Here is a 57,671-nt window from a genome sequence, read left to right on the forward strand (position 1 = left end):
AGAAATATCAGGTGGTTATTGCGGCGGGGTCCCACCTCTTCCCATTCCGAATAGAGAAGTTAAGCCCGTTTGCGCCGATGGTACTGCAATGCAATGCGGGAGAGTAGGTGGCCGCCTTCTTTTATGAGAGCCTTGAAGATAAATCTTCAGGGCTCTTTTTTTGTTGATAGGAGGTGATGTTGTTGGGTGATGAGTGTTGGGTGTTGATGAAGTGTTGAGAGGAGGGGGAATGGGATATTATATTGGGCTAATGAGGGGTCAGTCCTAAAACCCAGTTGCAAGTCTACCCTCTTAAGCACATAATTTCATAAGTATTTATTACCTTTGCATCATGAAGAGTCACCAATTATTACGTTGCATCTTTCCAGATGTACTTGCCGACTACTTTGATGTGGTCGATATTCAAGAGAGTGTTTCTCAGTTTGATTTTTGGCTTGACGAGCGTAATTTTATGGAAAAGTCAGACCATAAGTTAGGCACCGTAAGCAGTTATGGTTTTACCAGCGAGCGTGTTATTCAGGACTTCCCCCTTCGTGGCAAAGCAGTTTACCTCCATGTTCGCCGTCGCAAATGGCGTGACAGTTCCAACGGAGAGATATTTACTTATTCATATGATGATTTGACGGCTGAGGGCAGTAAACTATCCCCCGAGTTCGTTTCTTTTTTAAAAGAATAGAATTGAGTCCACTGCAGAGAGCATCGCAAGTATCGGTGCTCACTATGGCGTAAATGGCAAGCTGTTATCCACACAGTACAAGGAACATCTCAGTGATTATCGTAGCTGGGATCAGTTAGATCATGCTCAAGACTGGCTATTGTTTGAAGACAACATAGGAGAGAATCTAAGTATTGATGAGACCTGTCTAAGTAGTGGCGAGGTTTATACTTTTCTGACCAACAAGGCGGGAAAGGGCAGAAAAGGGACTTTGGTAGCTGTGGTTAAAGGGACCAAGGCTGAGGACGTCATCCAAATTCTCAAGACGATAAACCTTTCTAAACGGGAGACTGTCAAAGAGATAACACTCGATTTATCATCTTCTATGATGCGTATAGCCCGCTCTGTTTTTCCCAAAGCACTTATTACCAATGACAGATTTCATGTACAGAAACTATATTATGATGCTCTGGATGACATGCGTATCGCTTACCGATGGATGGCAAGAGATAAAGAGAATGAGGAGATAAAAGAAGCTAAAAGTAAGGGAAAGGAATATATACCATTTAGATACAGCAATGGTGACACGCGTAAGCAGTTGCTCGCCAGAGCAAAGTTCATATTGACCAAGCACAAGACCAAGTGGACTGAAACACAGAAAGGTAGGGCACAAATCATCTTTGAACATTATCCGACACTGAAAAAGGCATATGACTTGGCTATGAAACTTACCGATATTTATAACATCAAGAGCATCAAGGATGCTGCAAGGCTGAAGCTGGCAAAATGGTTTAATGAGGTTGAAGAGCTGGGAGTGGACAATTTCTACACAGTGATTGACACGTTTGAAAATCATTATCAAACCATACTCAATTTCTTTGTAAACAGAGCTACGAATGCAAATGCCGAGTCATTCAATGCTAAGGTTAAGGCATTCAGGGCACAGTTCAGAGGAGTCACAGATATTCCTTTCTTTTTATATAGGCTTATGAAATTGTGTGCTTAAGAGGATAGGCTTGCAACTGGGTTTTAGGACTGACCCCTAATGAGGCTAATTGGCATAATAGGGCTAATTCATTTATTTAATAAGGCTAATTAGACAAATAGATTTGATAGGGCAAATAGGCAGTAGGTTTAGTAAGTAGTGTTAAGGATGTTTAGAGATAATATTTAACGAGATAAATCGTTAGTATTTGGAGATTAATGATAATAAGAGGTAAGTCTTATCTTTAAAGGTATAAAAAGGAAGAACAATGATAGAAAGGAATAGTAATAAGGTCTTGGTGTCTGATTTGGATGTTGAGGATAGAATTAAGGGTGGGGATAATAATATCTCTTTTGATAAGTCTGAAACTATAAATAATGCTGAGGATACTATAGAAAGCCGTGAGGAGTCTATGAATAGTTATAAAGAGCCTTTAAATAGCAGAAAAGAACGACGGAGACAAAGAAGAGAGAAGAGAATTCAGGGATTAAAGGAGTCGAGGTCGTTTTGGCTTATTAGTACGATAACGAAATGGGCAGATAAGTATTTTTTAGATGCACTCCTTGGTTTTATTCCATCTGTTGGTGACCTCGTTTCTTCTGCTTTTGGTCTTCCTTTTATATATGTTTCTTTGGTAAAGGTGAGGTCAATCCCACTTACTTTAGCCATTATATATAACTATTTAGTAGATATACTTTTGGGAAGTATTCCTTTCTTTATAGGCGATGCTATCGATTTTTTCAGTAAGGCACACGTAAAGAATTTAAACTTGATTACACGCTATGTAGAAGGAGATAAGAAAACTATACGGAAAGTGAGGTCAAAGGCTTTGGTAACAGCGATTCTTATTATTCTTCTTAGTGTATTTATCTATTTTGTCTTCAGATTATTGATAGGCGTAACAGAATGGACTTGGAGCTTACTAGTGGCAATGTTTAATTGGCTAATAGCCTTATTAAATGGTTTATATAGCTAAATAGACGTTTTCGTTTGATATGCTGTTTTAATGCAACAGTTTATATTTTACAATTTATTTTCATGATTTTTTTTCATGGAAAGAAGTAATAAATCCTCGCAATGATAGCTCAATTATCATTGTGAGGATTGTTTATTTATACGTATATATCTCCACTGCGTTTTATAGCATATTTTTGATGCTTCCGTTAAATGCATAGATTAGAAATAGAATAAAGGCTTATACATTTGAGATGATCTTACAGGGGAGAGATAAGCTACAAGATATAATACAAAAAAGGCAAATTAATAATCTGTCTATCCATTAGCATGTCTTTCCGTCTTCTGCAAGCAACTTGTTCCCTTATCTATTGATGTTTGTAAATTGTTTTCATGTAAGTCAAAACCAACACATGCTCTTTTGGCTTCTAAAAGACGCCTAATTGACTTGCAGAAGATGCCCTTTAAGGTCCTTACTAACGCCCTTTTGAAGTCCAATTAAGCATCTTTTCTTGCATGACTTCATAAGTATTTGATTTCCTGTTGGTTGTAAACTTGCTTTTTACACGTGTTTTTGCCTTTACTTATAGCTGTTTTCTTTGAAATTATGTAATGATTTTTTAAGTCTTATCTGCATATTTTCGAAGTAGTAATAAAGAAAAGATTTTTAGTGTTGGAGGGTGATAATAGAATAGACAGTTGACATTCTTGGCTATGCTTTTGTTTAATGAATAACTTTGGTTCTTCCGTTAAAACTATATGAAAAGCATCTAAGCATTTAACGGGAAAATCATATTTTTATCTTTAAAATCTTATTATTATAGGAAATTATATTGTTTTCTCCTCAATATTTAATACTTTTGTAAAAGACTAAATCTATGTAGAAGGATGGTATGATGTTGAGGATATGATACCTGAATACTACTTAAATTAAAACTATAAATTAGATGATTATGAAAAAGTCATTGTTGTATCTGCTCGCTTTACCAGTACTTATGTTGTTATTGGCAAGCTGTCATAGTGAAGAGGACGATTTTATTGATAGACCAGATCCGAAGAGTCTTATTATCAAAGGTGTTGCCAGAACTTCAGGAGGTCAGCCGTTGCCAAACATAGAAGTGAAGTTGGATTTTAGAGAAGCATCTTTGGTTGCTACTAAGGTACGCCATAAGGCAAAGGCTACGACTGATAAAGATGGCAGCTATATTATGTTCTTCAATTTAAGTGATGAAGAATTTAAGCATTTGACCACTTTTGTCGGAGATGTTAGTGTCTCATACAATTTGCAACTTACATTAGATTTGAATAAATTAGATGATAAAGAATATCTTTTACCTTCAGATGATTCAGCGGTGCGTGATCCGAAAGAAAAGAAGCTTTTCTACTACGCTTATAGACCACAAGGAAAGTTACAACTCGGAAAGGTTTACGAAGAAAACATATTTATCCCTCGCAAGGAGCTGATGAATGTAAGGGTAGAAAGCAATGGGACAATAAACGAAAAGGATAAGTTTGCTGTTAGGAATAGGATTAAGTATGGTTTGGAAAGTCAGATGCCTGATCAGTTCGATACTGAAGGTGGACTGGTTGATTTCTACAGACCAGTAAAATTGAAGAATACTCATAGTCAACTTATTCAGATTACTTGTGCCATAGCAGAAGGAAGTAAGATTGCTTTGTACCGTATTCCAGAAGGAGAGTATAATTATAAGCAGTTCTCATCAGAGGTTGAAGTGCCTGTGACGTCGTCAGGAGGAGAGTTGATACTTAGGACTTATTAGGTTTATCTTCGGTGCCTGTTATAGTTTTAGCTTGTTTTTTTATTGATATAGAAACAAATATAGGGACTAATTTCTTAGTCCCTATCATTTTTTATTTACTTAATGTAGAATATTATTTCCTTTGGAATCTTAACCCATTTGTTATTGACCACAATCTTCATTGTGCTACCCTCGATTCGTGTTAGCGTGTATGTACCATTAGAATTACGCTTAAGTTCGGCTTTGAGATCTTCACTACCATAGTCATTGATGATGGTTAAGATAGCCTTTCTCCCTTTTATGGTAGCATCAGAGATAATCCACTTACGAGTATCACGTACTGCACCAAAGTAGCCTGGAACCTCTCCGAATATCTCTTGTCGTGGTACGGTAATATTGTTATGATAGAAATCAATATCCATCCACACTTGAAATTCATCATTCACAAGATGCGCTTTAAAGATAGAGTCATTATTCTGTGCTATCTTTCCTGTTTTTGAAGGAGAATTTTCTGTCTTTGTAGTGGATAAGTTACTTTGAGCGGACATGTTGGTTGAAAAAGCCAACATAGCCATTATTGTCAGTACAATCTTTTGTTTCATGTCTATGAATGTTGGTTAATTGCAAAGTTAATGATTTTAATTAATTAATACTATGAATTCTTTAAAAATGTACGGATTAAATTGTTGCTTTACTTATTTTGTATTACCTTTGTAGCGGTATGTATCAAATGTTTTAAAGGAGAAGATGTTGTTTCCAGATTATATTTTTGAGACCAGCTGGGAAGTATGTAATAAGGTCGGAGGAATTTATACAGTACTTTCTACTCGTGCAAAGACATTACAAGAAAAGATAAAGGATCATGTTATCTTCCTTGGTCCTGACTGCTGGCAAGAGACACCGTCCCCTTACTTTAAGGAGGATAAGAAGCTATTTGCTGAATGGCAGCAGAAAGCCGCCTCTGAGGGACTATCAGTAAAGGTTGGACGTTGGGATATCCCTGGTGAGCCAATTGCTATGCTTATTGATTTTCAGTCATACTTTGCTCATAAAGATGAAGTTTATGGTGAGCTTTGGGAGTATTATCGTGTTGATAGTCTCCATGCCTACGGTGATTATGACGAATCTGCTATGTTTGCTTATGCTACGGCACTGGTCGTAGAGAGTTTCTATAGATTCTATCTTAGTGAAAAAGATAAGGTTGTCTTTCATGCAAACGAATGGCAAACAGGCTTTGCCGCACTTGTATTACAGCATCGTCTGCCACAGATAGCATCTATCTTTACAACTCATGCAACGGGTATTGGTCGTAGTATAGCAGGCAATAACAAGCCATTGTACGAATATCTCTGGGCATATAATGGCGACCAGATGGCTTCGGAGTTGAATATGGAGAGTAAGCATTCTATTGAGAAGCAGACAGCTCACCATGTTGATTGCTTCACGACAGTGAGCGATATTACCGCAACAGAGTGCAAAGAGTTGCTTGATAAACCTGTTGATTTGGTTCTTCCAAATGGTTTTGAAAACGACTTTGTACCAAAGGGTGCAACCTTCACAAAGAAGCGCAAGGCAGCGCGTAAGCGTTTGCTTGATGTTGCCAATGCGTTGACAGGTGACGATATACAAGATGATGCGTTAATCGTATCAACCAGCGGACGATATGAGTTCCGCAATAAAGGTATTGATGTGTTCATAGAATCAATGAACCGATTGCGTTTTGATGAAAACTTGAAGAAGCAGGTTGTAGCCTTCATTGAGGTTCCAGGCTGGGTAGCAGGTCCTCGTCAGGACCTTGTAGAGCGTCTCGACAGCGGCAAGCAGTTTGATACACCATTGGAGAAGCCTGTACTTACGCACTGGCTCCACAATATGGACCATGACAATGTACTAAATATGCTCACTTCTCTCGGTATAAACAATGCAAAGGGAGATAAGGTGAAGGTCATCCTCTTGCCTTGCTATCTGACAGGTGATGATGGCATTATGAATATGAGCTATTATGACCTCATATTGGGTAACGACCTCTGTGTCTATCCTTCATACTATGAGCCATGGGGCTATACACCATTAGAGGCAATAGCCTTTAAGGTACCTTGTATTACAACCGACCTTGCTGGTTTCGGTTTGTGGGCAAATACAGAGAAGGGAAAATATAGCGAGATAGAAGATGGTGTGAAAGTATTACATCGTACAGATTATAATAATTCAGAGGTAGCTGATGGTATTAAGGATACCATAGCCCGTTACTCTTGCTTTACGAAGACGGAGGTGAACAAGTGTCGTTCAAATGCCGAGAAGCTCTCTCGTAAGGCTCTTTGGAGTGAGTTTATCATCTATTATGAGCAGGCTTACGACATAGCATTAAAGAAAGCAGCTGCAAGAAACAAGTGATAACTGCTTAGTAACAAAATAACGAAATAACAGTCAAAACTATAATAAGTTATGAAAATTAAATCAGATTATTCCAACGAACCTCAGTGGAAAGAGGTAACTGTAAAGTCGACTCTGCCAAAGGAACTGGCATGTCTTGATGAGCTTGCTCACAATATGTGGTGGGCATGGAATTACGAAGCGCGCAACATGTTCAAAGCTCTTGATGAGGAACTCTATGAAGAGGTTGGACATAATCCAGTCCAGCTCCTTGAGCGTCTTAGCTATGACCGTAAGGAAGCTATCGTAAAGGACAAAAAGCTGATGAAGCAGGTGAGTGATGTCTATAAGAAGTTCCGTACTTATATGGACGTTAAGCCTAACAAGAAGCGTGCTTCTGTTGCTTACTTCTGTATGGAGTTTGGTTTGAATCAGGCTCTAAAGATTTATTCTGGTGGTCTTGGTATCTTGGCAGGTGACTACATTAAAGAGGCTTCTGACTCTAACGTAGACTTCTGTGCTGTAGGTTTCCTCTATCGCTTTGGTTACTTCACACAGAGTCTTTCTATGGACGGCCAGCAGATTGCTAAGTACGATGCACAGAATTTCAACTCTCTTCCTATTGAGCGTGAGCTTGATGAGAATGGCAATCAGGTTGTTGTTGATGTACCTTACCGCAACTATATGGTACACGCACTTGTATGGCGTGTGAATGTTGGTCGTATTAAGCTTTACTTGCTCGATACAGACAACGATATGAACTCTGAGTTCGACCGTCCTATCACTCACTCTCTCTATGGTGGTGACTGGGAAAACCGTTTGAAGCAAGAGATTCTGCTCGGTATCGGTGGTATTCTTACTTTGAAGAAATTGGGTATCAAGAAGGATATCTATCACTGCAATGAAGGTCATGCGGCACTTTGCAACCTCCAGCGTCTTTGCGACTACATTGAGAGTGGCTTGACATTTAATCAAGCTATGGAGCTTGTACGTGCCTCATCACTTTATACCGTTCATACTCCTGTACCAGCAGGTCACGACTACTTCGACGAGGAACTCTTCGGCAAGTATATGGGTGATTATCCTGCAAAACTTGGTATCTCTTGGGATGAGTTCATCGGTATGGGTCGTACCAATCCTGATGATCACAGCGAGCGTTTCTGTATGAGTACTTTCGCTTGTAACACCTGTCAGGAGGTCAATGGCGTATCAAAACTTCACGGTTGGGTAAGCCAGAAGATGTTTGCCCCATTGTGGAAGGGTTATTTCCCAGAGGAGAATGCTGTAGGTTATGTTACTAATGGTGTACACCTCCCAACATGGACAGCAACAGAGTGGCGCAAAGTTTACGATAAATACTTTGATGAGAGTTTCATGAGCGACCAGAGCAATGAGTCAATCTGGCACGCAATCTATAATGTTCCAGATTCAGAAATCTGGGAAACACGTATGGCATTGAAGCAGAAACTTATCAAGTATATCCGCGATAAGTTCACTAAGCAGTGGCTCCGCAACCAGGGTGACCCAGCTAAGGTCGTTTCTATCCTTGAGCGTATTAATCCTAACGCATTGATGATTGGTTTCTGCCGTCGCTTTGCTACTTACAAGCGTGCACACTTGCTCTTCACTGACCTTGAGCGTTTGGAGAAGATTGTAAACAACCCAGAGCGTCCAGTTCTGTTCTTCTTCTCAGGTAAGGCTCACCCTGCTGATGGCGCTGGTCAGGGACTTATCAAGCGTATCTTTGAGATTTCACGTATGCCACAGTTCCTCGGTAAGATTATCTTCCTTGAGGACTACGATATGCAGTTGGCTCGTCGTCTCGTTTCTGGAGTTGATATTTGGATGAACACACCAACTCGTCCACTCGAGGCAAGTGGTACATCTGGTGAGAAGGCAGAGATGAACGGTGTTGTTAACCTCTCAGTACTTGATGGCTGGTGGGTTGAAGGCTACCGTGAGGGAGCTGGATGGGCATTGCCAGAGAAGCGTACCTATCAGAATCAGGGCTATCAGGACCAGCTTGATGCAGCTACTATCTATGGTCTGCTTGAGAATGAGATTGCTCCTCTCTACTTCAATAAGAATCAAGATGGCTACTCAGAGGATTGGGTAAAGGTTGTAAAGAACTCTATTGCAACTATCGCTCCTCACTATACAATGAAGCGTCAACTTGATGACTACTATGACAAGTTCTATGAGAGTCAGGCTAAGCGTTCTCATAAGCTCGAGGCTAATGACAATAAACTTGCTAAGGAGATTGCTCTTTGGAAGGAGTCTGTTGCTGAGCGTTGGGACAGCATCTATCTTGTTTCTAAGGACGAGGATGCACTGCAGGATATTGCTACAGGTCATAAGATTAAGGTTACTTACGTTATCGACGAGCAGGGCTTGAACAATGCAGTAGGTCTTGAATTAGTCTTCTTGAAGAATGCGCCAGTTGATGACGTAAATATCCACAAGGTAATCCCATTCAAGATGGTGAAGACTGAGGGTAATCACTATACCTTCGAGGCTACTTTCGATGCAACAGAGGCAGGTGCTTATAAGTACGCTGTTCGTATGTATCCTAAGAATGCTCTCCTGCCACACCGTCAGGACTTCGCTTACGTGAAGTGGATTGGATAAAAATAGTCTGAGGACTACTCAATAAATAAAAGCCATTCCTAAACTCTGAAAAGGGTTGGGAATGGCTTTTTTGTGTTTCTATGCTATTGAATTATTACTGGGTCTAATCTAATTTATAATGGTAATATGCTATTTCCCTCTATATGTTTACCATTTGTTTATCGCCTTCTGCTTATGCCTTTTTATACATCTTGCGATAACGTGAACCGATGTTAATGATTTTCTTTTCACGTTCTAACTGTGCTGTAAGTTGATAGGCGTAGGTTGTAGAAAGGTTCAGACGGCGACGGAGGTCGTTAACGGTGATTATCGGACTCTCTTCAAACAACTCTTTTAGTGCAGCGTTAACGGCTGATTTTATAGGCAGTGTGGATGTACCGTCTTTGTAGGTTTTGTTTTCAAAATCCATCTTTCCTAACGCTTCGTGAAAATCCTTATCGGGGCGGAACCTGATTTTGCGCACAGCAACATTACGGAGGTGGTGACGATGCGTCTTAGGGTCTTCATGTATGTCGCCTTTAAGGGCAAGCGAGAAGAAGCCGATGCCTGGCAGATGAACTGTATTCCCACTTTTTAGCTCCTCTACTAATTCTGTTTTTAATGCCGAGATAGTACCGAGAATGTCGGCTGTTGTGAGCGTTGTAGCTTGTTGGATATGCTGACAGATTCTCTCTATTCTCGTGACATCTTTCTTGATAGGTACGATTCTTAGTGCTTTACGTTGTGCGAGTTTACCGCTTGTTCTTAATAGTTTGTAATTTACAGTCATAGCTTTACGTTTGTAATAAGGGTTAATAATCATCTTTTTCGTGAGCCGTTAGTGTGTGAAACGAGTTTCTATAATCACATACTTTTAGCTTAGGCAGAATTCTTTTCACGAAAGAAAGAAATTATTTACGTGAAAATAAATATTTCTTTTCATGAAGAAAAATATTTTTTTCATGAAAATAATTCGTGATTCATGCTGCAAAGATACTGTTTCAATGGTTGCTTGGCAAGTATAAGCTATGTAGTAATGTCTGTATTTGTGCTTTTTTGCGTGGGTGTAGATTTGGGATGGGTAGGTAAAAGGGTAAAAGAAAAGCTCTCAGACCAGCGTGGGGTATGGTCTGAGAGCTATGGTTTGAAAGTAACCCCCTATTGATTTACTTTCCGAGTGTACTTTATAGAAGGGGGATGATAAATATATGTAATGATATAAAATACTTTTTTTACCACCCGAACTTGTATTGATGGCTACCGCTTGTCATTGCAGTTGGGAAACCATTACTATTGACAGTCCACGTAAAGTTGTTTTTGTTGCCGTTCTTATCAATAAGCTGTACAGGCAAGTTCTTAGTTGCTTTTCCAAGCAATCCTGCATAGTAGGCGTATTTCATTGCGCCAATGTCAATACCAAACGTTGTATTGAAGAGCATAATGTTACCCTTGTTCACTATAGGAGTAGGGGTGACAGTTGACGTATAAGCAACTTTGCAAGTATCTTTTTTTCTTGTTGTTGTTTGTGAGACGATAGTTGTTGTCTCTATTTCAGAGATGTTGCTATCTTTATAAGTCAAAGTAAATTTTTTGTAGTCATCTGCTGAATGGATTATATTAATTAGTTGGTCATTATCGTTATAAGTGAACCTCCATGTATCTTCCTTTGTATTTTCCTTTTGCTCTATCATGCATTCTCTAACAAAACCGTTTTTGTTCAGAAACATTATGTAGAACGTTGTATCTCCATTACGTTCTACTTTCATGAAGACATTTGGGATTACAATAGCACGTGTTTTTATGTTATCGTATTTGAAAGATACCGTTTCATCCTTAGTCTGAATACCTGTAACCAATCCTCTGTCATCTGTTTGGATAGTCATACTATCCACCTCTTTAGGCATGCCATTAGTGAATACCTTTGAAAGGTCAATTGTTACAGGATCTGGCCAGCCGTCAACAATCCAGTCATCATCGTTTTTGTTACTGCATGATGAAAAAAAAGAAGTTGCACCTATTACTGCTGCAGTAAGAAGTGCGATTGTAATAGTCTTTTTCATTGTCCTTTTTTGTGTTATAATTAGTAATTGGCACATTCTTGTCAACTTATTGGCTTGTGCTTTTGTTCTCTGTTGCAAATATATAAAAAACTTTCTTCAATGACCCGTTTCTATACTATGATTTTATTAGTTTGGGGTGAAAAAGCCAGCAATTAGCTTTATATCATAGCTTCGCTTTGTTCTGTGTTTCTTTTAAATATTTACTAATTTGCTTGGTTGATAAGATTCACCACAACCTTTACCATTATATCCTTTTCCTCTGTTTTACTCTCAGCAATCATTAGGGTGAGGGCAACAAGTGTGTTGTCGGCAATTCGTTTGGTACCATCGGGGCGATAGAGGATAGCGTTGTTGTTCATAAACCATAGGAAGAGGGTGGCTGCAATGCGCTTGTTTCCATCGCTGAACGAGTGGTTCTTAGTGACAAGATAGAGAAGCATAGCTGCTTTCTCCTCCACACTCGGATAAAGTTCCGTACCATTAAAGGTCTGATAGATTTGTCCGATAGAACTTTTGAAGGACTCATCCTTTTCATTACCAAAGAGTACAGAACCACCAAACTTCTGTCGAAGCATATCTATCTCGTGCATAGCATTCTCGTATGTAGCATGGAAGGGTTCTTCTTTGGTGGTCTTAGCGATATGGAGTCGCTGGTAATCATAGTTATCGAGCGTGTCGAGTGCGTATGTATAGTCTACTACAACATCAAAGAGCGCGTTACTTTCATCTGTTGTCTTTGTGGGTTGTTGCTGGATAGCTCTGCCTAATACTTGTATGAGTTGGCGCAGTTCTGCAATCTGATGTTTGCGAATGTTCTCGTTGATAGCATAGCCTTTGACAAGATATTGCTTAAGAACAGAGTTTGCCCATTGGCGGAAACGAGTAGCATTCTTACTGTTCACACGGTAGCCTACAGAAAGGATAGCATCTAAGTTATAATATTTCGTATTGTAACTTTGTCTACCATCGTTACCCATGTGTTCCAAAATGGAACATGTGCTTTCTTCGGTTAATTCCTCTGAAGCATAAATATTCTTCAAGTGCTTTGTTATGGCTGGTCTCTTTGTACCAAATAGTTCAGCTATCTGTTTCTGTGTTAGCCACACAGTTTCATGTTCCAACTTTACATCAAGTTGGGTCTTACCATCTTCACTTTGATAGATGATAATTTTGTCGTTTAGGTTTTCAGTCATGTTGTTTAGGTTTATAGTTGTTAGTCGATAGGCGAGGGATAGCTTAATCCCTCGTCAGTTTACGACTCATATAACGTACGGGATACCACACAGAAAGCCAGCCAACAAGGATAACTGTGAGGAAGATTGTAATGATATCTTCGGGGTGAACGCTAATAGGATAGGCATTGACAACAAAGTTTCCTGCTTGATCACCAAGCTGTACAAGACCGTATGTCTGTTGTAACCAGCAAAGTAATAAGCCAAGTGCAATACCAATGACAGCACCAGCAGCAGAAATCATTCTACCTTCAAAGAGGAAGATACGACGTATCTGACTATCTGTAGCACCGAGGTTACGCAAGGTGATGACATCATTCTTCTTGTCGATGATGAGCATAGAGAGTGAACCAATGATGTTAAAGCATGCCACCATGAGGATAAACGTGAGGAAAATATAGGCAAAGAGCTTCTCTATACGCATGATATTAAACGTGTCAGCTTGCTGTTCATAGCGGTCTAACACCTTATATTTATCACCGAGAAGGGTTTGTATTTCGTCCTTGGTTTTGTCAATATCGACACCAGGTCTCATGCGTAATTCAAGTGAAGTAATCTCTCCCTGTCGGTTGAAGATACGACGTGCGAACTCAAGGGAGGTGATAATATACCCCTTATCATACTTCAGCTGCTTCACTTGGAAAAGTGCTCCTGGCGATATCAATGAGTCTTTTACAAAGGCATTTGTTGGGTCAGAAGCATCATACTGTCCCTCACGTTGGGGCGCATAGATGTGTAAGTAGTCTGGCCATGCAACTCCAGTACCGAGGTCTTGTGCCAATCTAATACCGAGAACGCCATATTGCAGGTTGGCTGTATGAAGTCTGAAATCGCCCTCACCATATAGAATATTGCTGATATGTGTCAGCGAGTCGAAGTTATCTTCCACACCCTTCACGTTCACCATTGCCTGTTTATCATGATAGACAGCCAATGCTTGGTCCTCCACACACTCCGTAGCAACCTCTACAGTGGGCAGATGTTTTACTTTTAGGAGCAATGGATCGTTAGCTGTCATAGCCTTACCCTTCGTAGCTTCAACCTTAATTTGTGGGTCAAAGTTGGTGAAGAAGGATGCAACAAGGTCGGAGAAGCCATTAAATCCACTTAATACAACGACCAATGCCATGGTTGCCACCGACACACCGAGTACGGAGATGAGGCTGATAACGTTAATGGCATGTGTGCTCTTCTTTGAGAAGAGGTAACGGCGAGCAATGTAAAAAGGGAAGTTCATGATGGGTGATGGGTGTTGAGTGTTGGGTGATGAGGGATAGGGTGTTGGGTGTTGAATGATGGGTGTGTAGGGTGTTGGGTGTTGAATGTTGGGTGATGATGAATTGATAAATGGGGAGGGTGGGTTTCTTAATAGGCTTTGGTACCTATCTACTAATCGTCAATACCAACCTCTTAATACTTATCAACAATTCATCAACACCCAACATTAAACACCCATCACCCACCTCCTACTTCTTTAGTAACTCATCAATGCGCTCCAAATAGTCGAGGGAGTCGTCAATGAAGAAGCGTAGCTCTGGGATGATACGCAGCTGATTATGCACACGCTGACCTAAGTCGTAGCGGATAGTCTTCTCATTAGCATTGATGTTTTTCAGTATTTCATCGCCCTTTTCAGATGGGAAGATACTGAGGTAGGCGGTACAGATACTGAGGTCTGGACTCACCTTTACACGTGTTACACTAACCAAAACACCATGCATCATACGTGTCTGTGTTTGGAAAATACTTGCTAACTCTTTCTGAAGGAGGCGTGATATGCGGTTTTGTCTTGTCTCTTGCATTGTCTTATCTATTTATTGTTTTATCCTGCAAAGGTACTGAAAGTTTGAAAAACCCACAAACTTTTATGCTGAAGTGTGGGGTGGGGTGATGGGTGTTGGATGTTGGGTGGTGATGAAATGTTATGGTGGGTGATAGTTGTTGGGTGTTGGTTGGTGATGAAATGTTATGGTGGGTGATAGTTGTTGGATGTTGGTTGGTGATGAAATGTGATTGTGGGTGATAGTTGTTGGGTGTTTGGTGGTGATGAAATGTTATGGTGGGTGATAGTTGTTGGATGTTGGTTGGTGATGAAATGCGGATGTTTGAGGATGGAAGTTGGGCTTTGGATGTTTAGTGTTGAGGCTCCGCACATGTTGTGCGAACGCCCCGCACGTGTGGTGCGGATGGTAAGCACCAGTGGTGTTGAGGGCTAAACAAATTGCTATCGGTTATGAAACTAAATGCAACGAATGGATTATAAAATCGTCATATTTATCCCTTTGTGGTAATTACTCCCCTCTCCTTTCGGAGAGGGGTTGGGGGTGAGGCTTTGGGGGAGAGTTTTTTATTTCTTCCTAATCAGCGTTAAGCCATCGCGTAATGGGAGAATAACCTTTTCGATTCGGTCGTCTTTAGCAATAAAGTCATTGAAACGGCGGATGCCAATCGTTTGTTGGTCGTGGTCGTAGGCTGGGTCGATGACGTGCCAATCCCACAATGTGTTGTCAGCGAGGATATAGCCACCGGGACGGATGATGGGCAGCAGTTTCTCATACACCTCCGTATAATATCGTTTGTCACCATCAACGAAAGCCATGTCAAACATAATCCCCAACTTTGGAGCCTCTTCTGCCGCATCACCGATGCGAAAGTCAATCTTATCCGCAACAGGCGATCCTTCAATCCATGGACGGGTGAAATCTTCCATCTCGTCATTGATTTCAAAGGTATAGAGTTTGCCCCCTTCCTCCAATCCCTCTGCCATACAGATAGCCGAGTATCCACTGAAAGTACCCACTTCGAGGATATTCTTAGGACGTATCATCTGTACAAGCATCTTCAAGAGACGACCTTGCAGGTGTCCGCTTGCCATACGTCCGTGAATAGTATGAATATTTGTGGCACGATAAAGGCGGTATAGATAATCGCCTTCTGGGTCGATATGCGAGGCAAGATAGGCATCGCAGCCCGCCTCATCGGTGAGGGAAGTATAGGTGTTGGTTGTTGGCATGGCTTATAATGGTGATGATGAGCGTTGAAAGGTTATAGGAGTGACAAAGCCTCTATAGCCAATCTGTAGCTGTTAAGACCAAAGCCCTGAATAGTTCCCTTGCAAGCTGGGGCAATCATTGAGTGTCGACGGAAGTCCTCACGGTCGTTAACATTACTGATATGCACCTCAATCACTGGCGTTTGTAGAGAGCGGATGCAATCTAAAAGCGCAATACTTGTATGCGTATAAGCCCCAGCATTGAGGATAATGCCATCATATGAGAAGCCAGTCTCCTGCAGTTTGTTGATGAGTTCGCCCTCAACATTACTTTGATAATAGTCAATGGTACTGTTAGGGTAGCTTTCACGTAGTTGTGAAAGGAAGGTGTCCATAGACATACTACCATATATTTCAGGTTCACGCACCCCTAACAGGTTCAAGTTAGGACCATTAATAATGATTACTTTCATATCTCTTTCTTCTCAAATATCGTTTTTTAATGTATCTTTGCATGTAAATTGCAGTATGCAAAAATAAGAAATTAAATGGAAACAGGCAAGAATTCAAAGGATATTGTCAGCCGTTACCGTCGTTATCTGAAGTTAGAGAAAGGCTACTCGGCTAATACGTTGGATGCTTATATGCGTGATGTGGATAAGCTCTTTCGCTATCTTGCTGTGGAACAGGTCGATGTGTTGGATGTGAAGTTAGAAGATTTAGAACACTTTGCAGCCTTTATCTCCGACCTTGGCATTGGTCCTCGCTCTTTGGCACGCATTCTCAGTGGGGTGCGCCAGTTCTATCGTTTCCTCGTTATTGATGGTTATTTGGAAGTAGACCCGACTGAGTTGTTAGAGTCGCCAAAGCAACCTGACCACTTGCCAGAGGTTCTTTCCACAGCAGAAGTTGACCTCTTAGAGCAGGCGATAGACCTGTCAAAGTGGGAAGGACACCGCAATCATGCCATTATCGAAGTCTTGTTCTCTTGTGGACTGCGTGTGTCAGAGCTCACCAATCTAAAGCTTTCCAACCTATATATTGAAGAACAGTATATCCGAGTGATGGGTAAAGGTTCGAAGGAACGCTTGGTGCCAATCTCACCGCGTGCTTTAGATGAACTAAACTATTGGTTTGCCGATCGTAATGTAATGAAAATCAAACCCGGAGAGGAGGACTATGTCTTCCTAAATCGCCGTGGACATCATCTTACTCGTACGATGATTCTCATCATGATTAAGCGATATGCGGTTGAAGCTGGTATCAAGAAAACAATTTCTCCACACACCCTTCGTCACTCCTTTGCCACTTCCTTGCTCGAAGGTGGTGCCGACTTGCGTGCTATTCAGGCAATGTTAGGACACGAAAGTATCGGTACAACAGAGATTTATACCCATATTGATACCTCCACGCTACGGCATGAAATTCTCGAACATCACCCTCGTAACATCCAGTATAATGAACGTCAGCAGATGGACTTATTGACAGAATAATCTTTATTGATACTTTGTTAAGATATAAAAAATAAAAAAAACGGATTGCGTAACGGATTTTTATGTATCTTTGCGCCATAAAACTAATATTACAATAACAAACAACGTTTAAGATGAAAATCAAACATTTATTCTTAATCGTCTTACTCTTTGTCACTGGAATGGTCTCTGCGCAGCAGATGGGACCTATCCCTGTGAATAAGAATGTAAGACAAGGTAAGCTCAGCAATGGCTTAACTTACTACATCCTTCACAATGAATGGCCAGAGCATGTAGCTAACTTCTACATTGCACAGCGCGTTGGTTCTATTCAAGAGAACGACAACCAGCGTGGTTTGGCTCACTTCCTTGAGCACATGGCATTCAATGGTTCAGAGCATTTCCCTGATTCTACGCTCCTCGAATTCACCCGTTCACTTGGTGTTGAGTTCGGTAGTAACTTGAATGCTTACACCAGTATCGACCAGACTGTCTATCGTATCTGCGATGTGCCAACAACTCGTCAGACAGCACTCGACTCTTGTCTGTTGATTCTTAAAGACTGGTCAAACGGCTTGACACTTGCTGACAAGGAGATTGATAAGGAGCGTGGCGTTATTCATCAGGAGTGGCAGTTGCGCCGTACACCAGTGATGCGAATCTATGATGACGTTTTGCCTAAGTTCTATCCTAACTCAAAGTATGGTCATCGTATGCCAATCGGTTTGATGAGCATTGTTGATAAGTTCCCTTATCAGGACCTCCGCGACTACTATAAGAAGTGGTATCGTCCAGATAACCAGTGTATCATCGTTGTTGGTGATATCGATGTAGACCATACGGAGAACGAGATTAAGAAGCTTTGGGCAAACTCTACTGTTCCTGCCAATGCTGCACAGGTTGTAGAAGAGGCTGTGCCAGACACTAAGGATGCTATCTATGTGTTTGGTAAGGATAAGGAGATGCCTTACAGCCAGGTTGGTTTCAGTATGAAGCATGACGTCTTCCCTGACGCACAGAAGGGCGATATGTACTACTATGTAGACTCTTATGCAAAGAACATCATCACTATGATGCTCAATCAGCGTCTCTCTGAGTTGGCTCAGAAGGCTGACTGTCCTTTCACTGGTGCTTATTCTTACGATGGCGATTATATGCTTTCTAAGCCAAAGGCAGCCTTCAATATGGCAGCTGATGCAAAGGAAGGCAAGGACCTCGAAGCACTTGCAGCTATCTATCGTGAGGCACAGCGCGTTCGTCTTTATGGTTTTACAGCAGGCGAATACGACCGTATGAAGGCTGAATACCTCTCTCAAATTGAGTCAGCTTACGTAAACCGTAATAAGATTAAGAATGCACAGTATGGCGATGAGCTCCGTGATCACTATCTTGCTAACGAACCAATCCCAAGTAAGGAGGATGATTATCAGATTATGAAACAGTTGGTTGAGATGCCTGCATTGAACGTTGACGTTATCAATAAGTATGCACAGGAACTCATCACGGATAAAGACAGCAACTTCGTAGCTTATGTATTCGCACAGGAAAAGGCAGGTGCTACTTACCCAACAGAGGCTCAGATGGCACAGACAATCAATTCTGTACGTGCTGAGAAGATTGAACCATACGTTGACAATGTAAAGCAGGAGCCTCTACTCGATGAGAAGAAACTCCCTAAGGCTGGTAAGATTGTTGGCGAGAAGGAGAATAAGGTGCTTGGTTATAAGGAGTTGACACTGAGCAATGGCGCACGTGTTATTCTGAAGAAGACCGACTTCAAGGACAATGAAATTCAGTTCCAAGCTTCTGCGAAGGGCGGTAAGGGACTCTATGGTAAGGCTGACTTTAGCAACTTACAGCTCTTTGATGCTGTCCTCGGTTACAGTGGTTTGGGTAATTTCTCACGTCAGGAATTGCAGAAGGCACTCTCTGGTAAGCAGGCTTCAATGGGCTGCAGCATGTCAAACTACTATCAGACAGTATCTGGTTCATGTGTTCCAAAGGACATTGAGACGATGATGCAGTTGCTTTACCTCAACTTCACCAATATTGCTAAGGACGAAGATTCTTACAAGGCATTGATGGCACAAATGGAGTTGGCACTGAAGAACAAGGACCTCTCACCTGAGAGCGTATTCGGTGATTCGCTCAGTTTGACTATTTATGGTCACGAAGCACGTTTCGCTCCAATGACATTGAACACATTGAAGAACGTTAATTATGACCGTATCTTACAGATTTGGAAGGAGCGTTTTGCTAATCCTGGTCAGTTCGTTTACTATTTTGTAGGTAACTTTGATGAGGCTACAATCCGCCCATTGATTGAGAAGTACATTGCATGTCTGCCTAAGGGTAAAGTTGAGAATTGGAAGGAAGTGCCAAGCTATGTGAATGGTAAGGTCGTTAGTAAGTTCACAAATAAATCTGAAACACCAAAAGCGATTGCCTTCGAGATGTGGCATGCGCCAATGGCTTACACGCTTGAGAACGACGTTCTTACTGATGCTGCAGCTCAGGTGCTCTCAATGGTTTACTTGAAGAGCATTCGTGAAGATGCCAGCGCAGCTTATTCTGTAAGCGCAAGCGGCAGGTTACGCCGTCTTGGTAACAAGGCTGTCGCTATTGTTCAGAGCTACTGTCCGATGGATCCAGAGAAGGCTGAGCTTGCTGTTAAGCTCCTTGCTGAGGGTATGAATGACAACACTGTCAAGATGGATGCCGACAAGGTTCAGAAAGTTAAGGACTTGATGCTGAAGAATGCAGACCTTGCAGCTAAGAATAATGGCGCATGGATGAGTGTTCTCTATACTTATATTATGACAGGTGTAGACTTCCATACTAACTACAAAAAGACCATTGAGGCTATCACTCCAGCTAAACTTGCTGCTCACTTGAAGCAGATTGTAGCAGCTGGTAACCATGCTGAGGTGGTAATGACACCTGCGAAATAATACGTATTTTGTGTTTGAAAAAGGACTCTCATGGGTCCTTTTTCTTTCAACAAACTACCAACAGCGAATTATTTTCATGAAAATAAATATTTATTGTCGTGAAAATAAATCTTTCTCTTCATGATAAAAAATCTTTTTCTTCATGAAAAGAATTTGTAGGAGATGGCTTTTTATCATTTAAAAGAAAGAGAGTCCATTTGTCATTTCTGGCGAATGGACTCTCTTTCTTTGGTCGATAAAATGCTTGTAGAACCTATCGATTTTACGATGTCTACTTTTTATGCACACGGAACTATCATATTTCTTTGTATTTATATACTTCATTAGTATAGATAGAGAGACATCAGTCTTTATTGTCGGCAATCATATACGAACAGTATTTATTGAGTAAATCATTCAATAACAAATCACCTTTCAGGTAACGGTCAGCATCAAGCTTTGTAACTCTTTCGCGTATAGGCTTCTTAGCCTTAAATAATGCATGAAGATATGGTACGCCATTTTCCTCTGTTATGTTCACGTCTGTGAAGAATTGAGTTAAATCTTCTTTGTCATAAACGATGGAATAGCTTGGTCGTTTTGCGCCAGGTATACTTTCTACAAGGATATTCTTGTCAACCAGATCTTGGATGTCACGAATGGCAGTGTCCTTCGAACATTTTGCTAACGTTGCCCATGTCTTTGATGTTATCTTTGCCTCATAGCCGTCAAGGAATAGATTGAGCATTTGTGTTTGTCGTTCTGTCATAGGCACAGCCGATGCTTTCTGCCAGAAGAAACTCTTGTTTAAGATTGTTGTGACGGTGGCACCAGCTTCGTCAAGTGCATCTACCAATTTCTGCATATACCACACTAACCACTCCGTAACGTCGCCATCTCCACGCTGCATACGTTCGAGAATGTCATAGTAGTGCTTCTTATCCTTGTTTATCTGTGATGAAATATTGTAGAAACGGAACCTACTTTTCTCGCCACGTGCCAAGAGCATATCTGAAAGAATACGTGCTAATCGTCCGTTTCCATCCTCAAATGGATGAATGCTTACAAACCAGAAATGAGCAATGGCAGAACGTATGACACTACTTACAGGTTCTTCTTTATTAAACCATCTGAGGAACTTTTGCATTTCTTCTTCAATACGGTCTGGAGAAGGAGCAATATAGTGAATTTTCTCGCGTCCAAACATTCCGCTGACTATATGCTCCTCGTTTGTTCGGTACTGTCCAATCTCTATCTGGCTACCTTCACTATAGCCAGAAGGGAAGAATGCAGCTTGCCAAGCATATAATCTTTCTTTTGTGAGAATCATATCATAATGCTGTACAGCTTCGAGCATTACGTTGACAACAGAGTCAACATAGTGAGATGGTGCAGTATGTTTTACGTTCTCAATCCCAAGTTTTCTTGCTATGGAAGAACGGACCTGATCCACATTGAGGCGGATGCCTTCAACTTCTGAAGAATACACTATATCATAAGTAAGGTTCTCTGCCATAGCATGTATTTTGCTGTCAAAGCCTAATGAAGCCAATCTCCCGTAAAGCAAACCCTGTTTACGGAATACCTCTTCTTGGAGTAGTTCCACCTTTGAAGTGTCCCAACGGAAGTCAGTCCAATTGTCTCTTTCGTGTATATACATCATCCTTATTATATCATTTATGCGGCAATTTATGTCTCATATCGTCGCAAATTATGCGACAAAAATACTTAAATAATGCCGAAACTCCAAATAATTTCTCAAATAACGCATATTTTGCGACGTTCTTGGAGAGTAAATGTAGGATAGCTATATCGTCATCCTCCATCATTTAACACCTAATATCTGCTGTTCATTACCACCCAATATTTGGCTCTTCCGTTAAATATGTAGATTGTTAATAGAATGAGATTAATCCACATACATGATAATCTTACCTCCAATTAGATGGTTTTATAAAGGGAGATAAACTACATGATAAATGTAATTAGGTGCGATGTCTATCTGTCATCTACAACCTGATTATTCCCTTGTTAAATTATATTTGTAAATTATTTTCGTACAACTCAAACCCAACACATGCTCTTTTGGCTTCTAAAAGACGCCCTTTTGGGTTGCAAAAGATGCTCTTTAAGGCTCTTATTAACGCCCTTTTGAAGTCTTATTAAGCACCTTTTACTTTACTGTTTTATAACTACTTGATTTATTGCTGGTTGCAAACCTGCTTCTTCTATGTGTTTTTACTGTTAGTTATAGATGTTTTCTTTGAAATTATGTAATGTTTTTTCAAACCTCTTGTCTGCAGAACTAGAAAAAATCAAGGCGGTAGACATGATCCCTCAGACAATGCACGTGGAGACTGTAGTATTGATGTCAAGAAAATAGAATAACAAGCTATAAAACTTATAAAATCAATGGCTTATAGGATTTTAAAAGAAATCAGTTCTATAATAAATTAAAAATCGTGTTGGTAGAAAAATCGTCTACTTCTACCAACACGATTTTACAAAGAGCCAGTACTTACATCTCTTTTTCTCCTGTAAAACTATTGTATCGTGATACTTTAAGGAGTTTCAATCATTCGATCTGTTAACCGTTATTTTTTGGATCTAAACTTAATAACATAGCATTAATGGCGACGATGACTGTTGACACAGACATTAGGATTCCTCCTAATGCAGGGCTTAATGTGATACCAATAGGAGCCAAAATTCCTGCAGCTAGAGGGATAGCTATAACGTTATAACCAGCTCCCCAAAAGAGATTTTGTTTCATTTTACGAGTTGTTTTGTGTGCTAATTCAATGAATGATTCAATATCTCCTGGATCGGATTGAGTCAAGATGACATCAGCTGAATCCAACGCCACTTGAGTTCCTGCACCGACTGCTATACCAACATCTGCTAAGGCAAGAGAAGGAGCATCATTTACACCATCACCTACCATGATAACTTTCTTTCCCTCATCTTTAAGTGTTTTAACCAACTCATATTTGTCTTGTGGAGATTGATTTGATCTATATTCAATCCCTAAAACTTCTGCCGCGCCTTGAGCCGCTTTTTCATTATCACCTGTTGCCATAATTGGTTGAATATTGTTCTTTTTAAGAGCTTTAATTAACTCTTTGCTCGTTGGTTTTAATTCGTCCCCTAAAGCTACAGCACCAATGGCATCATCGTTTTCTACTAAGACACTAAGAGTTGCTCCTTTTGGAATATCCATATCAAGATTACGTCCATAGGCTTTTTGACTGATTAATTGGTAACGGTGCCCACCTGCTTTACCCTCTACTCCAGCACCGGAAATCACATCAATCGAATCAAAAGATGCTGGACGTATACCTTGCTGCTCGGCGAATCTTATAATTGATTGAGCAATTGGGTGGCTAGATCCTCCTTCAATACCTGCCAATAAGGCAATGATTTCCTCTTTTGTATATTTGTTATTAAGAAGTTTTACATCTAATACTTTAAACTCACCAGTTGTTAAAGTACCCGTTTTATCTAAAATTATCACATCTGCATCTTGAGCTATTTCTAAGGCTTGGCGGTCTTTTACTAGTAAGCCACGGCTAGCTCCTAAGCTTGTGCTACGGGCAGTTACCAATGGAATAGCCAGACCCAAAGCGTGAGGACAAGCAATAACTAATGTAGTAATAGTAAATATAACTGCCGTTGGCACATCTTCTATAACCATCCATGTTACAAAAGCAATTAGCGCGACAATAATAGCAATATAGAAGAGCCATCCTGCAACCTTTTGAGCAATATTTTCTGCTCTGGAAGGCTGACTTTGAGCTTGGCTGATTAAATTCTGAACTTGAGATATAAAGGATTGATCACCTGTCTCATTCACTTTAATATAAAGAACCCCTTCTCCATTTGTTGAGCCTCCGATTACTTCATCGCCAGGACCTTTTTTAACTGCTTTTGATTCTCCAGTTAGAAGAGCTTCATTTAAACGTGATTCGCCACGCTCGATAGTTCCATCTGCTGGCACATTTTCTCCAGCTTGAACTCGAATTAAATCACCTACCTTTAAGTCAGCAACTGGTCGTGTTTCTATTGAATCGTCATCTAATACTACATGAGCATCTTTCGGTACTAATTTAGCCAATGCTGCTTGTGCGTCTCCTGCTTCTCCAATAGCTTTCATCTCAATCCAGTGACCTAATAACATGATTAATAGTAATGAAGCAAATTCAAAGAAAAAGTCCATCACGTGTTCACCCGTTACGTAGCTTGCTATTACAGTATAAATACTATATAAATATGAAACACTTAAGCCTAAAGAAACGAGTGCCATCATTCCAGGTTCTTTTTGTTTAAATTCGTCAACTGCCCCTTGATAGAATGGACGTCCACCATAAATAATTAATATAGTAGATAAAATAGCTACGACAATATCAGAATATGGAAAAGTAAACAGGAATGGTAGGTCAAACCCAGCCATAGGGGATAAGAGCATAATAATGATTCCTATTGGCAATGATTTTAAGAAAAGTTCCTTAAAGTTTCCGTGATGATGGTGGTCATGCCCTCCGTGCCCACTGTGGTCATGCCCTCCGTGCCCACTGTGGTCATGCCCACTGTGCCCGCTGTGATCATGCCCAGCATGATGTTCTTGATGTTGATCCTTATAGTCTCCATGTTCTTCCGTGCTTACGTGCTCATGTTTTGAATGATCCATGTCGCCATGATTATGGTGACTGTGGTATAAATGTTTGTTGGAATTGTTCATTTTAAATTTCTCCTTATACTTAATAATGATGTAAATGACATTTGCATTGTCTATGCGATTCCTGAAAAAAGTACACAGTTGATTGAATATTACTGGGACTGTATACCGGTCATTGGATTAAGACCTGAGAGTGTACACACCCGAAACGGGTTAGGTGCCAACTCATATGCAAAGGTACATATATTTTCTCGTTTGGCAAAATCCGACTTTGCACAGAAACGATCTGTGGCGTCCCTTTCGGAGTTCTTATATTATATCCATTGCTGAGGTTTTTACTATATTTATTTACAAATGCAGCGGCATTTGTGTTGTCATATACATCTTTTGTTATGGAGAACACGGTTATACCTTTTTCTGCACTGATTTCCTCTGCAGCTAAGAATACTTTAAGATTAGGATAAGTTATCTTGCATTTAGGCAAATCAACAAGTCGAAAATCGCATATTCCTTCTATTCCGCTTAGATTTATTTCTTTAAGATTTTTCAAAGAAAGAAATTGTATTTTCGAAGTCTTAAAACGAAAAGATTTTAATGACAGAGAATAATAATAGGATAGATAGTTGACTGTCGTAGCCATGTTTTTGCTTAATGAGTAACTTCGATTCTTCTGTTAAAGCAATACGAAAAGCGTCCACACATTTAACAGAAGAATCATTTTATGCGATGATTTAAGGTTTATATCGTCGCAAATTATGCGACAATAACACTAAAATAGCTCCGATGTAATTATTGACTTCTCAAATAAAGTAGATTTTTCTGTGTTTTGATAAAAGTACTAACAAACCTTAAACACTTTCAAAGTATGCCTCATAGTCATCAGAGAGTGTATAGATGCTGTCCCTCTGCCCCATAATCTCTCGCAATTTCATCATCATCAACCATGCGGGAGAGTAATATTCGAGTTCAAGCTGATGCTGGATCTCCTTAGCCGACAGTACCTGCTTGATGGATGTCATCATGTGCGCAGTAGAGAACCAATCATACAGCGGTAGTTTGCTATGTTCCATAACGGTACCCTTTGTCAACGAGATTCTGTTGCCACAGTTCTCACATTGAAAGGATTTCCTTCCAGGCAGCCATTTATACTTTGTAGCTCCACACTTAGGACACACAACACCTATTTCCTCTCGAACAGCTCTAAGGTAGTTCTCGCAGCTATCCTCATCAGGGAACATCTGGAAGAAGTCTTTCAATAACATAGGTCTCATATTTGTGACAAATATAATTGATTTTCAGATTTTTACAATGGAGCTATATTGAAATTAACATACCTTAGTACTTTTATCAAAACACAGAAGTAGATTTTGAAAGGGTAATCTTTGATTGTATTTTCTTTATCATTCATCTTTTAACACCGAATACTACTAATCATCACCACCCAACATTCACCACCCACCACCCAATATTTACTAATCATCACCACCCAACATTCACCACCCACCACCCAATATTCACCACCCATCACCCATCATCTATCACCCAATAATGTATAAATCTTACTTATTTATTTTGTTATCCCGCTAAGTTGCAGTAACTTTGCATTCTTAAACAGAGAGTTAGTAATAAATACAAACATAAAAAGTAGATAAATATATGGCATATTTGTTTTCATCGGAATCAGTATCTGAGGGACACCCAGATAAGGTTGCCGATCAGATAAGCGACGCATTGCTCGACCAGTTCTTGGCATATGATGAGGATGCACGTTGCGCTATAGAAACCTTTAATACTACAGGTCAGGTAGTGATTATGGGTGAGGTAAGGTCTAAGGAATATGTTGACCTTCAGACAATTGCTCGTAGGACAATTAACAAAATCGGTTATACAAAGGCTGAGTATCAGTTTGATGGCAATAGCTGCGGTGTTCTTTCTGCTATTCATGAGCAGAGTGATGATATCAATCGTGGTGTTGACAATGGTGATGCTGAGAACCAGGGAGCTGGTGATCAGGGTATGATGTTTGGTTATGCATGTAACGAGACAGACAATTATATGCCTGTGACACTCGACTTGGCACACCTCCTTATGACCACATTGGCTGACATCCGCAAGGAAGGTAAGCAGATGACTTATCTCCGTCCAGACTCAAAGAGTCAGGTGACAGTGGAGTATAGCGATGACAATATCCCACAGCGAATTGACACTATCGTTGTTTCAACACAACACGACGACTTTATCAAGTCTGCTGACGACTCACGTGAGGCACAGTTGAAGGCTGATAAAGAGATGGTAGAGCAGATTCATAAGGATGTACTTGAAATCCTTATGCCACGTGTAAAGGCACAGATAACATCGGAGAAAGTACTTGCCTTGTTCAACGACAATATCAAGTATCTTGTCAATCCAACGGGTAAGTTTGTGATTGGTGGTCCTCATGGTGATACAGGTTTGACTGGTCGTAAGATTATTGTTGATACTTACGGTGGTAAAGGCGGTCATGGTGGTGGTGCCTTCTCTGGTAAGGATTCAAGTAAGGTAGACCGTTCTGCAGCCTATGCTACACGCTATATTGCAAAGAATATGGTGGCAGCTGGTGTGAGTGATGAGATTCTCGTACAGTTGGCTTATGCTATTGGTGTTGCTGAGCCTGTTAGTGTTTATGTAAATACCTACGGTCGTTCACATGTGAAGGCTACTGATGGTGAGATTGCAGAGATGGTGAAGAAGCTGTTCGATCTTCGTCCAAAGGCGATTGAGAAGACACTGAAGCTCCGTCAGCCAATGTATCTGGAGACAGCTGCTTATGGTCATATGGGGCGTCAGAATGAGGTTGTTAAGAAGACCTTCGAAAGCCGTTATCATGAGAAAAAGACAGTTGATATTGAACTTTTCACTTGGGAAAAGCTCGATCGAGTAGAGGATATTAAAAAGACATTCGGACTCTAATAGATAATGCCGACAACTGATTCCATTGTTCGCCCTTCTCTATTGCTAAAGTCAACATTGGCAGCAGGGAAGAAGGCGAATGTCGATTCTGAGGGTAAGGCGGGTCAGAAAACTGACTCGTCTATCTTGTTACGCCCTAAAAAACAGAAGAAGTTTCAGCTGACGGACTTCAAATTTGCAGAAGAAGGCTACTTTAAAGGGAATAAGTTTTTCAAGTTAGAACGAGGAAACAATCATGCTGATGGAGTTTCGGGCGTTCTTGCTCCTTATGCTGTAAGCAATGATAATGTTATTGCAGCAATGCTCTTAGGTTGTTTTGTGATGGCGATGGTGGCGTTTTCTCTATCGAGAAATTTCATAGAACGACAGATAAAGAGTTTCTTTCGTGTAAGTCGTAGTAAGGAGTTGGCTATTGAAACGAATGAAGAGATGCGCTTTCAGACTATTTTGATAGCACAAACCTCTTTGTTAGGGAGTATTCTCTATTATTTCTTTGCGCAAGATTTAGGGGGTGGTAGGCTTTCGAATGATACACAACTTGGAGCGATAGGATGCTTTTTTGGTGTGTTTGTCGCTTATTTCCTATTCAAGTATCTGGTCTATGGATTCGTAAACTGGGTGTTCTTTGATAGGAAAAATAATGGACAATGGAGGCGAACACAGGTGTTCCTTTCCTCCTTGGAAGGAGTCTTATTATTCCCGATAGTACTCTTGCTGGTTTACTTCTCTTTGTCACTTCATGCAGCATTGATTTATACACTAATTGTTATGTTATGCGTCAAAATGCTTGCTTTTTATAAGAGTTACAGTATCTTTTTTAAGAGAATGGGTGCCAGTCTGCAAATAATTTTGTACTTTTGTGCGCTCGAATTGATGCCGTTGATGGTATTGTGGGGCGTTTTGTTCATTACAGATAACTATTTGATAATAAACTTTTAGGACACGATGATAAAAAAGATCTTGGTTTCACAGCCAAAGCCGTCAAGCGAAAAGTCGCCATATTACGACATAGCGGAAGACTTGGGAGTGGAACTGGTTTTCAGACCATTTTTTAAAGTGGAAGGACTCTCAGCGAAAGAGTTCCGTCAGCAGAAGATAAACCTGTTGGATTATACCGCTGTGGTATTTACTTCTCGTCATGCTGTAGACAATTATTTTAATCTCGCTAAGGAAATGCGTGTCACTATCCCAGAGGATATGAAGTATTTCTGTGTGATTGAAACGATTGCTCTTTATATCCAGAAGTATGTTCAGTACCGCAAACGTAAGGTGTTCTTTGGTAATACGGGAAAGATTGATAGTCTTATCCCTACAATGACTAAGCATAAGACTGAGAAGTACCTTGTTCCGCAGAGTTCTGTACATACGGAGGCTCTGAGCGAGTTATTGGATGCAAATAAGCTCAAGCACAAGGAATGTGTTATGTATCGTACGGTGAGCAATGGCTTAACTGAGGAAGAAGTTAAGAACTTTGATTATGATATGCTTGTCTTCTTTAGCCCAACAGGAGTAAAGGCTCTGAAAGAGAATATCCCTAACTTTGAGCAGGGAGACATCAAGATAGCTGCCTTTGGTCCTGCTACAGCGAAGGAAGTAGAGGCACAGGGTCTGAGACTTGACCTTCAAGCACCTTCTAAGGAGTATCCTTCTATGACTGGTGCGTTGCGTGCTTTCTTGGAAAAAGAGAAGAATAATAAATAATATAACGGCTTCTGCCTCATCTGAAAGGATGGGGAAGGAGCCGACATCAGTACCGGACATACGGTAAATAAAGGCTGATAAGGAATGGAAAAACATGATGAAAGACTAAGAAAAGGAGAACGTCTATGTAGCAAGAAGCTCATAGATACGCTCTTTGGAACTGGTGGAAGTCATGCGATGACAGCATTCCCTTTGAAGGCTGTTTACAGACTAATTGACTGTAAGTCGGAGACTTCAGTACCAGAAGAAACGGTCATGGAGTCGAATGTACAGGTGTTAGTCAGTGTTCCGAAGAAGCATTTCAAACGTGCCGTAAAGCGCAATAGAGTTAAACGGCAGGTGCGTGAGGCTTATCGTAAGCACAAGAGTTTTGTCACGCTCCGTGTGAACGAACAAACAGATAAGCAGTTGTTGATAGCTTTTATATGGCTTTCAAACGAATTGATAGATTCTGTTACAATTGAACAGCGGGTCTGTAACCTGCTTCAAAGAATAGGAGAACGGATATGATGGATGAGAAGGAGAGAAACGAGAGTATGCCACGTGAGCAGCAGTCTCATAATGTTTTTGCTAAGCTATGGCGTCTTTTTACACGTGTCTTATCATGGCTGTTGCTACTTCCGATACTCTTTTATCGCCAGTTCATATCTCCTTTTACGCCACCTTCTTGTCGCTTCACTCCTTCTTGTTCGGAGTATGGTCGACAAGCTATCCTAAAGCATGGACCTTTTAAGGGTTTGGCACTCACAATTTGGCGTATATTAAGATGTAATCCGTGGGGTGGTAGTGGCTATGACCCAGTACCCTAACGATGCTCACAATAGAATATTAATACAGAGTTGAGGCTTATGAAGATAGGGCAGAACGCTTTTAAAGTCTTCAATCCCTTGACTCCTTAAAGTATAAAGATTTAGATGAAGAACTTTGTAGAAGAACTCCGTTGGCGTGGTATGCTGGCTCAAATGATGCCAGGTACTGAGGAAATGCTTCAGAAAGAGATGGTTTCAGCTTACTTGGGTACTGACCCAACAGCTGACTCATTGCACATCGGTCACCTTTGTGGTATCATGATGTTGCGTCATTTGCAGCGTTGTGGACACAAACCTTACCTCCTCGTGGGTGGTGCTACGGGTATGATTGGTGACCCTTCTGGTAAGAGTCAGGAGCGTAACCTCCTTGATACAGAAACACTTTACCATAACCAGGAGGCTATCAAGAAGCAGGTAAGTAAGTTCCTTGACTTCGATGGCAACGAGCCAAACAAGGCTGAGATGGTTAATAACTATGACTGGATGAAGGACTTCACCTTCCTTGACTTCGCTCGATTGGTTGGTAAGCACATCACTGTTAACTACATGATGGCTAAGGATAGTGTGAAGAAGCGCTTGAGTGGCGAGAGTCGCGATGGACTTAGCTTTACTGAGTTCACCTATCAGCTTCTGCAGGGTTACGACTTCCTCTATCTTTTTGAGAAGTTTGGTGTTAAGTTGCAGCTGGGTGGTAATGACCAGTGGGGTAATATGACTACTGGTACAGAGCTTATCCGTCGTACTTTAGGTAACGAAACTGAGACATATTGCCTTACTTGTCCACTGATAACAAAGGCAGATGGTAAGAAGTTTGGTAAGACTGAAAGCGGTAATATCTGGCTCGATCGTAACCGTACAACACCATATGCCTTCTATCAGTTCTGGTTGAATGTTAGTGATGATGATGCCGAGAAGTATATCAAGATCTTCACCTCTTTGGAGAAGGATGTCATCGACAACCTCATCGAAGAACATCGTCAAGACCCAGGTCGTCGTACGCTTCAGTACCGTCTTGCAGAGGAAGTTACCCGTATGGTTCACTCTCAGGAGGACCTCGATATGGCGATAGCAGCCTCTAACATCCTCTTTGGTAAGAGTACAAAGGAGAACTTGTTGCAGTTAGACGAGCAGACCTTTGCTGACGTTTTCAAGGATGTACCACATTATGAGGTATCAAAGGATGTGCTTGGACAGCCTGCAGTTGATGTCTTCAATCAGGAAGGTATGCAGATATTCCCAAGCAAGAGTGAGATGCGTAAGCTCGTTAAGGGCGGTGGCGTAGCGCTCAACAAGGAAAAACTTGCAGCTTTTGACCAGCCAGTAACAGCCGAGGATCTTATCGATGGTAAGTATCTCCTCGTACAGAAGGGTAAGAAGAACTACTCTTTGATTATTGTAAAATAAGTATCTACGAACTATAATACATAACTATGAAAAGCCTTACTACGTCCATTGTGGCGTTGCAAGGCTTTTTAATTAACCACTCCCCTTGAATTCCTACATAATATTCATGGGGCTAAAAAGATTCATTATGAAGAAAATCTTCCTATTTTTACAGCTGGCAATGCTTGTTTTTTTTGCCTCTTGTAGCGGTGAAGACCCAGACCCAACACCCCAACCATCCACTGAGGTAGAGAATACTATCTTTGTTTATATGCCATGGTCGGGTGTTAATGATATCGAATCAGGACTTTACGGATTCTTTTTAACTAACATAGAGGATATAAAGAGTGCAATTGTTGGTCAGGGTGGACTTGGCAACAAGAGACTTATGATATTTATCTCTACGAAGGTGAATAAGGGTGCTTTGATTAATGTTAAGTATCAGAATGGACGCTGTGTAGACGATACCGTTGCCATCTATAACAACACATTGTCAGGCTTAAAACTGAATTCAGCAGAGTGGATAACAACCCTCTTGAAGCGTGTTAAGCAGGAAGCACCAGCTAAGCATTACTCAATGATAGTCGGTTGTCATGGTATGGGATGGATACCTGCCAAGCCAAGTACACGCCGTGCTCGCTTTGCAGCTTCTCCTTTCGGACTTGATAGAGATGCAGGTATGGCAGGACCTCCAACGCGTTGGTTGGGTGGTGATGCTTATCAGACTGATATCTCAGCCTTTGATAAGGGTATTGAAGATTCAGGTATAGGTAAGTTCCAGTACATTCTCTTCGACGATTGTAATATGACAGGTATTGAAGTTGCTTACGAACTCCGTAATGCAACAAATCATATTATTGGAAGCCCTACAGAGATTATGGCATACGGTATGCCTTATAAGCTCTTGTGGAGTGAACTGTCAAAGGTGAATCCAAACTATAGAAGTATCTGTAACACCTTCATAAACTTCTATAGCAATTATACGTATAACGGCTCTCCTTATCCTTATGGTACCATCAGTGTAATTGATTGTTCGCAGGTTGAGGGTATGGTAAACCTCATGAAGGAGGTTAACGCATCTGCTTCTCTCTCTCCATTTGTGGAAAGTAACCTCCAGAGTATGGATGGTTACACCCCTTCAATATTTTATGATATGGGAGATTATGGGCGTACTATATTACAGAATACCCCACTTTTATTGGCGAGATTCAATCAGCAACTCAACCTCCTTGTTCCTGAGAAGGGTAATACAACATCATATTATACCGCTGTTCGCAGTCGTAGTGGAGATGTACTGCCTATCCGAACTTATTCAGGTATAACCATCTCCGACCCTTCTTCAAATCCAGAGGTAACCCGTTCTTTAAACAAGAACCTTTATTATAAGACTACCCATTAGGATTAAAAGACAAACATAAAAATAGCATCTATAGAAACTCTTAGCTTTCTATAGATGCTATTCTTTTAATTCCTAATGGATGCATTCAGACCACAACACGCATTATTCTTTTTATCTGGCAGCAATAAAAATATATCTTTTCCCATTCAGCCTCACCTAAAAGAACTTTTTACCAAAAAGCTTAAGAGCTTTTTGTTGAAAGCTTAGGAGCTTTTTATTGAAAGCTTAGGAGCTTTTTATTGAAAGCTTAGGAGTTTTATAATTCTGCCTAAAAGAAGCACAGAAAATTCTTCGCGAAGAAAACTAAAATTCTTCGCGAAGAAAATCGAAATTGTTCGCGAACATTTTTCAGATTGTTCGCGAACAATTTTTTGTTTGTCTTAGCAGAATCTCTGAACGCGCTTATCAGCCCTCTGCAGTTGGACCTGAATGTTCGGTTTCTGCTGCTTTCTTCTTTCCGTTTTTCTCCTTCTTCGCCTTCGGTTCCACCTGCTCATATGTGACATCATTCAGTGTGAAATACTTCGCAGAGGCAAGGAGCTTCACAACTGGTTTCTCAATATGCTGTTGGGCACGGAACTGCTCAACACGCTCTACCGCCTTGCTCTTAAACGAAGGTGTCAATGTGCCCATGTCGCCAAACTCCACGATGTCGCCATTGGCTACGATGTCACGAGCGGTTTCGCTAGCAAGGTTGAGCACTGCTGCCACTTCCTGAGCATTAAAGGTTGTTGACTTAGCAATACGTGCGCAGAAATTACGAAAGTCTACACGTTGCCTACCCGTCGGGCGCGCTACGATAACAGTCTTTCCAGCCTGCTTACCGATGTTTAACTTCTGTTCTCTCAAGAAAAATTGAATAGGTTTGTTAGCCATATTATCATTAAGGCGGTCTCTGTTTGTTAACCTCCGCAAGCCAGAGACCTTAAACTCGCGGAGGGGTGATAAATTATATTATATGTTTGATATTACTTTTCTAATAATGTATAAAAGGGCGAACACAGTATGAATAACCAAAATAATACACTGGTGATACTCTATCATGTGGCATCAATCTATCTTTATCCATAAGATCTAATCCATATGCGTTGGGTCTGAGCGGGCCCAATAAGTCTGACCAATAGAATAAAGTTGTAAAGCGTAGAATTGATTAGCACTACTTTCTGAAGAGGACAGATAGTAGGAAACTCTCATAGCGTTGAGACCACTACTAGTGATAACGTGAGTTCGATATAAGAAAGTTGTTTTAAAAGTTGTAGGAGTGAATATTTTTCGTACCTTTATACTTGTAAACCAAAGAGTTACAAATAAACACCCACTCCTATGACTGATACAAATTTAATAGAAATATTCTGTATATTCGACGATTTTTGCAAGTATGATACTACTTGTTGCTCAACACGTCATGACGTGTCCTCATGCACGATAGTCCTTTTCGCACCGTAGTGTTATTAATAAGTGATAAATGATCTTACATGATAATGACGATACTTAAAATCGTTATAGTTACCGCCATACGAATATTGTTTGTTGTATGTACGTATGGCAAAAGCATCATCATAATAGTACTCAGAACTCGTCCAATAAAATCTATTTCCACCTGCTGTAAAATCTGCTCCATTTATAGTCGTACCACCTACTTGTGTAAACGCTATGGTTGCCAGTGCACCATACCAATAATAGGGACCGCTATGCGCCGCCAGAGGTTTTGTGGTCGTAAAGCCCAATCCTCTGAAAGCGTACCACCAATCCATAGCTGAGGGTAGGAACCATTTGCTTAAATTGGCACCAGTTAAAGGAACACCCGGATTGTATGCTGCCGCAACATTAAAAGCAGGGAAAAGTGGATTTTCAGCTTTTACTTTACTACCGGTAAAGTTATTTGTACTATAGCTGGCATTCCAAGTTTCATCTTTTCCACTTGTGATGTCAGAATTAAGAGCGTCTGATAGATTAAATTGAATATGAACATTGCTCACTGCCAAAGGGTGCTGTTGCCATATATATGCTCCTCCATTACCGGCATCTTTCAAAGCAATGGCTAACCGTTGGCTTTGACTAACCACCACAGCAATCGGCGTTTTCGTGCCGCCGCCATAGGTGGTTTCATTGATAAATCCGGTTGTTCCGTCGCTCATCAGGTAAAGATAGTTGTACATTAATTTTACATTAAGTACATAGGCGCCATTTTGTTCGAGCTTGAATGTCGAAGCTGGTTTGAACGTGAGGCCGGCATTGGCCATATTTACCAAGTAGATGTTACCACTATTGAATGTTAATTTGAGCTTCGATACATCGGTAGCAGGCATAAACATTGTTTCCTCATTACTTTTTGAAGTAAAAGTGTTAGAAAAAAAGTATAATTCGCTACTAGCATTGAATGTGGTATTGGCTGACATAGCCGCTCCAGTTCCAGCTGTCCATGTTCCTGTAGAAGCGTCATAGATGGAAGAGCCAGGTACATCGGTTGCATTGACCGAAGCGAGTGTGGCAGTAACAGCTGGAATGTCCATATATCCTGTGAGCTTGATCTTTACTTTGGCGCCCACATGTTTCATCGTGAATGGTACTTTCTGTTTGTGTGGCGTGGCCGTGATGACTTGTTGTGTGCGACCGATCAGTGCAGCATCGGCATCAGCACGATTCACTATGAGGTTGTTGCCGCTGCGGGTCACTTTGCTATTGTAGAGCACAAAGTCATAGGTGCCTGGCGCGAGTGAAATGTCCTGATTGGCAGATGTAGCGGTGAAGACGCCACCGGTTACAGTGCCGGTGATGTCGCCTTTATAGGCGTGTGTGGCTGCATCGTAGGCCAGCATCGTGTAAGTATCATTAGCCAAAGCACGTGTCGATGCCGACTTGGTCTGCTTGGTTGTATCGAGCTGAAGCGAGCATTGTGCCAGGATTCCATTGCCTAAGTCTACCATTTGTTGTTCAAGCTTTACTTCTTTGTTTGCACGTGTTACGCCTACTTCTTGTTCTGCGTTATAGTCGGCGAAATCTACCTTAAATTCAATTGCTTGGACTGCACTTACCTGTCCCTCATCTGTCGTTTTGTTATCATCATTGTTGCATGCTGTCAGTGATAGCAAGGCAATGCTAAATACGGTTGATAAAAATTTTACTCTCTTCATTGTTTTATTTCTTTTTAAATTAATCACAGTGGAAGAATTATCAATTAAAAATCTTTTTCCTCTTCATCCCAAAGGAAACCTTGCTTAGCGGGTGCCACCGTTGATGCATCGCCGAAAGATACAGTTCCTACATCATGCGTACCCTTGTCTTCATACGCTGTGCTAGACGGTGTGGTGGATGCACCTGCATTTGGACGTACGGACACGCAGATAAACTGTTCTGTACTAGTTTCAATGATTTTACACTCGGGCTTCAAGTAACCCAGTCTCTCTAATTGTTTTCGTCTCATAATTTTCTATGTTTTGAATGAATAAATCGTACTTATTTCCCTCTTGCGACTTGGCAAAAGGGCATAAAAAGAAGAACAAAGGGAACTCCGTAAAGTCCTTTGTTTACAAGGGTTACGACACGCTTCGCGCGCGCGTAGAATGGAAGAAAAAAAGTATAATTAAACGCTAGGTGCGCCTGTGTGTGTGTGTGTGTGTGTGTGTGTGTGTTAGCAAAATATCTGAAACTACCAAATATAAAGCACTAAAAAAGGCAAAGAAATTAAAGTTTCTTTGCTGCGCTGGATTGGCTGGATATGTCATTGCTAATTGTTTCACGGGCGCAAAGGTAAGACTTCTTTTTAGAATCGGCAAGAAAATCTAAAAGAAATATATAAATTAGACTGAATAATCCTGAAAAGCTAAGGTAACAGAAAGACGGTATAAGAAGATAGAAAGGCATAATAACAGATTCTTTTTCATCAATTCAAATGCGGTCATTAGAGCGTAAACAGACCTTATTGGATTGTCTGGAAAGCTACACTATTTAAAGAGTAACAAACGTTTTGCCCTAATGACCGATTGAAGTTAAATATAAAGCACAGACGCATCGAATGAACGAATGTCTTTCACGCAGGTGTACATCATCAGTTCTGAAAGTTGTTCGTTCATTTTTTGTACCTTCTCCTCAACTCCTTCTGCTCCTTGTTGTAGTAATGGTTTAAGGATTCCTCTGCCCACAGCAACCGCATCAGCCCCTAATGCAAGTGCTTTATAAGCATCGTAGCCTGTATCAATGCCACAGTCAACGAAGATTGCGATGCCACTTCCCTCCAATGCTGCCTTAATCTTAGGCAGAACCATCACGGGAGCAACACCGAAAGGAATACGTCCGTGGTGATGAGAGATTACAATCGCTGCACAGCCTGCCTCCTTACACTTCAAAGCATCCTGCACAGAGAGTACACCTTTGGCAACGAATGGAACTGAGCCTGCAGCCTTTACGTATTCTTTGAGGTCGGAACGCATGACAGGACCAAGTGGAATACCGTCTACAACATCATATTTTCCGTTTGTTCCTGGGACGTGATCAATGTCTACACCGACAGCTATCGCACCGTGTTTGACAGCAAACTGAATCTCATCAAGGATGATACTATGGTCAGCGAACGGCTTAATGATTCTCACTGTTCTTGCTCCTTCAGCTGCGATTTCGGCATATTCCTCGTTAGGTTCCATACCTACCCAGTTGACTGTATTCAGCTTTTTGGCAGCACGTGCATACTCTAACATTGGTTTCTTGCCGTCTTTCAACACCTTATTCAGATGCGAGAAGGCAGGCATCATAATTGGTGAATCGAACTCTTCACCGAAGATTATTGTCTTCAATGTTGGCTCGACGGCATCAATAACACGCATCTCCACATGGATAGAATCCAAGTAGTTGCGGTTAAATACATTTGCATCATCTGCTTTGCCACTTGTTACGGGTATCATTCCCGCTGGTCCTGGCCATGGACTCTTTACGTTATCGTTCATGTTCTTTAAATTTAGGAGTTAAGGAGTGAAAGGGAGTTGAAAGAAGTTAAGACAAATGTTATGATGTCTCAAGTCTAATGTTTGGATTTACTAAAACTATTATCTTAACCCCTTTCAACTCTCTTTCGTTCCTTAACTCCTTTGTATTATACTATTGTCTTAACTCCCTTTCACTCCTCAACTCTTTTGTATTATGCTATTGTCTTAACTCCCTTTCACTCCTTAACTCCTTAAATTTATATCAATAGCAATGTAATCAATGTGTAAACAATCATCGCTACCACGATAAAGATAGAGATGAAAGCCGACATAAAGCTTTCGTCATCCTCATCCTTGCATAGGCTTTCTATCTGTAGCGGTACAGGAAAACCTGTTGGACAAGCAAAGTAAAGTAGTACGCCAACGAGGAATATCTTCACTGCCATCAATTCAGGGAACAAGAGAAAGAAGGCTCCTACGATAGCCCCACAGAGCACAAGGCGCACCACTGTCAATGCCAAAAGTGGCTTGAGCTGTGCTGCCCGTAGGTGGAAACCATAGCCGAGCGTGAAGAGGATAATGCTCGCAATAGGTGTCATTGCCATATCCATCGTACCGTCATAGATTCTGTGAAGTTCGTTCTCCATAAGCCATTGGTACAAGCCCGACATATTGACGAGAATACCCACGATAACGGCAACGATAAAAGGGGCTGTAATAATTCGTTTTGCCATAGGCAAGAAAGCCACATCCTTTGATGTTTGGCGCGTGACGAGTGCTGGCACAAGTCCAAAGTTGATGAGGATACCAGCAACGTCAAAAGTGATGATATTCACAGCGTGTTCTGCTCCTACCAATGCGATATAAAGGGGTAGGGCAACGCTGCCTCCCTCACATGTCATCAGTAAGAAAGGTGCCAATCGGGCGTAACGACCGCTGATGGGCTTTGCTATGCTCTTACCTATCAGATAGACAAGAATCCAAGCGGCATCTAAAAAGAGAATCTCATAAATGAAATTCGTCGATAATTCTGCTTTCACAAGCACGTGAAAGACGAGCAGTGGGAAAAGAATATTAAATACCAATGACTTTGCTCCTTCGTTCTGTCCTGCTGTTACCCAACCTCTTCTGTGACTCAACCAACCGAGGAACATCATAAAGAAAACAGGAAAAAGAATCTCTATAGCTTTCATTTTTTTGCTGAATTTATCTAATTTGTATTTGTTACAAAATACAAATATAGACAAAAAGCATGATATTAGCAAATGAATAGGGGAAATAATGTAAGGAGAGCCTCACCCCCAACCCCTCTCCGAAAGGAGAGGGGAGTGATTACCGAAAAGGGTAATCGTAAGTCGATGTAGACGGAAGTTTCTTCTATATTAACAACAAATTGTAAGGTGTTATATTCTCCGCACTATTGGTGCTAAGCATCCGCACCATTGGTGTTTGCCGTTCGCACCATTGGTGCGGACCAATAACACGATGTTAAATAATAGCTTACAATGATAATAAAAGGGTGTTATTGGAATACAAAACTGGCACAGTAGGAATATGCTGTGCCAGTTGTTGGGGATAAAAAGATGTTATCTTTAATGCTTTTCTTTACAAATGTTTTTGCGGATTATCGTGTCGTAACCGTAAAGACCTTTGTCTCATGCGGTTGTAAGGTGGCTTGCCAAGCCTTACGCTGACGTGTTGTCTTGTGCTCCCATACGTCTCTGAAATTGTATTCCTTCGCATTGCCGAGGATAGAAAGTGGCAACTGAACACGCTGAGGAGTGTCAGAAGGATTCATGATGGCAATTGCTTGACCGTTTCCGTTTAGGTTTCTGAGGTACACACGACATGCACCAGGAAAGTCAACTCTATGAGCTGCCTCGCCAAGGGCGTCTTGGTTGATGGCAATAATCTCCTTATTGAGGAGGATGCGACGTGTTTCAGCGTTCTCGTTCAAGATGTCGTGGCTCACCGCTAAAGGTGAAGCGAACATACACCACATAGACATCTGTGTCTGATATTCAGTATAAGTACAGCCTACACCACCTAAATCACTTGATGGTCCACCCTTTCCGTCGAGTCCAACGACGAGCATATCCATGTCGAGCCAGTGACCTGGTCCTGCGTATTTATAAAGTGGTTCGGTAATGTCGATGATATCAATGATACCCATACCTCCCTGCTTCACGATATCTTTCCACATATCACGTACGTCATAGCTCACACGCCATAGCGAACCGCCAGCCTGACGAGCCCACAACTCAGGGTTCAGCTGTCCCCATTCGCAGACACCCAAGGCAATCTTACGACCTGAATTCTGTAGTGCATCAGCCATCTTCTTATAACGTTCGTGAGCAACAGCACTGTCAGAAGGTGCGTGGCAGTAGTCGTATTTCAGATAGTCTATTCCCCATTCAGCAAAGGTCTTGGCATCTTGTTCCTCAAATCCGTAGCTGGCAGTGTAGCCCGCACAAGTGAGCTGAGCGGCATCAGAGTAGATACCGAGCAGCAAACCCTTTGAGTGAACATAGTCTGCGAGTGCCTTTATTCCGCTTGGGAACTTCTTAGGGTCTGGTATGATATTATTGCGTTTGTCGCGTCCTCCCTGCCATGCATCATCAATGAAGATGTATTTATATCCAGCTTCAGCATAGCCATCAGCCGCCATCTTATCAGCAATTTGTCGGATAAGCTGTTCGTTGATATCCTCCTTATATTTGTTCCAGGTCATAAAACCCATTGGAGGTGTCAGTGCTAATGAGTCACGATTGGTAGCAGTCATGTGCAATGATGTCAGTAAAAAGGCTGCAATAAACAAAAGTGATTTGCGAAATTTAGATAGTTGCTCAATCATTATAATTATAATTTAGGAATTAGCTGATACTAAAAAATCCGCAGAATCATAAAGAATCCGCGGATTTTCTGTGTTGTCCCAGGCGGATTCGAACCACCACTGACAGAACCAAAAACTGTAGTGCTACCATTACACCATAGGACAATCTTGGGTGCAAAGGTAATGTTTTTTAGTTTAATGCCCAAATTTTACTGTATAATTTTGCGCATCTATAGGTCTTGTGCAGTAAATATTTACTGATAATACCTGTTTTACAGTATATTTCTTGCACTCCGTTTGGTGTTGATAAGATAAAATATTATCTTTGCAACATACATTAACTCGAAACTTTCTATCATTTTTTATGATACAAGCCTATGAAACCTATATCGTCAGTTATCATATTTTTGTTACTCGTTTGCTCGGCAGTATGGGCTGGCTTTGACAGCTATCACTGTGCTGAAACGGCTATTGTGCAGGATATGAATCAGGCTTTGTCGAAGACACTCGCTGGGAAACGTGAGGCGTGGATTACGCCCGATACCATACAAAGTTATCGACAACATTTACAGATAGCCGACCTTAGACGCCGTTCGTTTGTGTCATATGCGTTGGGTGAAGATAGTCATTCGTTGTGCAGTAGGCAGATGAAGTGGCAGTCGGGTGGTCATTCGCTTTTATTCCAAAGTTATGCTGATTGTTCCTTCGCTACGGTTTGGGGGTTGTCAGATCAGCGTTTACCGTTTGCTTTTCTCTTGTTATCAATGGTTTGGTTGGCTGCATCTGTCATGTATTTTCGTCGTCATCGCGCAGGCAGATTGGTGCTGGGTAGGATGGTATATGCTGCTTCTGATCATAGCTTTCGTGACTGGCATGGGGAGAAAATAGCCTTTACACCGATGCAACAGCAACTAATGGAGCTGTTTATCAATGCAACAGATAGGAAACTATCGAAGGCAGTTATCTGTGAAACACTTTGGCCTAAGAAACCCGATGCAAGCGAAACTCTCTATACACTTATCCGTCGTTTGAAGCCTATTGTCAGTGAGCGTTGCGGATTAAAGATTGTGGCTGACAGGGGTGATGGCTACCGATTGGAATAATCTTAAGTTCTTCAGTCCTGCTAATATTTCTTTAATAGGAAAGCCATATATAAAGGAAGCGTGAGAACTCCATCTTTTTCTCCTATATTATAATCCCCTAACTTTATAGCTTGACGTACGTGATACTTGTCGGGATGCTGTAATATAGTCTTGGTACTCTTCGTATTTCCTGTAGAAGCTTTTACTTCAACGAGAACACATTCATTTTACTTTTGTTTGTGATAGATGGTTTATTCTAAGTAAGTTTATTGATGTTTTTATTCCAGTTTGGTTTTACTTATATAATAAATCTATAAAGTACTCACTTTTTTGAATGACCTTTTGTTGGGTTTTTACACTTTTTCAAACGACTTTTTGTAAGTAATATACATTTTTACTAATGACATGTGCTGCAAATATAAATGATTGTTTTGAAAAATACAAATATTCTTCTCTAATTTAATACTACATTTATAAGCGTATAAGAGCTTAATGTATGTTCTCGAATTATATAGAAGTTTATTGCTTTAAAAATATGATTATTTAGAGATTAAAGTAAATGTCAGATAATTGTCAGTGATTATTTTTGCCCTAATAGTAGGTGGATTCTATCTTTGTAGCAAAAAACAAAGACTATGGAAAAAGGTTTATGGTTACTGCTACTATGCTTTCTTGCACTGCCAGTTGGTGCACAGAATGAGAAAGGAAACAGTGAGAAGGCAAAGAGTGTAGAGATGAAAGAGGTGACAGTTGAGGCTGCGCGAGTGACGAAAAAGATAGATGGCATGTTGATTGTACCGTCCGATGCACAGCGAGAAGCTGCAACGGACGGTTATAGTCTGCTTGGAAAGCTGTCTCTTCCACGTATCAGAGTAGACGAGGTGATGCGTACCATTGTACCTTTGACGAATAATGGAAGTGTTCAACTTAGGCTGAATGGCACTTTGGCAAGTAAGGAAGACCTGCTTTCGCTGGACCCAAAACTTGTGAAAAACATTGATTTCATCGATAATCCGGGCGTTAGATATGGTGACGGAATAGGCTATGTCATTGATATTCGGACGAAGCGTAACACCACTGGTTACGTGCTTGGGGCTGACTTATCGAATGCTGTCACAACGTTGAATGGTGATAATACGGTCTATGCAAAGCTCAATCATAAGAATTCAGAACTGGCTTTAACCTTCAATTCTTCTTATAATGACCATCGTGGTTTTCGGTCTTCAGAAACGGCTGATTATACCTTGAACAATGGAAGTCATTATCTTGTTTCACGCAATCAGACCGCTGGCAGAAGTCGTCGTTTTGGTAATCAGTTTGAGATAAAGTACAGTCTTGCAGACTCGGCTACCTATGTTTTCCAAGCGAATCTGTCAGTGGGAGGAGGCAATACGCCCGGTAATTATGCTGATTTTGTGTATCGGGACGGAACGATAGAAAAGTCTTTTCGTACGATTGATGTGGCAAGTAGTTTCGCCCCTACACTTGACCTTTACTTCTTTCATCAGCTTGGTAAACATCAGAGTATTACAGCTAATGTCGTTGGTTCAAGTATTTATACGGACAAGCGAGGATATAATGGAGAAGAAGGAGATTATGGCTATGAGGTAAATGGGCGTACTTGGTCGCTGGAGAGTGAAGCTATTTATGAGAATAAACTCAAACCTTTCACCCTTTCTGCTGGTTTAAACCACTCGATGACGTTTACCAATAATGAATATACTGGTGATGTCTCTGCTCTTAACAAGATGCGGAGAGGAGAACTTTATCTATTCTCTGAGGTGAAAGGAAGGTGGAAGCAATTAGGCTATTCGGCAGGTGTTGGGGTTGCTAATAAGACCTATTCGCAGGAAAACTATAGCTTTAACTACTGGACTTTCCGTCCAGAACTCACGTTGAATTACGATATTTTGACAGGATTAAATGCACGTTATACCTTTGAAACCTATCGTAGTGAGTCTTCATACGCTATGGTGAGCGATGCAAGAATCAGAGAAAATAGCCGTGAATGGAAGGTTGGAAACCCTAATTTGCAACCTTCAAGAGTCATTAAGAATATTGTGGATATAAGTTATAATGGTAGGCGTGTGAGCTGTGGTATGAATATGGAGTACCGACGTGTCCTTGGGAGCAATATGAGTGTGTATGAACGTACGGCAACAGATGAGTTTCTTTATTCACAACAGAACATTGGTAATATCATGATGTTTGTTGTTCAGAACTATCTTAGGTATGATGTTGTACCTGAACATCTGTCTGTAACACTTTTCGGAGGTATCAATCGCTTTTTTAATATCAGCAGTCTGTACCGTCATCATCTTACAAGTTACAACTATGGTGGTAATATTCAGGCTTATCTTGGAGGCTGGACACTCACGGGATATGCCGATAATGGTTGGAAATTTGTTGAAGGAGAGCATGAAGGAAGAAATGGTCCAGCAGTCTATTTGGGCGTTAGTTACAGGTGGGATACGTGTAGTCTATCACTCTTTATGCAGCATCCTTTCCAGCAGCATCCCGCTATACAGCGCGGTAAGGTGCTGAATGAAAACCTCTATAAAGAGTCTATTTATCGCAGCAGAGACTTGGGTAACATGATAACTCTTAGGTTCAGTTGGAAGTTATCAAAGGGTAAAAGCTATAAAGAGATTGATAAAAAAGTGCAGCATGAAGGGAATAAACAGACGAGTATTTTATAGTGGATAGCTGCAAGGATATCCTCTTTGGTTATTGAAAATACAATCTAACTCGTTATTGGAAAAGGTCTTTCTATTCAATTATCATGTTTCTGACCTGAAGACCTTTTCCCTTTTTAACTCTTCGACGAGGTAGATAAGTTTTTGAAAAATCATTACATAAAATCAAATAAAACATCTATAAATAAGGATAAAAATACGTGTAAAAAGCGGGTTTGTAACCATCAGGAAATCAGTTGGTTATAAAGTGGTGTGAGAAAAGGTGCTTAATAGGACTTCAAAAGGGTGTTAGTAAGGGTCTTAAAGGGCGTCTTTTGCAAGTCAATTAGGCGTCTTTTAGAAGCCAAAAGAGCATGTCTTGGTTTTGAGTTGAGTGAAAATAGTTTACAAAAATCAAAGATGTAGGGGTGGGATGTTTATGGAAGATGAATAGACATAGTATCAATTTGCATTTTATCCTATAGTTTATGTCCGCTTGTAAGGCTATCTAAATTGGGATAATTATACCATACAAGTGGATAAGTCTTTATCTATTTTCAATCTATGTTTTTAACGTAAGAACCTTTTTAAGGCTAAGATTAGAAGTCTTTTGAGTATTTATAAAACAAAAAAGGCAAGCCAAAGGCTTGCCTTAATATATTATGTAATATCTTTACATATTATTTGTTTACTGCGTCTGCCAACTCAGCACCAGCCTTGAACTTAGCAACCTTCTTAGCAGCAATCTTAATCTTCTCCTTTGATCTTGGATTAATACCCTCGTGAGCTGGGCGCTCAGTTGTAGCGAAAGTACCAAAACCTACGAGCTGTACCTTATCACCAGCAGCAAGTGCTTCCTTAATAGCTTCTGTAGTAGCATCCAAAGCTTTCTTAGCAGCAGCCTTACTAATCTCAGCGTTAGCTGCAATCTTCTCGATCAATTCTGTTTTGTTCATAATTTTGATTTATTTATTGATTAATTTTATGAGTGATATACAAGATTATGTTGCAAATATAGTTGTTTCCTTTTATAAAACAAATAAAATCATGGGAAAAGTGTAGAATTTTATAAAAAAAAGTCGTTATCTCGCTTATTTTCTGCTTAATACCGAGAGATTTTCGTAATTTTGCATTGTTTAAATGATATATTGTAAATAATAAGACATAACGTAAATGCGAAATATACCTATTGTAACAAAGAATCTTCTTATTATCAATATTCTGGTGTTTATAGCCACATACGTTTTAAGAGGATTGAATATTGATTTGAATGATATTCTTGGTTTACATTTCTTTTTAGCCTCTGACTTCCGTATCTGGCAGTTCTTCACTTATATGTTCATGCATGGTGGGTTTACCCATATCCTAATGAACATGTTTATGCTGTGGATGTTTGGTATGGTTGTTGAGAATGTATGGGGTCCAAGAAAGTTCCTTTTTTATTACATTGTCTGTGGTGTTGGTGCTGGACTTTGTCAAGAGTTGGCACAATATTGTACGTATCTCGTAGAGGGATTGGCTCATTTTGATTCCGTGAGAATTGGTACTACAGTTCTTCCTATGAATGTTTATCTGAATATGATGAACACTGTTGGTGCCTCTGGAGCCATCTATGGCGTGCTACTTGCTTTCGGAATGCTATTCCCAGAAGAGCGTATGTTCATCATTCCTATCCCTATTCCTATTAAGGCTAAGTGGATTGTTATGGGGTCAATTGTTGTAGAATTGTTCTCTGCGATAGGCACAAGCAATGACGGAGTAGCGCATTTGGCACACTTAGGTGGTATGCTTTTTGGTTTTATTCTTATCCGTTATTGGAAGAAGCATCCATATTCTGGCTATGGAGACTTCGGTATGAATCGGGGGCATCAGTTCTTTGATCGTATGAAGAATACGTGGGAACAACGTGGAGGGCGTGATTCTCGTAATGCTACGAATGGCAACAGTGAGTCTTGGTCGAACACTTCTCAGAGCAATAATGCTAATAATAGAAGTGATTGGGATTACAATGCCCAGAAGAAGCAACAGCAAGAAGAAGTTGATCGCATCCTTGATAAGATTCGTAAGAGTGGTTACGATAGTCTGACAAAAGACGAGAAACAAAAGCTCTTTGATAGTAGTAAAAGTTAAGTCGCTGGTCGATTGACAAAGAAATGAGTTGTTGGTTATAATAAAAATGTTCTTAATCAGCAACTTGTTAAAATATGAGTGGATAGGAATTTGTTAAAACGTAAAGTCTATCTGCTTGTTATATAACTACTTGGTAACTATTTATTTTATTCGTAAAGCTTAAAAAATACAGGGGTAGGGACCGCCTGAATGTTTCGAATTAAGATGTTTAGCAAATTTAAGAAGCTTACATATAGAATGTTGTTGGCAGCCAATATCATAGTGATTCTGTTGATGTTGTTTGTCGGAAATATAGGTAGGTTTAATCCTGTTGATTATCCCTTGTTGGCTAATTTAGGACTGGGCTTTCCGATACTCCTTGTGTTTAATTTTGTATTCCTTGTTGTCTGGTGTTTTCTCCGATTACGTACTATCTGGCTGCCATTGATAGGTTTCCTACTTTGTTATGGTCCTATCCGTACGTATTCACCATTCAATATTCCTGAAGATAAGCCACATGGCGCTATAAAAGTACTGTCGTATAACGTCTTTATGTTCTCTTCATGGAGCGAGCCAGATGCAAAGAAGAATCCGATTGTTGATTATATCGTTAAGAGTAAGGCAGATATTGTCTGTTTGCAAGAGGCACAAGCGACATTAGATGACAAAGATCATATCTACTCAACACTGAAGAAACACTACCCATATTTCAAGTTGATGATTAAAAAACACCCTGGTGCTGATTACATGGTATTGCTGAGTAAGTATCCAGTCCTTTGGCAAGATACTATCCCGTACGGCTCAAGTAGTAATCAGAGTGTGGCTTATATGCTTGATATTAAAGGGACTAATACACTCGTTGTGAATAATCATTTCGAGAGTAATGGATTGAGTTCTGGCGACAAAGAAGGGTTTAAGACACTCGTAAAAGGCGAACTGAAGACTGGCGAAGCAAAAAGACAATCAGTCCACTTAATCACTAAGTTAGGCGACGTTTCGGCACGTAGAGCACCGCAAGCGGAGACTGTTGCACGTTATGTTAAGAAATATCTTGATAAGAAAGTGCCTGTTATTCTTTGCGGAGACTTCAATGATAGTCCGTTAAGTTACACACATCGAACCATCGCAAAAGAACTGAATGACTGCTTTGTTGAGAGTGGAAACGGCCCCGGAATAAGCTATCATAAAAGTGGGATGTACTTCCGTATTGACCATATCTTTTGTTCCGACGATTTCGAGTCGTATGGGGCAAAGGTCGACAATAGTGTGACTACTTCCGACCATTATCCTATCTATTGTTGGCTTAAATACCGCCCAAAACCTTAAAAAACACACATTTATAAGGTATAAATTTCCCAAAGTGTGAAAATTTGCTTATCTTTGCACGTCTATCAAGTGTAGCGAAACAATAATTAAAAACAATCAAATAAAATGCAAAACAAAGGATTAGTAATTTGCGTAGCCATTCTCTTGACGCTCGCAAGTATCTTCTACCTGTCATTTTCAGTAGCAACAAGCTACTATGATGGTCAGGCAGCAAAGATTAAAGACCCTATTGCGCAACAGGATTATAAGGATTCTGTAAAGTATTTGGGGCTCTACTCTTACCAGAAATGCCTTGAAACACAGATCGGTCTTGGTCTTGACTTGAAGGGCGGTATGAACGTTGTACTCGAGATTTCGGTACCTGATGTTGTTGATTTCTTGGCAGATCACAAGCAGGATGCTGCTTATCAGAAGGCTTTGGAAACGGCAAAGCAGGAAGAGATGCACAGTCCAAAGGACTTTATCTCTCTCTTCGTAGATGCTTTCCACAAGGATGCTCCGGGTCATAAGCTTGCTGAGATTTTCGCTACACAGCAGCTCAAAGGCAAGGTTAGCACACAGAGTACAGACGAAGAGGTTGAGAAAGCACTCCGTGAAGAGGTTGCTTCAGCCATAGATAACTCATACAATGTCGTAACAAACCGTATCGACCAGTATGGTGTTGTACAGCCAAATATCCAGAAGTTGGAAGGTCAGGAAGGTCGACTCATGGTCGAAATGCCTGGTATTCGTGAGCCAGAGCGTATGCGTAAGCTCCTCCAGGGTTCTGCTAACCTTGAGTTCTGGGAGACTTATAACAACCAAGAAATAACTCCTTACCTCGTTCAGCTCGACCAGCGTTTGGCTAATGGTGAGACAAAGGTTGACACTGCTGCAACTGATTCTACTAAGAAAGTACAGGCAAAGGCAGCTGCAACTCCAAAGTTTGCACTCAACAAAGGCAATGCTGTAAAGGGTGAAGATGCTCAGATGGCAGCATTGAAGAAGATGCACCCATTGCTCTCTATGTTGCAGACTATCCCTGGTGACGCACTTAGCCTCGTAGGTTATGCAAGCGTACGTGATACAGCTGCTGTCAATAAGATGATTTATGGTTCACTTGCTAAGCAGATTTTGCCAAGCGACTTGAAGCTTCTTTGGAGCGCTAAGCCAGAAGACGGACTTAATAAGAAGAATGTATATGGTCTTTATGCTTTGAAGATTACTACTTCAGACGGTCGTGCTCCATTGGAGGGTGACGTTGTTACAGATGCTAAAGACGATTTTAATCAGCATGGTCGTCCTCAGGTTAGCATGACAATGAATTCTGAGGGTGCTCGTGAGTGGGCTGCTTTGACAAAGGCAAATGTAGGGAAGGCAATCGCAATCGTACTCGATGGCGTTGTTTACTCAGCTCCACGTGTTGACGGTGAGATTGCTGGTGGTCAGTCATCTATCTCTGGTAACTTCACTATTGAGGATACTAAGGACTTGGCTAACACATTGAAGTCAGGTCGTATGCCTGCTCCTGCAAAGATTGTACAGGAGGAAGTCGTAGGTCCTACACTTGGTGCACAGTCAATTGAGCAGGGTCTTATCTCTTTTGCTATTGCTTTCGTCCTCTTGATGCTTTACATGATTGTCATGTACAACTTCATTCCAGGTATGATGGCTAACCTTGCTTTGATTGCCAACCTCTTCTTCACGTTGGGTGTCTTAGCGTCTTTCCAGTCGGCATTGACTATGCCAGGTATTGCCGGTATCGTGTTGACCTTGGGTACAGCTGTGGATGCTAACGTGCTTATCTACGAGCGTATTAAGGAGGAGTTGAAACTTGGTAAGGGTATGAAGCAGGCTTTGAATGAAGGTTATGGAAATGCTTTCTCAGCTATCTTCGACTCTAACTTGACATCACTCATTACTGGTGTGATTCTTCTTGTGACTGGTACTGGTCCTATCCGTGGTTTCGCTACTACTTGGATCATTGGTATCGTTATCTCATTCTTCACTGCAGTATTCCTCACACGTCTTGTGTTTGAGAACCGTGTAAGCAAGGATAAGTGGATGAATCAGACTTTCACAACAAGCTTCTCTAAGAACTTCATGCAGGATAAGAACTATCACTTCCTTAGCATGTATAAGACAACCTTCACTGTTTGGGGTGTTGCTGTCTTGGTTTGTATCGTTAGTTTCGCTGTTCGTGGCTTGAGTCGCAGTATTGACTTCACTGGTGGTCGTAACTATGTTGTCACATTGAACAAGCCTACCCATGTAGAGGACGTTCGTAAGGTGATGCAAGGTGCCTTCGTAAATACTGTTGGTGAGAATGCAGGTAAGCCTGCTACAACAACTGTTATTGCGTTGGGTACAGATGGTAAGACAGTTCGTGTATCAACCAACTACAATATTGATTCTAACAATCCTGCTGAGGATGACAAGGCTGAGACAATCCTTTACAATGCATTGAAGAAGGGTGGCTTTGTTAGTCAGGCAAGTGTACAGAACTTCAAGAACCCAGATATTCGTGAGGGTGGCTCTATTATTCAGAGTGCAAAGGTTGGTCCTTCAATCGCTAAGAGCATTACTTATAATGCTATCATGAGCGTATTGTTGGCTATCTTCTTCATCTTCTTGTATATCCTCTTGCGTTTCCGTAACATTGGTTTCTCTGTTGGTTCAATCGTTGGTTTGGTTCTCGATACCACAATCGTTATCGGTTGCTTCTCGTTGTGCTATGGTTGGATTGGTTTCTCACTTGAGATAGACCAGACCTTCATCGGTGCTATCTTGACCGTAATCGGTTATGATATCAACGATACCGTGGTTGTTTACGACCGTATCCGTGAGAACTTGGGTAAGCATAAGCATAATCTTGCAAAGGCTGATATCCAAAAGATCTTCAATGACTCTATCAACCAGACCCTCTCACGTACTATCAATACATCTGTATCAACATTGATCGTGCTCGTGTCTATCTTCATCCTCGGTGGTGATAGCATCCGTAGTTTCTCATTTGCAATGATTATCGGTATTATTATCGGTACTTTGAGTTCAATCTTCATTGCATCTCCTGTTGCTTATCTCGTATTGGGTAAGAAGATTGAGAAGCGTTCACACGAACTTGCAGAGGCACCTGTTGAGGCTTAATCAATAGATAGTCAGAACTGAGGTTTTACACCTTATTATATATAACAGCCCGTTATCAGCAATGGTAGCGGGCTGTTATCGTATTTCTAATGGTACTGAATTGAGTGGCAGTTGGCTGTAAATGATGGCTGACAAGATTGTAGCTTTACTTGTTATGGTTGTTAGCTTACGAATTATTTACATGAAAATAAATATTTTTTTTCGTGAAGATAAATATTTCTTTTCATGAAAATAATTTCTTTTCTTCATGAGAATAATTCGCAGGAGATAGGGTATTATAATCCTAAAAGCCATGAAAGGTGGTATTAAGTGGCTTTGCTATTTGTGCTCTTAACGGTTATTCTCGCCTTCCACTGTTGATAATCTTCTATAGATATAACCATTATTCTTATTGGTATTTACCATCCGCACGATGTGTGTTTACCATCTGCACGATATGTGCGGGGCGTCCGCACTACTCGTGCGCAGCATCAACACGACGACAGAAAAGGGAAAGCAAGACTTATTATGGTGATTTATTGGTTTTTATTTTGCCGTTCATGTGGTTTGCACTACCTTTGTAGTCCAATTAAGAAAGATATAATGAGTAAGAAACATATACTCCTCGTTAATGACATAGCAGGATACGGAAAGGTTGCAACGGCAGCCATGCTTCCTATATTGTCCTACTTGGGACATCCCGTTTATAACCTCCCTACAGCGTTGGTATCCAATACGCTCGACTATGGTAAGTTCAATATCCTTGAGACAACCGACTATATCAAAGGCGTATTCCCAGTATGGAAGGAACTTGGCTTTAGCTTTGATGCGATTGCGACGGGCTTTATCGCTTCAGAGCGACAGGCAAAACTGGTAGCAGACTATTGTCGTGAGCAGGCTGAACGTGGTACGACTATCTTTGTAGACCCGATTATGGGTGATGAAGGAAAGCTCTACAATGGTGTGACAGCTGCAACAATCAACTCTATGCGAGAGATGATTAGTGTAGCCGACCTTACTTTCCCTAATTACACAGAAGCGTGTTATCTTACATCAAGTAAGTATGATGAGAAGGGAGTTAGTTTCGAAGAAGCTAAAAGATTGCTGGATGGTTTGCGACTGATAGGTACAAAGTCGGCAATGATTACTTCTATTCTCGTTGATGGTACACCGTCTGTTGTAGGTTATAACCATGCAACAGATAAGTATTTTACACTACCTTATACCGAGATACCAGTACATTTCCCAGGTACGGGTGATATCTTCTCGGCAATCCTCATTGGTCATCTGTTAGACGGTGAAGAGTTGATTCCAAGTACACAGAAGGCTATTGATGGCGTTTATAAACTGATAGATCTCAATAAAGACAACAAAGACAAAAATAGGGGAATCCCTTTGGAGAAGTATCTTGGTGTCTTGTAACAATAAATTATGGACTGGATTAACGGACTATTTGCCATTCCTTCTGCCCTACAGGCAGTCGTGGTCCTCTCGCTGGTTTGTACAGTGGGATTGGGCTTAGGTAAGATTAGAGTAGCAGGCATATCACTTGGTATTGCCTTTGTATTCTTTTTTGGTATCGCTGCAGGTAGTTTTGGCTTGCAGGTAGATGAGCAGATGCTTAACTACTGTGAGACTTTCGGATTGGTTATCTTCGTCTATACACTTGGACTGAGTGTAGGACCAACCTTCTTTGGCTCCTTCCGACATGAAGGAACCTTGTTTAATCTGTGGAGTTTAGGCGTTATCTTCTTGGGAACCATTATGTCTGTCGTACTCTCATACGCAATGAATGTACCGATGTCAAGCATGGTTGGTATCCTTTGTGGTGCTACAACGAATACGCCAGCACTTGGTGCTGCACAGCAAGCATTGCAACATGCGGGGCATAGTGGTGGTCCGGCAGCATTGGCAACAGCCGTTACTTATCCATTAGGTGTTGTCGGTGTTATCTTTGCCATGATATTTCTTCGTAAGTTCTTTGTGAAGCCTTCCGACTTAGTAGTACATTCGGGAGCAGACGACGACCATACTTATATCGGACAGTTTGTTGTTCTTAATCCAGCCGTTAATGGTAAAACAATCGCTGAGATAGCACAAGGAACACATCGAAAGTTTATTATCTCACGTATTTGGCGTGGTGATGAAGTCATCGTTCCGATGGGTACAACGGTCCTACAAGCTAATGATAATCTGCTTGTAGCGTCAAAACGCGAAGAAGTTCCAGCCATGGAGATACTCTTCGGAAAGCAGGTTAATCGCGACTTGAATAAAGAACAGGTGGATTGGAACCATCTTGACACAAAGGTGGAGAGCCGTGTTATCATCTTGTCAAACGGTGTGTTAAATGGCAAAAAGCTTGGTCAGCTTCATTTGCGCGATGCTTATAATGTCAATGTGAGCCGTGTTATCCGTGCTGATATCAAGCTGTTAGCAACGCAAGACCTTGTTCTTCGTTATGGCGACCGCCTTACCTTGGTGGGTCAACCAGAGGCTATTGATCATGCAGAGACCTTCTTGGGCAACTCTGTTAAGACGCTTAACGAACCTAATCTTGCTGTCATCTTCCTCGGAATGCTTCTTGGTTTGGCTTTAGGAACAATCCCTCTCAATATCCCTGGTATGGAGTCTCCAATCCGATTGGGTATTGCTGGTGGTCCAATCATCATGGGTATATTGGCTGGAGCCTTTGGTCCTCGTTTGCATTTCATTGCTTATACGACGCGTAGTGCCTCACTCATGCTTCGTAAATTGGGCTTATCACTCTATCTGGCGTGCTTAGGCTTGGATGCTGGTAAAGACTTCCTTGACACCGTTGTGCGCCCAGAAGGTTTGCTATGGATAGGTTTAGGCTTTGCACTTACCGTTGTTCCGGTTGTTATTGTTGGGTTAATAGCCCTGCGATTGAAGAAGTTTGACTTCGGAACTATCTGTGGTATCCTTTGCGGTTCGATGGCTAATCCAATGGCATTGGGCTATGCCAACGACACTGTCAAGGGTGAAACGAGCAACATTAGTTATGCTTCTGTTTATCCTTTGGGCATGTTTGCCAGGGTTATCATTGCACAGATATTAGTCATGTTCTTCGTCTGATAGGTCCTTAGTGTCGCAATGGTTATCAGCTTATCTCAGTTATCAGTAGGCTATTCGCTGCCCCATCCCGTTATCTCTGACATCAACTTAGAGTTACAGAGTGGGCAATTAGCATGCTTGATAGGAGAGAATGGAATTGGTAAATCAACCCTTTTAAAGACCCTAACGGGCTTTCTTCCGAAGTTGAAAGGTAGCCTTTTGTTGGGTAATCGTGATATCGAGTCTTTCTCTCAGCGAGAACTTGCACGGCAGGTGAGCATTGTTTTGACACAAAAGCCTGATGTGCAGAACCTCACGATAGAGGAGATAATAGGCTTGGGAAGGTCGCCTTATACAGGTTTCTTTGGTCGATTGCGTGCAGAAGACCGTAAGGTTGTTGATGATGCAATCGCTACGATGGGGATTGAAAAGCTCAGAGGGAGAATGATTCAGACCCTTTCTGATGGCGAAAGGCAGAAGGTGATGATTGCGAAAGCACTGGCTCAAGAGACCTCTATCATCTTACTTGATGAGCCAACAGCCTTCCTCGACTTCCCTTCTAAGGCTGAAACCTTTCTGTCTTTACAGCGAATGGCACACGAAAGGGATAAGCTTATCCTCCTATCAACGCATGACTTAGAACTCGCTGTACGCTTTGCCGATAGCTTGCTGGAGGTAAAGAAGGGTGCGTTACAAACTGTGTCTGCATCGGAAGTGAAGGCTTCTATCCGTGCAATCATTGATAGTTAGTCTTGGTTTTAGTCAATGTTTCAATAGCTTTCGCATCCCAATACGTAATAAATAAAACATTAGAATAAATAGAAAGAACTTATGAAAAAGAATGTATGGATAGCTCCTATCGTCCTTGTACTTGCTTTAATCTTGAATAGTTGTGGTACACAACAGAAGGCAGCAGCACCAGTTACGACACCAGTTGCTCAAGAACCAGTTGTCGCAGTTGAGCCTTTGAAGGAGGTTCTCAGTATTGCAGACGCTTTGGATATGTATCAGAATCCAGACAAGGTAGAGGCTATTACGAAGAAATATGGTTATAAATTGAAGACAAATTATGAGGTTTATCGACTCGATAAGTTCTCTAAGATGTACTATAAGAATTGTGCGCTTGCAAAGCTTCTTACCGCTGATAAGTATGAGGATTATCCAAAGCCAATGCGCAAAGGTGTGTCAAGTTACGTAGCATTTAAGGATGGAGCAATCATCATTGCAGTGTTTAATCAGCCTGCATATGACAACCTTGTGGCGCAGGTAAAGGCTGCAGGTTTCACCTTGGATATGCCTGGTAGTGAGGATATCTATACCAACGGCAGCCGCACTATCGCTTGTTATAAGGACGGAAAGAGCGTGAGAATTCAGTAAAACAGCCGTTGCTTTTACCGCTCTTTGCGCTTATTAGCATAAGTCATAACCCTCTCATCGCTTCTCTTTTACCATAAATCGTGGTATAAGAGAAGGATGAGAGGGATTTTCTTTGGTTCCTTTGTTAAATATGTGGATGCTTTTTCGTATTGCTTTAATCCAAATTCTGATATTGAAAAACATTTATTTTAAGCCTTCGAAAATCTGCTGACAAGGTTTTAAAAAATCATTCTGTGTTTTGATAAAAGTACTAACAAACCTTAAACACTTTCAAAGTATGCCTCATAGTCATGCCATTTTATGCTGGATTTATATTGTACTGCTATCTTCATCAGATGTCTGAACAAGTCATATTCTGGCTTTTTACTATCCCTAAACCAACGACGATTAAATTTCCAACAATACTCATTCAAGTATAATTGGAGAAAACGCTCATCGATTTCTTTGTGAATCGCATCAATACTACTACGGCATTCTCCTGTAACGATGTGAACCCATGGCAAGACTTTGGTAACAACCTCGTGAGGGGTGCTCTCAGTCTCAATATGCTGAACAAGACCTGTCAGAGTCTTCTTCAACCCCATGAGATTATGTCCTCCGTCAGAATGTATCTTTGAATCCTGATTCACAGACTTCTGAGCATAAGGCGCCAGTGTCTTGTATTTACTATCAGGCAATGCATACATTTTGATATAACGGACAGCTTTCTTCACTTTGCTTCTGTTAGCTTGCTTCATAAGTTTAGAGGCTTTGTTAAATCGTTCTGTGTCAGTATTGTCTGATAGGTATTCGTTTAGGATTGAACCTGCATCTTTACTCTGTGCAATTACCAACACAGGAGTTTTCTTACTCTTAAGGACCTTTTCTCCGCCCTCCTCTGAAATGAAGGAAGTTGAGAAATATGACAAGTCGAGCTCTATCTGGTCAGAGAGTGTATAGATGCTGTCCCTCTGCCCCATAATATCTCGCAATTTCATCATCATCAACCATGCGGGAGAGTAATATTCGAGTTCAAGCTGATGCTGGATCTCCTTAGCCGACAGTACCTGCTTGATGGACGTCATCATGTGCGCAGTAAAGAACCAATCATACAGCGGTAGTTTGCTATGTTCCATAACGGTACCCTTTGTCAACGGGATTCTGTTGCCACAGTTCTCACACTGAAAGGATTTCCTTCCAGGCAGCCATTTATACTTTGTAGCTCCACACTTAGGACACACAACACCTATCTCCTCTCGAACAGCTCTAAGGTAGTTCTCGCAGCTATCCTCATCGGGGAACATCTGGAAGAAGTCTTTCAATAACATAGCTCTCATATTTGTGACAAATATAATTGATTTTCAGATTTTTACAATGGAGCTATATTGAGATTAACATACCTTAGTACTTTTATCAAAACACAGAAAAAAATCATTACATATTTTCAAATAAAACATCTGTAAATAAGGATAAAAACACAGATAAAAGGTAAGTTTGCAACCAACAGTAAATCAATTAGTTATAAAACAGCAAAAAAAAGGTGCTTAATTGGACTTCAAAAGGGCGTTAGTAAGGGTCTTAAAGGGCATCTTTTGCAAGCCAATTGGGCGTCTTTTAGAAGCCAAAAGAGCATGTATTCAAAATTGTGATGTGAAAAATTATGACAGAATAATAAGTTATTAGCCTAATTAGCCCAATTGGACTAAATAGCCTAATTAGGCTAATAGGAATAAATTGTTTGTAGAAGACAGATAGATATCATACCTAATTACATTTATCGCATAGTTTATCCTCCTTTGTAAAACCATCTAATTGAAGGTAATCATACCATGTATGTGGATGAATCTCATTCTATTAACAATCTACGTATTTAATGGAAGAACCTTTTCTTTATACTTTTCTCATCATTTTGTTTGCTTTTCTCAGTAACAAAGACTATATTTGTTGTCTTAATACTTTGAAAGTCTAACTAAATGAGAAATCTACTATTGACCTGCCTTTTAGGGCTTATTAGCCTCACTTCTACAGCACAACAGACCTATGATTGGGAAGAATTGTTTGAAGAACTCTATACAAGTAACGAAGAAAACATGGATGCAAAGGAGGAAAGCTTTGAACTATTAGCCGACCTTTCAGAACATCCACTCAACCTCAATACGGCAAGTAGGGAAGAACTTGCACGTATTCCGTTTCTTACAGCAGAACAAATTGAGGACATACAAGCCTATGTTTATCAATATCATGGTATGCAGTCATTG

General features: G+C 40.8%; 44 protein-coding genes, 1 tRNA gene, 1 rRNA gene and 1 pseudogene (1 of these 47 cut by a window edge). 26 read left to right on the forward strand and 21 right to left on the reverse strand.

Going from position 1 to position 57,671, the window contains the following annotated elements:
* Window positions 1-7: 7 nt before the first annotated feature.
* The 5 genes from rrf to J4861_RS12210 all read left to right on the forward strand — a co-directional run bounded on the left by rrf (window position 8) and on the right by J4861_RS12210 (window position 4,375).
* A 5S ribosomal RNA gene (rrf, locus tag J4861_RS12190) occupies window positions 8-120 on the forward strand.
* Between the two features lie 211 nt (window positions 121-331).
* Window positions 332-676 carry an ISAon1 family transposase N-terminal region protein gene (locus J4861_RS12195; RefSeq protein ID WP_211813866.1) on the forward strand — a complete coding sequence of 115 codons (345 nt, stop codon included), beginning with the start codon at window positions 332-334 and terminating at the stop codon, window positions 674-676.
* Between the two features lies 1 nt (window position 677).
* Window positions 678-1,661, forward strand: coding sequence for an ISAon1 family transposase (locus tag J4861_RS12200; protein ID WP_428842164.1), 984 nt, complete (start codon window positions 678-680; stop codon window positions 1,659-1,661).
* 247 nt (window positions 1,662-1,908) lie between these two features.
* Entirely contained in the window at window positions 1,909-2,616 is a 708-nt protein-coding gene (locus tag J4861_RS12205; protein WP_249110855.1) for a DUF4112 domain-containing protein, read from the forward strand.
* Between the two features lie 931 nt (window positions 2,617-3,547).
* Window positions 3,548-4,375, forward strand: a complete 828-nt coding sequence (locus J4861_RS12210; protein ID WP_211817051.1) for a hypothetical protein — start codon at window positions 3,548-3,550, stop codon at window positions 4,373-4,375.
* Window positions 4,376-4,470: 95 nt separating this feature from the next.
* Here J4861_RS12210 and J4861_RS12215 read toward each other — a convergent pair whose 3' ends face one another.
* On the reverse strand, window positions 4,471-4,956 hold the full coding sequence (locus J4861_RS12215; RefSeq protein ID WP_211817052.1) for a hypothetical protein: 486 nt from the start codon (window positions 4,954-4,956) through the stop codon (window positions 4,471-4,473).
* 145 nt (window positions 4,957-5,101) lie between these two features.
* Between J4861_RS12215 and J4861_RS12220 the strand changes: the two genes are divergently transcribed.
* Window positions 5,102-6,748, forward strand: coding sequence for a glycogen/starch synthase (locus tag J4861_RS12220; RefSeq protein ID WP_211817053.1), 1,647 nt, complete (start codon window positions 5,102-5,104; stop codon window positions 6,746-6,748).
* Between the two features lie 51 nt (window positions 6,749-6,799).
* The gene (gene glgP, locus J4861_RS12225) at window positions 6,800-9,355 is read left to right on the forward strand and encodes an alpha-glucan family phosphorylase (RefSeq protein WP_211817054.1); all 2,556 of its coding nucleotides are present in this window, start codon (window positions 6,800-6,802) and stop codon (window positions 9,353-9,355) included.
* A gap of 172 nt (window positions 9,356-9,527) precedes the next feature.
* Here glgP and J4861_RS12230 read toward each other — a convergent pair whose 3' ends face one another.
* From J4861_RS12230 to aroQ, 7 genes are all read right to left on the reverse strand, one after another.
* Window positions 9,528-10,157: an HU family DNA-binding protein gene (locus J4861_RS12230; RefSeq protein ID WP_487247511.1), complete on the reverse strand. Its 630-nt coding sequence runs from the start codon at window positions 10,155-10,157 to the stop codon at window positions 9,528-9,530.
* A gap of 409 nt (window positions 10,158-10,566) precedes the next feature.
* Entirely contained in the window at window positions 10,567-11,394 is an 828-nt protein-coding gene (locus tag J4861_RS12235) for a DUF4595 domain-containing protein (RefSeq protein ID WP_211817055.1), read from the reverse strand.
* Between the two features lie 203 nt (window positions 11,395-11,597).
* Entirely contained in the window at window positions 11,598-12,587 is a 990-nt protein-coding gene (locus tag J4861_RS12240; protein ID WP_211817056.1) for a virulence RhuM family protein/type II toxin-antitoxin system death-on-curing family toxin, read from the reverse strand.
* A gap of 43 nt (window positions 12,588-12,630) precedes the next feature.
* On the reverse strand, window positions 12,631-13,863 hold the full coding sequence (locus J4861_RS12245) for an FtsX-like permease family protein (protein WP_211817057.1): 1,233 nt from the start codon (window positions 13,861-13,863) through the stop codon (window positions 12,631-12,633).
* Between the two features lie 229 nt (window positions 13,864-14,092).
* Complete coding sequence (gene rbfA, locus J4861_RS12250) at window positions 14,093-14,428, reverse strand: 30S ribosome-binding factor RbfA (protein ID WP_004361056.1); 336 nt, start codon at window positions 14,426-14,428, stop codon at window positions 14,093-14,095.
* 545 nt (window positions 14,429-14,973) lie between these two features.
* Entirely contained in the window at window positions 14,974-15,639 is a 666-nt protein-coding gene (locus J4861_RS12255) for an O-methyltransferase (RefSeq protein WP_211817058.1), read from the reverse strand.
* Between the two features lie 32 nt (window positions 15,640-15,671).
* Window positions 15,672-16,091: a type II 3-dehydroquinate dehydratase gene (gene aroQ, locus J4861_RS12260; RefSeq protein WP_211817059.1), complete on the reverse strand. Its 420-nt coding sequence runs from the start codon at window positions 16,089-16,091 to the stop codon at window positions 15,672-15,674.
* Window positions 16,092-16,166: 75 nt separating this feature from the next.
* Here aroQ and xerA point away from each other — a divergent pair, with 75 nt between their 5' ends.
* Together xerA and J4861_RS12270 are read left to right on the forward strand one after the other, a co-directional pair.
* Entirely contained in the window at window positions 16,167-17,111 is a 945-nt protein-coding gene (gene xerA / locus J4861_RS12265; protein WP_211817060.1) for a site-specific tyrosine recombinase/integron integrase, read from the forward strand.
* Window positions 17,112-17,224: 113 nt separating this feature from the next.
* The gene (locus J4861_RS12270) at window positions 17,225-20,041 is read left to right on the forward strand and encodes a M16 family metallopeptidase (protein ID WP_211817061.1); all 2,817 of its coding nucleotides are present in this window, start codon (window positions 17,225-17,227) and stop codon (window positions 20,039-20,041) included.
* A gap of 343 nt (window positions 20,042-20,384) precedes the next feature.
* Here J4861_RS12270 and J4861_RS12275 read toward each other — a convergent pair whose 3' ends face one another.
* The 4 genes and pseudogenes from J4861_RS12275 to J4861_RS12290 form a co-directional block, all read right to left on the reverse strand.
* Window positions 20,385-21,680, reverse strand: coding sequence for a Fic family protein (locus tag J4861_RS12275; RefSeq protein WP_211817800.1), 1,296 nt, complete (start codon window positions 21,678-21,680; stop codon window positions 20,385-20,387).
* Window positions 21,681-22,607: 927 nt separating this feature from the next.
* Entirely contained in the window at window positions 22,608-24,758 is a 2,151-nt protein-coding gene (locus J4861_RS12280) for a heavy metal translocating P-type ATPase (protein ID WP_211817062.1), read from the reverse strand.
* 109 nt (window positions 24,759-24,867) lie between these two features.
* On the reverse strand, window positions 24,868-25,335 hold the full coding sequence (locus J4861_RS12285; protein WP_211817063.1) for a hypothetical protein: 468 nt from the start codon (window positions 25,333-25,335) through the stop codon (window positions 24,868-24,870).
* A gap of 214 nt (window positions 25,336-25,549) precedes the next feature.
* A pseudogene (locus J4861_RS12290) lies at window positions 25,550-25,957 on the reverse strand (transposase); the annotation flags it as partial.
* A 394-nt stretch (window positions 25,958-26,351) separates the two neighbouring features.
* On the opposite strand from J4861_RS12290, the gene metK reads away from it, so the two are divergent.
* The 7 genes from metK to J4861_RS12325 all read left to right on the forward strand — a co-directional run bounded on the left by metK (window position 26,352) and on the right by J4861_RS12325 (window position 32,936).
* Window positions 26,352-27,644 (forward strand): methionine adenosyltransferase, encoded by a 1,293-nt coding sequence (metK, locus tag J4861_RS12295; RefSeq protein WP_211817064.1) that lies wholly within the window; start codon window positions 26,352-26,354, stop codon window positions 27,642-27,644.
* A gap of 6 nt (window positions 27,645-27,650) precedes the next feature.
* Window positions 27,651-28,583, forward strand: coding sequence for a DUF4271 domain-containing protein (locus J4861_RS12300; RefSeq protein ID WP_211817065.1), 933 nt, complete (start codon window positions 27,651-27,653; stop codon window positions 28,581-28,583).
* 6 nt (window positions 28,584-28,589) lie between these two features.
* Window positions 28,590-29,345: a uroporphyrinogen-III synthase gene (locus tag J4861_RS12305; protein ID WP_211817066.1), complete on the forward strand. Its 756-nt coding sequence runs from the start codon at window positions 28,590-28,592 to the stop codon at window positions 29,343-29,345.
* Between the two features lie 84 nt (window positions 29,346-29,429).
* Window positions 29,430-29,855: a ribonuclease P protein component gene (locus J4861_RS12310; RefSeq protein ID WP_211817067.1), complete on the forward strand. Its 426-nt coding sequence runs from the start codon at window positions 29,430-29,432 to the stop codon at window positions 29,853-29,855.
* 26 nt (window positions 29,856-29,881) lie between these two features.
* Window positions 29,882-30,154, forward strand: a complete 273-nt coding sequence (gene yidD, locus J4861_RS12315) for a membrane protein insertion efficiency factor YidD (protein ID WP_428842177.1) — start codon at window positions 29,882-29,884, stop codon at window positions 30,152-30,154.
* Between the two features lie 105 nt (window positions 30,155-30,259).
* Window positions 30,260-31,558 (forward strand): tyrosine--tRNA ligase, encoded by a 1,299-nt coding sequence (gene tyrS, locus J4861_RS12320; RefSeq protein WP_211817068.1) that lies wholly within the window; start codon window positions 30,260-30,262, stop codon window positions 31,556-31,558.
* Between the two features lie 127 nt (window positions 31,559-31,685).
* A complete protein-coding gene (locus tag J4861_RS12325) occupies window positions 31,686-32,936 on the forward strand; it encodes a clostripain-related cysteine peptidase (protein WP_211817069.1) in 1,251 nt (416 codons plus the stop codon).
* A gap of 405 nt (window positions 32,937-33,341) precedes the next feature.
* Here J4861_RS12325 and J4861_RS12330 read toward each other — a convergent pair whose 3' ends face one another.
* The 7 genes from J4861_RS12330 to J4861_RS12360 form a co-directional block, all read right to left on the reverse strand.
* Window positions 33,342-33,812, reverse strand: coding sequence for an HU family DNA-binding protein (locus J4861_RS12330; protein ID WP_211817070.1), 471 nt, complete (start codon window positions 33,810-33,812; stop codon window positions 33,342-33,344).
* 575 nt (window positions 33,813-34,387) lie between these two features.
* Window positions 34,388-36,070 carry a hypothetical protein gene (locus tag J4861_RS12335; protein ID WP_211817071.1) on the reverse strand — a complete coding sequence of 561 codons (1,683 nt, stop codon included), beginning with the start codon at window positions 36,068-36,070 and terminating at the stop codon, window positions 34,388-34,390.
* 44 nt (window positions 36,071-36,114) lie between these two features.
* The gene (locus J4861_RS12340) at window positions 36,115-36,360 is read right to left on the reverse strand and encodes a hypothetical protein (RefSeq protein ID WP_211817072.1); all 246 of its coding nucleotides are present in this window, start codon (window positions 36,358-36,360) and stop codon (window positions 36,115-36,117) included.
* Window positions 36,361-36,925: 565 nt separating this feature from the next.
* Entirely contained in the window at window positions 36,926-37,876 is a 951-nt protein-coding gene (locus J4861_RS12345; RefSeq protein ID WP_211817073.1) for an alpha-hydroxy-acid oxidizing protein, read from the reverse strand.
* Between the two features lie 236 nt (window positions 37,877-38,112).
* Window positions 38,113-39,048, reverse strand: a complete 936-nt coding sequence (locus J4861_RS12350) for an AEC family transporter (RefSeq protein ID WP_211817074.1) — start codon at window positions 39,046-39,048, stop codon at window positions 38,113-38,115.
* 431 nt (window positions 39,049-39,479) lie between these two features.
* Entirely contained in the window at window positions 39,480-40,709 is a 1,230-nt protein-coding gene (locus J4861_RS12355) for a glycoside hydrolase family 27 protein (protein ID WP_211817075.1), read from the reverse strand.
* A 73-nt stretch (window positions 40,710-40,782) separates the two neighbouring features.
* A tRNA-Gln gene (locus tag J4861_RS12360) sits at window positions 40,783-40,853 on the reverse strand.
* 212 nt (window positions 40,854-41,065) lie between these two features.
* On the opposite strand from J4861_RS12360, the gene J4861_RS12365 reads away from it, so the two are divergent.
* Together J4861_RS12365 and J4861_RS12370 are read left to right on the forward strand one after the other, a co-directional pair.
* Window positions 41,066-41,791, forward strand: a complete 726-nt coding sequence (locus J4861_RS12365; protein ID WP_211817076.1) for a winged helix-turn-helix domain-containing protein — start codon at window positions 41,066-41,068, stop codon at window positions 41,789-41,791.
* A gap of 614 nt (window positions 41,792-42,405) precedes the next feature.
* Window positions 42,406-44,469, forward strand: coding sequence for a TonB-dependent receptor (locus J4861_RS12370; RefSeq protein ID WP_211817077.1), 2,064 nt, complete (start codon window positions 42,406-42,408; stop codon window positions 44,467-44,469).
* Window positions 44,470-45,125: 656 nt separating this feature from the next.
* Here J4861_RS12370 and J4861_RS12375 read toward each other — a convergent pair.
* Entirely contained in the window at window positions 45,126-45,401 is a 276-nt protein-coding gene (locus J4861_RS12375; protein ID WP_211805053.1) for an HU family DNA-binding protein, read from the reverse strand.
* A gap of 217 nt (window positions 45,402-45,618) precedes the next feature.
* On the opposite strand from J4861_RS12375, the gene J4861_RS12380 reads away from it, so the two are divergent.
* The 7 genes from J4861_RS12380 to J4861_RS12410 all read left to right on the forward strand — a co-directional run bounded on the left by J4861_RS12380 (window position 45,619) and on the right by J4861_RS12410 (window position 55,434).
* Entirely contained in the window at window positions 45,619-46,575 is a 957-nt protein-coding gene (locus J4861_RS12380) for a rhomboid family intramembrane serine protease (protein WP_211817078.1), read from the forward strand.
* 204 nt (window positions 46,576-46,779) lie between these two features.
* Entirely contained in the window at window positions 46,780-47,880 is a 1,101-nt protein-coding gene (locus J4861_RS12385) for an endonuclease/exonuclease/phosphatase family protein (RefSeq protein ID WP_211817079.1), read from the forward strand.
* A gap of 105 nt (window positions 47,881-47,985) precedes the next feature.
* Complete coding sequence (gene secDF, locus J4861_RS12390; RefSeq protein WP_211817080.1) at window positions 47,986-51,006, forward strand: protein translocase subunit SecDF; 3,021 nt, start codon at window positions 47,986-47,988, stop codon at window positions 51,004-51,006.
* Between the two features lie 582 nt (window positions 51,007-51,588).
* Window positions 51,589-52,407 (forward strand): pyridoxamine kinase, encoded by an 819-nt coding sequence (locus J4861_RS12395; protein WP_004361019.1) that lies wholly within the window; start codon window positions 51,589-51,591, stop codon window positions 52,405-52,407.
* Window positions 52,408-52,416: 9 nt separating this feature from the next.
* Window positions 52,417-54,078: a putative transporter gene (locus J4861_RS12400; RefSeq protein WP_211817081.1), complete on the forward strand. Its 1,662-nt coding sequence runs from the start codon at window positions 52,417-52,419 to the stop codon at window positions 54,076-54,078.
* 18 nt (window positions 54,079-54,096) lie between these two features.
* Window positions 54,097-54,807 (forward strand): ABC transporter ATP-binding protein, encoded by a 711-nt coding sequence (locus tag J4861_RS12405; RefSeq protein WP_211817082.1) that lies wholly within the window; start codon window positions 54,097-54,099, stop codon window positions 54,805-54,807.
* Window positions 54,808-54,888: 81 nt separating this feature from the next.
* A complete protein-coding gene (locus tag J4861_RS12410; RefSeq protein WP_211817083.1) occupies window positions 54,889-55,434 on the forward strand; it encodes a hypothetical protein in 546 nt (181 codons plus the stop codon).
* A gap of 260 nt (window positions 55,435-55,694) precedes the next feature.
* Here the strand turns inward: J4861_RS12410 and J4861_RS12415 are convergent, their stop codons facing one another.
* Window positions 55,695-56,741: an IS1595 family transposase gene (locus J4861_RS12415; protein WP_211817802.1), complete on the reverse strand. Its 1,047-nt coding sequence runs from the start codon at window positions 56,739-56,741 to the stop codon at window positions 55,695-55,697.
* Window positions 56,742-57,386: 645 nt separating this feature from the next.
* Between J4861_RS12415 and J4861_RS12420 the strand changes: the two genes are divergently transcribed.
* Window positions 57,387-57,671, forward strand: the 5' end (the start) of a protein-coding gene (locus tag J4861_RS12420) for a helix-hairpin-helix domain-containing protein (protein WP_211817084.1). It continues 1,710 nt past the right edge of the window; only the first 285 of its 1,995 coding nucleotides appear in the window; the start codon lies at window positions 57,387-57,389; its stop codon lies off the right edge, out of view.

The sequence above is a fragment of the Prevotella melaninogenica genome (assembly GCF_018127925.1).
In the GTDB taxonomy this organism is placed as follows: Bacteria; Bacteroidota; Bacteroidia; order Bacteroidales; family Bacteroidaceae; genus Prevotella; species Prevotella melaninogenica_C.

What these genes read in the sequence shown, in the direction of transcription:
- J4861_RS12400 (WP_211817081.1), top strand. Translation starts at nt 52,417, where the DNA reads ATGGACTGGATTAACGGACTATTTGCCATTCCTTCTGCCCTACAGGCA.
- J4861_RS12210 (WP_211817051.1), top strand. Translation starts at nt 3,548, where the DNA reads ATGAAAAAGTCATTGTTGTATCTGCTCGCTTTACCAGTACTTATGTTG.
- J4861_RS12370 (WP_211817077.1), top strand. Translation starts at nt 42,406, where the DNA reads ATGGAAAAAGGTTTATGGTTACTGCTACTATGCTTTCTTGCACTGCCA.
- aroQ (WP_211817059.1), bottom strand. Translation starts at nt 16,091, where the DNA reads ATGAAAGTAATCATTATTAATGGTCCTAACTTGAACCTGTTAGGGGTG.
- J4861_RS12255 (WP_211817058.1), bottom strand. Translation starts at nt 15,639, where the DNA reads ATGCCAACAACCAACACCTATACTTCCCTCACCGATGAGGCGGGCTGC.
- J4861_RS12280 (WP_211817062.1), bottom strand. Translation starts at nt 24,758, where the DNA reads ATGAACAATTCCAACAAACATTTATACCACAGTCACCATAATCATGGC.
- J4861_RS12365 (WP_211817076.1), top strand. Translation starts at nt 41,066, where the DNA reads ATGAAACCTATATCGTCAGTTATCATATTTTTGTTACTCGTTTGCTCG.
- J4861_RS12395 (WP_004361019.1), top strand. Translation starts at nt 51,589, where the DNA reads ATGAGTAAGAAACATATACTCCTCGTTAATGACATAGCAGGATACGGA.
- J4861_RS12345 (WP_211817073.1), bottom strand. Translation starts at nt 37,876, where the DNA reads ATGAACGATAACGTAAAGAGTCCATGGCCAGGACCAGCGGGAATGATA.
- J4861_RS12380 (WP_211817078.1), top strand. Translation starts at nt 45,619, where the DNA reads ATGCGAAATATACCTATTGTAACAAAGAATCTTCTTATTATCAATATT.
- J4861_RS12215 (WP_211817052.1), bottom strand. Translation starts at nt 4,956, where the DNA reads ATGAAACAAAAGATTGTACTGACAATAATGGCTATGTTGGCTTTTTCA.
- J4861_RS12195 (WP_211813866.1), top strand. Translation starts at nt 332, where the DNA reads ATGAAGAGTCACCAATTATTACGTTGCATCTTTCCAGATGTACTTGCC.
- J4861_RS12230 (WP_487247511.1), bottom strand. Translation starts at nt 10,157, where the DNA reads ATGATTATTAACCCTTATTACAAACGTAAAGCTATGACTGTAAATTAC.
- J4861_RS12385 (WP_211817079.1), top strand. Translation starts at nt 46,780, where the DNA reads ATGTTTAGCAAATTTAAGAAGCTTACATATAGAATGTTGTTGGCAGCC.
- J4861_RS12240 (WP_211817056.1), bottom strand. Translation starts at nt 12,587, where the DNA reads ATGACTGAAAACCTAAACGACAAAATTATCATCTATCAAAGTGAAGAT.
- J4861_RS12375 (WP_211805053.1), bottom strand. Translation starts at nt 45,401, where the DNA reads ATGAACAAAACAGAATTGATCGAGAAGATTGCAGCTAACGCTGAGATT.
- J4861_RS12350 (WP_211817074.1), bottom strand. Translation starts at nt 39,048, where the DNA reads ATGAAAGCTATAGAGATTCTTTTTCCTGTTTTCTTTATGATGTTCCTC.
- J4861_RS12415 (WP_211817802.1), bottom strand. Translation starts at nt 56,741, where the DNA reads ATGTTATTGAAAGACTTCTTCCAGATGTTCCCCGATGAGGATAGCTGC.
- J4861_RS12325 (WP_211817069.1), top strand. Translation starts at nt 31,686, where the DNA reads ATGAAGAAAATCTTCCTATTTTTACAGCTGGCAATGCTTGTTTTTTTT.
- J4861_RS12245 (WP_211817057.1), bottom strand. Translation starts at nt 13,863, where the DNA reads ATGAACTTCCCTTTTTACATTGCTCGCCGTTACCTCTTCTCAAAGAAG.
- J4861_RS12335 (WP_211817071.1), bottom strand. Translation starts at nt 36,070, where the DNA reads ATGAAGAGAGTAAAATTTTTATCAACCGTATTTAGCATTGCCTTGCTA.
- J4861_RS12300 (WP_211817065.1), top strand. Translation starts at nt 27,651, where the DNA reads ATGCCGACAACTGATTCCATTGTTCGCCCTTCTCTATTGCTAAAGTCA.
- J4861_RS12270 (WP_211817061.1), top strand. Translation starts at nt 17,225, where the DNA reads ATGAAAATCAAACATTTATTCTTAATCGTCTTACTCTTTGTCACTGGA.
- secDF (WP_211817080.1), top strand. Translation starts at nt 47,986, where the DNA reads ATGCAAAACAAAGGATTAGTAATTTGCGTAGCCATTCTCTTGACGCTC.
- J4861_RS12340 (WP_211817072.1), bottom strand. Translation starts at nt 36,360, where the DNA reads ATGAGACGAAAACAATTAGAGAGACTGGGTTACTTGAAGCCCGAGTGT.
- glgP (WP_211817054.1), top strand. Translation starts at nt 6,800, where the DNA reads ATGAAAATTAAATCAGATTATTCCAACGAACCTCAGTGGAAAGAGGTA.
- tyrS (WP_211817068.1), top strand. Translation starts at nt 30,260, where the DNA reads ATGAAGAACTTTGTAGAAGAACTCCGTTGGCGTGGTATGCTGGCTCAA.
- J4861_RS12405 (WP_211817082.1), top strand. Translation starts at nt 54,097, where the DNA reads ATGGTTATCAGCTTATCTCAGTTATCAGTAGGCTATTCGCTGCCCCAT.
- xerA (WP_211817060.1), top strand. Translation starts at nt 16,167, where the DNA reads ATGGAAACAGGCAAGAATTCAAAGGATATTGTCAGCCGTTACCGTCGT.
- J4861_RS12310 (WP_211817067.1), top strand. Translation starts at nt 29,430, where the DNA reads ATGGAAAAACATGATGAAAGACTAAGAAAAGGAGAACGTCTATGTAGC.
- J4861_RS12305 (WP_211817066.1), top strand. Translation starts at nt 28,590, where the DNA reads ATGATAAAAAAGATCTTGGTTTCACAGCCAAAGCCGTCAAGCGAAAAG.
- J4861_RS12410 (WP_211817083.1), top strand. Translation starts at nt 54,889, where the DNA reads ATGAAAAAGAATGTATGGATAGCTCCTATCGTCCTTGTACTTGCTTTA.
- J4861_RS12355 (WP_211817075.1), bottom strand. Translation starts at nt 40,709, where the DNA reads ATGATTGAGCAACTATCTAAATTTCGCAAATCACTTTTGTTTATTGCA.
- J4861_RS12275 (WP_211817800.1), bottom strand. Translation starts at nt 21,680, where the DNA reads ATGTATATACACGAAAGAGACAATTGGACTGACTTCCGTTGGGACACT.
- J4861_RS12205 (WP_249110855.1), top strand. Translation starts at nt 1,909, where the DNA reads ATGATAGAAAGGAATAGTAATAAGGTCTTGGTGTCTGATTTGGATGTT.
- J4861_RS12220 (WP_211817053.1), top strand. Translation starts at nt 5,102, where the DNA reads ATGTTGTTTCCAGATTATATTTTTGAGACCAGCTGGGAAGTATGTAAT.
- J4861_RS12285 (WP_211817063.1), bottom strand. Translation starts at nt 25,335, where the DNA reads ATGGCTACGACAGTCAACTATCTATCCTATTATTATTCTCTGTCATTA.
- yidD (WP_428842177.1), top strand. Translation starts at nt 29,882, where the DNA reads ATGCCACGTGAGCAGCAGTCTCATAATGTTTTTGCTAAGCTATGGCGT.
- J4861_RS12235 (WP_211817055.1), bottom strand. Translation starts at nt 11,394, where the DNA reads ATGAAAAAGACTATTACAATCGCACTTCTTACTGCAGCAGTAATAGGT.
- rbfA (WP_004361056.1), bottom strand. Translation starts at nt 14,428, where the DNA reads ATGCAAGAGACAAGACAAAACCGCATATCACGCCTCCTTCAGAAAGAG.
- metK (WP_211817064.1), top strand. Translation starts at nt 26,352, where the DNA reads ATGGCATATTTGTTTTCATCGGAATCAGTATCTGAGGGACACCCAGAT.
- J4861_RS12330 (WP_211817070.1), bottom strand. Translation starts at nt 33,812, where the DNA reads ATGGCTAACAAACCTATTCAATTTTTCTTGAGAGAACAGAAGTTAAAC.